This is a genomic window from Citreicella sp. C3M06, assembly GCF_018860705.1.
GTDB lineage: Bacteria > Pseudomonadota > Alphaproteobacteria > Rhodobacterales > Rhodobacteraceae > Salipiger.
In genome coordinates this window covers 1-54,202 of the sequence record NZ_JAHKQA010000064.1, presented here as the reverse complement: position 1 = coordinate 54,202, position 54,202 = coordinate 1, and the positions used below count along the sequence as shown (strand labels likewise).

The 54,202-nt window shown below is 64.3% G+C and carries 62 protein-coding genes (1 of these 62 cut by a window edge); 23 read left to right on the top strand and 39 right to left on the bottom strand.

Annotated elements, in window-relative coordinates:
- The 6 genes from KO516_RS14280 to KO516_RS14255 all read right to left on the bottom strand — a co-directional run.
- Positions 1-712, bottom strand: the 5' portion of a protein-coding gene (locus KO516_RS14280; RefSeq protein WP_371742088.1) for an ABC transporter permease. Its footprint begins 116 nt before the window's first position; only the first 712 of its 828 coding nucleotides appear in the window; it begins with the start codon at positions 710-712; its stop codon lies off the left edge, out of view.
- 89 nt (positions 713-801) lie between these two features.
- Entirely contained in the window at positions 802-1,665 is an 864-nt protein-coding gene (locus KO516_RS14275; RefSeq protein ID WP_216004452.1) for an ABC transporter permease, read from the bottom strand.
- Positions 1,662-2,105 (bottom strand): GNAT family N-acetyltransferase, encoded by a 444-nt coding sequence (locus KO516_RS14270; RefSeq protein ID WP_252737613.1) that lies wholly within the window; start codon positions 2,103-2,105, stop codon positions 1,662-1,664. Before KO516_RS14270 ends, KO516_RS14275 begins: the two co-directional genes overlap by 4 nt.
- Positions 2,092-2,907 (bottom strand): ABC transporter ATP-binding protein, encoded by an 816-nt coding sequence (locus KO516_RS14265; protein WP_216004451.1) that lies wholly within the window; start codon positions 2,905-2,907, stop codon positions 2,092-2,094. The genes KO516_RS14270 and KO516_RS14265 overlap by 14 nt, the downstream gene beginning before the upstream one ends.
- Positions 2,908-3,052: 145 nt before the next feature.
- A complete protein-coding gene (hydA, locus tag KO516_RS14260) occupies positions 3,053-4,507 on the bottom strand; it encodes a dihydropyrimidinase (RefSeq protein ID WP_216004450.1) in 1,455 nt (484 codons plus the stop codon).
- Between the two features lie 99 nt (positions 4,508-4,606).
- A complete protein-coding gene (locus KO516_RS14255; RefSeq protein WP_216004449.1) occupies positions 4,607-5,854 on the bottom strand; it encodes a Zn-dependent hydrolase in 1,248 nt (415 codons plus the stop codon).
- A gap of 188 nt (positions 5,855-6,042) precedes the next feature.
- On the opposite strand from KO516_RS14255, the gene KO516_RS14250 reads away from it, so the two are divergent.
- A complete protein-coding gene (locus KO516_RS14250) occupies positions 6,043-6,675 on the top strand; it encodes a TetR family transcriptional regulator C-terminal domain-containing protein (RefSeq protein ID WP_216004448.1) in 633 nt (210 codons plus the stop codon).
- 24 nt (positions 6,676-6,699) lie between these two features.
- Positions 6,700-6,942 carry a hypothetical protein gene (locus KO516_RS14245; RefSeq protein ID WP_216004447.1) on the top strand — a complete coding sequence of 81 codons (243 nt, stop codon included), beginning with the start codon at positions 6,700-6,702 and terminating at the stop codon, positions 6,940-6,942.
- Between the two features lie 90 nt (positions 6,943-7,032).
- Here the strand turns inward: KO516_RS14245 and preA are convergent, their stop codons facing one another.
- The 3 genes from preA to rpsD all read right to left on the bottom strand — a co-directional run bounded on the left by preA (position 7,033) and on the right by rpsD (position 10,458).
- Positions 7,033-8,337: an NAD-dependent dihydropyrimidine dehydrogenase subunit PreA gene (preA, locus tag KO516_RS14240; RefSeq protein ID WP_216004446.1), complete on the bottom strand. Its 1,305-nt coding sequence runs from the start codon at positions 8,335-8,337 to the stop codon at positions 7,033-7,035.
- Entirely contained in the window at positions 8,330-9,664 is a 1,335-nt protein-coding gene (locus KO516_RS14235) for an NAD(P)-dependent oxidoreductase (protein ID WP_216004445.1), read from the bottom strand. Before KO516_RS14235 ends, preA begins: the two co-directional genes overlap by 8 nt.
- Positions 9,665-9,837: 173 nt before the next feature.
- Complete coding sequence (gene rpsD / locus KO516_RS14230; RefSeq protein WP_216004444.1) at positions 9,838-10,458, bottom strand: 30S ribosomal protein S4; 621 nt, start codon at positions 10,456-10,458, stop codon at positions 9,838-9,840.
- A gap of 388 nt (positions 10,459-10,846) precedes the next feature.
- Between rpsD and KO516_RS14225 the strand changes: the two genes are divergently transcribed.
- The 4 genes from KO516_RS14225 to KO516_RS14210 all read left to right on the top strand — a co-directional run bounded on the left by KO516_RS14225 (position 10,847) and on the right by KO516_RS14210 (position 14,941).
- The gene (locus KO516_RS14225; protein WP_216004443.1) at positions 10,847-11,677 is read left to right on the top strand and encodes an EAL domain-containing protein; all 831 of its coding nucleotides are present in this window, start codon (positions 10,847-10,849) and stop codon (positions 11,675-11,677) included.
- A gap of 172 nt (positions 11,678-11,849) precedes the next feature.
- Positions 11,850-13,025, top strand: coding sequence for an acetyl-CoA C-acetyltransferase (locus tag KO516_RS14220; RefSeq protein WP_216004442.1), 1,176 nt, complete (start codon positions 11,850-11,852; stop codon positions 13,023-13,025).
- Positions 13,026-13,187: 162 nt separating this feature from the next.
- A complete protein-coding gene (phbB, locus tag KO516_RS14215) occupies positions 13,188-13,910 on the top strand; it encodes an acetoacetyl-CoA reductase (protein ID WP_216004441.1) in 723 nt (240 codons plus the stop codon).
- A 134-nt stretch (positions 13,911-14,044) separates the two neighbouring features.
- Complete coding sequence (locus KO516_RS14210; RefSeq protein ID WP_216004440.1) at positions 14,045-14,941, top strand: VOC family protein; 897 nt, start codon at positions 14,045-14,047, stop codon at positions 14,939-14,941.
- 105 nt (positions 14,942-15,046) lie between these two features.
- Here KO516_RS14210 and KO516_RS14205 read toward each other — a convergent pair whose 3' ends face one another.
- The 3 genes from KO516_RS14205 to KO516_RS14195 all read right to left on the bottom strand — a co-directional run bounded on the left by KO516_RS14205 (position 15,047) and on the right by KO516_RS14195 (position 16,311).
- Positions 15,047-15,220 (bottom strand): YdcH family protein, encoded by a 174-nt coding sequence (locus KO516_RS14205; protein ID WP_216004439.1) that lies wholly within the window; start codon positions 15,218-15,220, stop codon positions 15,047-15,049.
- Positions 15,221-15,335: 115 nt separating this feature from the next.
- A complete protein-coding gene (locus KO516_RS14200; RefSeq protein WP_216004438.1) occupies positions 15,336-16,106 on the bottom strand; it encodes a tRNA1(Val) (adenine(37)-N6)-methyltransferase in 771 nt (256 codons plus the stop codon).
- Positions 16,096-16,311, bottom strand: a complete 216-nt coding sequence (locus KO516_RS14195; RefSeq protein WP_216004437.1) for a DUF2007 domain-containing protein — start codon at positions 16,309-16,311, stop codon at positions 16,096-16,098. Before KO516_RS14195 ends, KO516_RS14200 begins: the two co-directional genes overlap by 11 nt.
- A gap of 66 nt (positions 16,312-16,377) precedes the next feature.
- On the opposite strand from KO516_RS14195, the gene KO516_RS14190 reads away from it, so the two are divergent.
- On the top strand, positions 16,378-17,379 hold the full coding sequence (locus tag KO516_RS14190) for a polyprenyl synthetase family protein (RefSeq protein ID WP_216004436.1): 1,002 nt from the start codon (positions 16,378-16,380) through the stop codon (positions 17,377-17,379).
- On the opposite strand, the gene KO516_RS14185 is transcribed toward KO516_RS14190, so the two are convergent.
- The 8 genes from KO516_RS14185 to KO516_RS14150 all read right to left on the bottom strand — a co-directional run bounded on the left by KO516_RS14185 (position 17,376) and on the right by KO516_RS14150 (position 25,896).
- The gene (locus tag KO516_RS14185) at positions 17,376-18,242 is read right to left on the bottom strand and encodes a 4-(cytidine 5'-diphospho)-2-C-methyl-D-erythritol kinase (protein WP_216004435.1); all 867 of its coding nucleotides are present in this window, start codon (positions 18,240-18,242) and stop codon (positions 17,376-17,378) included. The genes KO516_RS14190 and KO516_RS14185 overlap by 4 nt on opposite strands.
- Positions 18,229-19,953: a tetratricopeptide repeat protein gene (locus tag KO516_RS14180; RefSeq protein WP_216004434.1), complete on the bottom strand. Its 1,725-nt coding sequence runs from the start codon at positions 19,951-19,953 to the stop codon at positions 18,229-18,231. Before KO516_RS14180 ends, KO516_RS14185 begins: the two co-directional genes overlap by 14 nt.
- A 95-nt stretch (positions 19,954-20,048) precedes the next feature.
- Entirely contained in the window at positions 20,049-20,339 is a 291-nt protein-coding gene (locus tag KO516_RS14175; RefSeq protein WP_216004433.1) for a 4a-hydroxytetrahydrobiopterin dehydratase, read from the bottom strand.
- The gene (locus KO516_RS14170) at positions 20,336-21,532 is read right to left on the bottom strand and encodes a GNAT family N-acetyltransferase (RefSeq protein WP_216004432.1); all 1,197 of its coding nucleotides are present in this window, start codon (positions 21,530-21,532) and stop codon (positions 20,336-20,338) included. The genes KO516_RS14175 and KO516_RS14170 overlap by 4 nt, the downstream gene beginning before the upstream one ends.
- Positions 21,533-21,575: 43 nt before the next feature.
- The gene (locus KO516_RS14165) at positions 21,576-22,328 is read right to left on the bottom strand and encodes a glycerophosphodiester phosphodiesterase family protein (protein ID WP_216004431.1); all 753 of its coding nucleotides are present in this window, start codon (positions 22,326-22,328) and stop codon (positions 21,576-21,578) included.
- The gene (locus KO516_RS14160; protein WP_216004430.1) at positions 22,328-22,789 is read right to left on the bottom strand and encodes a RidA family protein; all 462 of its coding nucleotides are present in this window, start codon (positions 22,787-22,789) and stop codon (positions 22,328-22,330) included. The genes KO516_RS14165 and KO516_RS14160 overlap by 1 nt, the downstream gene beginning before the upstream one ends.
- Before the next feature lie 75 nt (positions 22,790-22,864).
- Positions 22,865-24,166: an HlyD family type I secretion periplasmic adaptor subunit gene (locus KO516_RS14155; protein WP_216004429.1), complete on the bottom strand. Its 1,302-nt coding sequence runs from the start codon at positions 24,164-24,166 to the stop codon at positions 22,865-22,867.
- Positions 24,163-25,896: a type I secretion system permease/ATPase gene (locus KO516_RS14150; protein ID WP_216004428.1), complete on the bottom strand. Its 1,734-nt coding sequence runs from the start codon at positions 25,894-25,896 to the stop codon at positions 24,163-24,165. Before KO516_RS14150 ends, KO516_RS14155 begins: the two co-directional genes overlap by 4 nt.
- Before the next feature lie 195 nt (positions 25,897-26,091).
- Between KO516_RS14150 and KO516_RS14145 the strand changes: the two genes are divergently transcribed.
- From KO516_RS14145 to KO516_RS14135, 3 genes are read left to right on the top strand one after another with little or no spacing between them, the layout of a single operon-like run.
- A complete protein-coding gene (locus KO516_RS14145; protein ID WP_252737612.1) occupies positions 26,092-26,838 on the top strand; it encodes a VacJ family lipoprotein in 747 nt (248 codons plus the stop codon).
- Positions 26,838-27,449 (top strand): phospholipid-binding protein MlaC, encoded by a 612-nt coding sequence (locus tag KO516_RS14140; RefSeq protein WP_252737611.1) that lies wholly within the window; start codon positions 26,838-26,840, stop codon positions 27,447-27,449. The genes KO516_RS14145 and KO516_RS14140 overlap by 1 nt, the downstream gene beginning before the upstream one ends.
- Entirely contained in the window at positions 27,446-27,856 is a 411-nt protein-coding gene (locus KO516_RS14135) for a VOC family protein (protein WP_216004427.1), read from the top strand. The genes KO516_RS14140 and KO516_RS14135 overlap by 4 nt, the downstream gene beginning before the upstream one ends.
- 223 nt (positions 27,857-28,079) lie before the next feature.
- On the opposite strand, the gene KO516_RS14130 is transcribed toward KO516_RS14135, so the two are convergent.
- Positions 28,080-28,568 carry a peroxiredoxin gene (locus tag KO516_RS14130; RefSeq protein ID WP_216004426.1) on the bottom strand — a complete coding sequence of 163 codons (489 nt, stop codon included), beginning with the start codon at positions 28,566-28,568 and terminating at the stop codon, positions 28,080-28,082.
- 89 nt (positions 28,569-28,657) lie between these two features.
- Between KO516_RS14130 and KO516_RS14125 the strand changes: the two genes are divergently transcribed.
- From KO516_RS14125 to KO516_RS14115, 3 genes are all read left to right on the top strand, one after another.
- Positions 28,658-29,860 carry an NAD(P)/FAD-dependent oxidoreductase gene (locus KO516_RS14125; protein WP_216004425.1) on the top strand — a complete coding sequence of 401 codons (1,203 nt, stop codon included), beginning with the start codon at positions 28,658-28,660 and terminating at the stop codon, positions 29,858-29,860.
- The gene (gene rsmD / locus KO516_RS14120) at positions 29,857-30,414 is read left to right on the top strand and encodes a 16S rRNA (guanine(966)-N(2))-methyltransferase RsmD (RefSeq protein ID WP_216004424.1); all 558 of its coding nucleotides are present in this window, start codon (positions 29,857-29,859) and stop codon (positions 30,412-30,414) included. The genes KO516_RS14125 and rsmD overlap by 4 nt, the downstream gene beginning before the upstream one ends.
- A 202-nt stretch (positions 30,415-30,616) precedes the next feature.
- On the top strand, positions 30,617-31,108 hold the full coding sequence (locus KO516_RS14115; RefSeq protein ID WP_216004423.1) for a hypothetical protein: 492 nt from the start codon (positions 30,617-30,619) through the stop codon (positions 31,106-31,108).
- A 55-nt stretch (positions 31,109-31,163) separates the two neighbouring features.
- Here KO516_RS14115 and map read toward each other — a convergent pair whose 3' ends face one another.
- Positions 31,164-32,018, bottom strand: coding sequence for a type I methionyl aminopeptidase (gene map / locus KO516_RS14110; RefSeq protein ID WP_216004422.1), 855 nt, complete (start codon positions 32,016-32,018; stop codon positions 31,164-31,166).
- 104 nt (positions 32,019-32,122) lie between these two features.
- The gene (sfsA, locus tag KO516_RS14105; protein ID WP_216004421.1) at positions 32,123-32,824 is read right to left on the bottom strand and encodes a DNA/RNA nuclease SfsA; all 702 of its coding nucleotides are present in this window, start codon (positions 32,822-32,824) and stop codon (positions 32,123-32,125) included.
- 48 nt (positions 32,825-32,872) lie between these two features.
- Between sfsA and KO516_RS14100 the strand changes: the two genes are divergently transcribed.
- The 4 genes from KO516_RS14100 to KO516_RS14085 are packed head-to-tail and all read left to right on the top strand — an operon-like array spanning position 32,873 to position 35,763.
- On the top strand, positions 32,873-33,595 hold the full coding sequence (locus tag KO516_RS14100) for a molybdopterin-binding protein (protein WP_216004420.1): 723 nt from the start codon (positions 32,873-32,875) through the stop codon (positions 33,593-33,595).
- Complete coding sequence (locus KO516_RS14095) at positions 33,592-34,323, top strand: N-acetyltransferase (protein ID WP_216004419.1); 732 nt, start codon at positions 33,592-33,594, stop codon at positions 34,321-34,323. The genes KO516_RS14100 and KO516_RS14095 overlap by 4 nt, the downstream gene beginning before the upstream one ends.
- A complete protein-coding gene (locus KO516_RS14090; protein ID WP_216004418.1) occupies positions 34,320-34,889 on the top strand; it encodes a peroxidase-related enzyme in 570 nt (189 codons plus the stop codon). Before KO516_RS14095 ends, KO516_RS14090 begins: the two co-directional genes overlap by 4 nt.
- The gene (locus tag KO516_RS14085) at positions 34,864-35,763 is read left to right on the top strand and encodes an OmpA family protein (RefSeq protein WP_216004417.1); all 900 of its coding nucleotides are present in this window, start codon (positions 34,864-34,866) and stop codon (positions 35,761-35,763) included. Before KO516_RS14090 ends, KO516_RS14085 begins: the two co-directional genes overlap by 26 nt.
- On the opposite strand, the gene KO516_RS14080 is transcribed toward KO516_RS14085, so the two are convergent.
- The 7 genes from KO516_RS14080 to msrB all read right to left on the bottom strand — a co-directional run bounded on the left by KO516_RS14080 (position 35,760) and on the right by msrB (position 42,173).
- Complete coding sequence (locus tag KO516_RS14080; protein ID WP_216004463.1) at positions 35,760-36,107, bottom strand: YigZ family protein; 348 nt, start codon at positions 36,105-36,107, stop codon at positions 35,760-35,762. The two genes, KO516_RS14085 and KO516_RS14080, sit on opposite strands and share 4 nt — an antisense overlap.
- Before the next feature lie 63 nt (positions 36,108-36,170).
- Positions 36,171-36,938, bottom strand: a complete 768-nt coding sequence (locus KO516_RS14075) for an ion transporter (protein ID WP_216004416.1) — start codon at positions 36,936-36,938, stop codon at positions 36,171-36,173.
- A 160-nt stretch (positions 36,939-37,098) separates the two neighbouring features.
- Entirely contained in the window at positions 37,099-38,004 is a 906-nt protein-coding gene (locus KO516_RS14070) for a LysR family transcriptional regulator (protein WP_216004415.1), read from the bottom strand.
- Positions 38,005-38,219: 215 nt separating this feature from the next.
- On the bottom strand, positions 38,220-38,780 hold the full coding sequence (locus tag KO516_RS14065; RefSeq protein WP_216004414.1) for a type 1 glutamine amidotransferase domain-containing protein: 561 nt from the start codon (positions 38,778-38,780) through the stop codon (positions 38,220-38,222).
- 90 nt (positions 38,781-38,870) lie between these two features.
- Positions 38,871-40,874 carry an NADPH-dependent 2,4-dienoyl-CoA reductase gene (locus tag KO516_RS14060; RefSeq protein WP_216004413.1) on the bottom strand — a complete coding sequence of 668 codons (2,004 nt, stop codon included), beginning with the start codon at positions 40,872-40,874 and terminating at the stop codon, positions 38,871-38,873.
- Positions 40,875-41,223: 349 nt separating this feature from the next.
- Entirely contained in the window at positions 41,224-41,730 is a 507-nt protein-coding gene (msrA, locus tag KO516_RS14055) for a peptide-methionine (S)-S-oxide reductase MsrA (RefSeq protein WP_216004412.1), read from the bottom strand.
- Positions 41,727-42,173, bottom strand: a complete 447-nt coding sequence (gene msrB / locus KO516_RS14050) for a peptide-methionine (R)-S-oxide reductase MsrB (protein ID WP_216004411.1) — start codon at positions 42,171-42,173, stop codon at positions 41,727-41,729. The genes msrA and msrB overlap by 4 nt, the downstream gene beginning before the upstream one ends.
- A gap of 229 nt (positions 42,174-42,402) precedes the next feature.
- Between msrB and KO516_RS14045 the strand changes: the two genes are divergently transcribed.
- A complete protein-coding gene (locus KO516_RS14045; protein WP_216004410.1) occupies positions 42,403-42,882 on the top strand; it encodes a hypothetical protein in 480 nt (159 codons plus the stop codon).
- A gap of 3 nt (positions 42,883-42,885) precedes the next feature.
- Here KO516_RS14045 and queG read toward each other — a convergent pair whose 3' ends face one another.
- The 4 genes from queG to KO516_RS14025 all read right to left on the bottom strand — a co-directional run bounded on the left by queG (position 42,886) and on the right by KO516_RS14025 (position 45,770).
- The gene (queG, locus tag KO516_RS14040) at positions 42,886-43,911 is read right to left on the bottom strand and encodes a tRNA epoxyqueuosine(34) reductase QueG (protein ID WP_216004409.1); all 1,026 of its coding nucleotides are present in this window, start codon (positions 43,909-43,911) and stop codon (positions 42,886-42,888) included.
- 78 nt (positions 43,912-43,989) lie between these two features.
- Positions 43,990-44,655 carry a glutathione S-transferase family protein gene (locus KO516_RS14035; protein WP_216004408.1) on the bottom strand — a complete coding sequence of 222 codons (666 nt, stop codon included), beginning with the start codon at positions 44,653-44,655 and terminating at the stop codon, positions 43,990-43,992.
- Positions 44,656-44,809: 154 nt separating this feature from the next.
- The gene (locus tag KO516_RS14030) at positions 44,810-45,514 is read right to left on the bottom strand and encodes a hypothetical protein (RefSeq protein ID WP_216004407.1); all 705 of its coding nucleotides are present in this window, start codon (positions 45,512-45,514) and stop codon (positions 44,810-44,812) included.
- Positions 45,486-45,770: a hypothetical protein gene (locus tag KO516_RS14025; protein ID WP_216004406.1), complete on the bottom strand. Its 285-nt coding sequence runs from the start codon at positions 45,768-45,770 to the stop codon at positions 45,486-45,488. The genes KO516_RS14030 and KO516_RS14025 overlap by 29 nt, the downstream gene beginning before the upstream one ends.
- 171 nt (positions 45,771-45,941) lie before the next feature.
- Between KO516_RS14025 and KO516_RS14020 the strand changes: the two genes are divergently transcribed.
- Positions 45,942-46,538, top strand: a complete 597-nt coding sequence (locus KO516_RS14020) for a hypothetical protein (RefSeq protein ID WP_216004405.1) — start codon at positions 45,942-45,944, stop codon at positions 46,536-46,538.
- Between the two features lie 49 nt (positions 46,539-46,587).
- Here KO516_RS14020 and KO516_RS14015 read toward each other — a convergent pair whose 3' ends face one another.
- From KO516_RS14015 to puuE, 4 genes are all read right to left on the bottom strand, one after another.
- Complete coding sequence (locus tag KO516_RS14015; RefSeq protein ID WP_216004404.1) at positions 46,588-48,036, bottom strand: uracil-xanthine permease family protein; 1,449 nt, start codon at positions 48,034-48,036, stop codon at positions 46,588-46,590.
- A 76-nt stretch (positions 48,037-48,112) separates the two neighbouring features.
- Positions 48,113-48,610, bottom strand: coding sequence for an ureidoglycolate lyase (locus tag KO516_RS14010; RefSeq protein ID WP_216004403.1), 498 nt, complete (start codon positions 48,608-48,610; stop codon positions 48,113-48,115).
- Entirely contained in the window at positions 48,607-49,428 is an 822-nt protein-coding gene (locus KO516_RS14005) for a bifunctional allantoicase/(S)-ureidoglycine aminohydrolase (RefSeq protein ID WP_216004462.1), read from the bottom strand. Before KO516_RS14005 ends, KO516_RS14010 begins: the two co-directional genes overlap by 4 nt.
- Before the next feature lie 14 nt (positions 49,429-49,442).
- A complete protein-coding gene (gene puuE / locus KO516_RS14000) occupies positions 49,443-50,855 on the bottom strand; it encodes an allantoinase PuuE (protein WP_216004402.1) in 1,413 nt (470 codons plus the stop codon).
- A 126-nt stretch (positions 50,856-50,981) separates the two neighbouring features.
- Here puuE and uraH point away from each other — a divergent pair, with 126 nt between their 5' ends.
- The 4 genes from uraH to smpB all read left to right on the top strand — a co-directional run bounded on the left by uraH (position 50,982) and on the right by smpB (position 53,973).
- Positions 50,982-51,338, top strand: a complete 357-nt coding sequence (uraH, locus tag KO516_RS13995) for a hydroxyisourate hydrolase (RefSeq protein ID WP_216004401.1) — start codon at positions 50,982-50,984, stop codon at positions 51,336-51,338.
- A gap of 72 nt (positions 51,339-51,410) precedes the next feature.
- On the top strand, positions 51,411-52,145 hold the full coding sequence (locus KO516_RS13990) for a response regulator (RefSeq protein WP_216004461.1): 735 nt from the start codon (positions 51,411-51,413) through the stop codon (positions 52,143-52,145).
- Positions 52,142-53,464, top strand: coding sequence for a sensor histidine kinase (locus KO516_RS13985; protein WP_216004400.1), 1,323 nt, complete (start codon positions 52,142-52,144; stop codon positions 53,462-53,464). Before KO516_RS13990 ends, KO516_RS13985 begins: the two co-directional genes overlap by 4 nt.
- Positions 53,465-53,502: 38 nt before the next feature.
- The gene (gene smpB / locus KO516_RS13980; RefSeq protein WP_216004460.1) at positions 53,503-53,973 is read left to right on the top strand and encodes an SsrA-binding protein SmpB; all 471 of its coding nucleotides are present in this window, start codon (positions 53,503-53,505) and stop codon (positions 53,971-53,973) included.
- Between the two features lie 29 nt (positions 53,974-54,002).
- Here the strand turns inward: smpB and KO516_RS13975 are convergent.
- Positions 54,003-54,202, bottom strand: a 200-nt coding sequence (locus KO516_RS13975; RefSeq protein WP_216004399.1) for a transposase, incomplete at its 5' end; no start/stop codon positions are given.

The following is a 54,202-nucleotide window of genomic DNA, read 5'->3' as shown; positions in this document are numbered from 1 at the left end:
CCAGCGCAAGCAGCCCGACGCTGGTGGAAATCCGAAACCCCATGCCCCGGATCGGAGAGCCGAAAAATTCGGCAACGATGGCCCCGATCAGCGCCAGCGTGCTGGCGATCTTCAGCCCGTTGAAAACGAAAGGCAGCGCGGCGGGCAGGCGCATCTTGACCAGCGCCGTCCAGTACCCGGCGGCGTAGGTGTGCATCAGGTCACGCTGCATCGGCTCGGTGGCGCGCAGCCCCTCGACCGCGTTCACCAGCATTGGGAAGAACACCATCACCACGACCACGGCGGCCTTGCTCTGCCAATCAAACCCGAACCACATCACAAGGATCGGCGCGATGCCGATCACCGGCAGCGCGGCAACGAAATTGCCCACCGGCAGCAGGCCGCGTCGCAGGAAATCAAAGCGGTCGACGATGACAGCGGTGATCAGCGCCGCGCCACAGCCGATGACGTAGCCGCTCAGCGCGCCCTTGATCACCGTTTGCACGAAATCCTCCCACAGGATCGGCAGCGAGCCTGCGATGCGCACCGCGATGGCCGAGGGCGGCGGCAGGATCACCGGCGAGATACCAAACCCGCGCACCGCGAGTTCCCACATCCCCAGAAGCGTCAGCCCCAGCACCAGCGGCGCCAGCCCCGCGCCCCTGCCGCCCGCCGCTAGCCGCAGGTTGATCAGCGTGCCAATGATCCAGACGGCGAACACCAGCACCGTCACCAGCGCGCCCTGCCCGCCCAACGCCACAGCGGCGAGCAGCGTCAACACAAGCCCCAGCGCGGCTTCGATCAGAATGATGGGCGAGCGGATCATCTATCAAGCCCCATGCGTTTCAGCGTCGCACGCTGCACGATGCCGATGATCCCCACCGCCGCCGCCGCCACCGCCGCCGCCATGAACAACGCCGACCAGATCTGGATGGTCTGCCCGTAATAACTGCCCGCCAGCAGCCGCGCGCCAAGCCCGGCGACAGCGCCTGTCGGCAGCTCTCCGACGATGGCGCCGACAAGGCTCGCCGCCATGGCGATCTTGAGCGAGGCGAAGAGATAGGGCATAGACGCGGGCAGCCGCAGCTTGATGAATTCCTGCACGCCTGACGCATTCCACGTGCACATCTGGTCCAGTTCCATCTGCGAGGGCGAGCGCAGGCCCTTGACCATTCCCACCACCACCGGAAAGAACGACAGGTACATCGAGATCATCGCCTTGGGCAGCAGCCCGGAAATCCCGATGGCGTTGAGTACCACGATGATCATCGGCGCGATGGCAAGGATCGGGATGGTCTGACTGGCGATCACCCACGGCATCACCGACAGATCCATCACCCGGCTGTAGACGATGCCGACCGCCAGCAAGGTGCCCAGCAAAGTGCCAAGCCCAAAGCCCGCCAGCGTTGCGCTCAGCGTCACCCAGGCGTGGTACACAAGACTGCGCCGCGACGTGACGTTCTTGAGCGCCACCGTCTCCCACAGCTCGACCGCAACCTGATGCGGCGCGGGCAGTTTCGGTTTGTCCTGCGCCCATGTGTCGGCGATCAGCTGCTGCGTCGTCATCACGCGATCCTGCCGCGCCGCCATGTCCAGCGCCCATTGCTTGTTGAGCTGAAACGCCGCCGCGTACCAGACCACCAGCAACGCTAGGATCACCGTCAGCACCGGAAGGATATTCCTCATGCCCGCCACTCCATGCGGATCTCAGGGACGATCTCGGGCGGCTCGGGGGGCAGCGCGCCGCCGACCTGCACAAAGCCCTCGCGGCGATAAAACCGCTGCGCGGCTTCGTTGGGAACATGCGTATGAAGGAACAGCATCTCACGCCCGTCCTTCGCCGTGTCCAGCAAAGCCTTGCCCAGCCCAGCACCCGGCCGCGCGGTATAAAGCGCCGCGATCTTGCGTTGGGCGGGGTCGAGCGACACATAGCCTTCGACAGGCGCACCGATCACAAAGATCTCGCGCTTGTCCCACGCGTCATGAAACGCCTGCTGGATGACTTCCGGGCCATAGAGCCGGGGAAACCAGTCGGTGCGGTCGATCCAGCTGTTGATCACCGCAGCGCAGGCCGGAATGTCATCGATCGTGGCGCGCCGGGGTTTCGAGGCATCAATCATAGGCATGCCCGGCCCGCAGCCCCTCCCGCACCCGGTGCGCGATTTCGAGAAATTCGGGGGAATCTCGAATATCCAACGGGCGTTCGCGCGGCAGTGGGCTGTCTATCACGTCGGTGATCCGTCCCGGACGCGGCGACATCACCACGATCTTGGTCGACAGATACACCGCCTCGGGGATCGAATGAGTGACAAAACAGATGGTCTTCTGCGTGCGCGCCCAAAGCGCCAGAAGCTGTTCGTTGAGGTGATCGCGCACGATCTCGTCCAGCGCCCCGAACGGTTCGTCCATCAGCAAAATGCCCGCCTCAAAGGCCAGCGCCCGCGCGATCGAAGCGCGCTGCTGCATTCCCCCCGACAGTTGCCAAGGGTATTTCTTTTCGAACCCGGCAAGATCGACAAGCTCCAGCACCTCTTGCACCTTTTGCGCCTGCACCGCCTTGGGCATGCCCATGATCTCAAGCGGCAGGCGGATGTTGCCGCCGATGGTCCGCCAAGGGTACAGCCCCGCCGCCTGAAAGACGTAGCCATAGGCGCGGTTCCTGCGCGCCACTTCGGGCAGCACGCCGTTGACGAGGATCTGCCCCGAGGTCGGCTGTTCCAGATCCGCCATCACCCGCAAAAAGGTGGTCTTGCCACAGCCCGAAGGCCCGATGAACGAAACGAACTCGCCCGCCTCGACCTTCAGATCCACGTCCCGAAGCGCATGAACCGGCCCATCGTTGGTTTCGAAGGTCAGGTTCAGCTTGCTGGCGTCGATCACCGTGTTGCGGGCGATCCTTGGCGTGCGGCTCACTTGATCGGCGGGCATGTTATCTTTCTGCTTATCTGGTTTCAGGCGGGCCGTCAGGCCTCAGGCAACCCCCGGCGTCTGGCTCGATGGCGGTGCGCAATTGCGGGTCGTGGCCGCGCAGGTCCCTGCCCCCCACTTGCCGCCGCAGGCACACTGCGGCACCTCAAACCCCGCTGGCAGGAATGCCAGAGCGCTCGACCGGGCGCGGCGCGGTCAGCGCCTTCCACGACGACAGCGCGGTGTTGACCGTGCCAGAGGCTGGGCGCTTGACGAATTGCCCATGCCCTTCGGCGGGCTTCAGATCGCCGTCCATCACCGCAACCCGCCCGCGCGTCAGCACAAAGCGCGGCAGGCCCTTGACCTCCTTGCCCTCGAACACATTGTAATCGATGGCAGATTCTTGTGACGCGGCAGAAATTTTCTTGGTCTTCTCCGGGTCGAGCACCAACAGATCCGCATCCGCCCCGACCAGAACCGCCCCCTTGCGTGGGTAGCAATTCAGGATCTTGGCAATATTGGTCGAGGTCACCGCGACGAATTCTTCCTTCGTCAGCCGCCCCGTCCCGACGCCATAGGTCCAGAGCATCGGAATCCGGTCCTGCAGCCCGCCGGTCCCATTGGGGATCTTGGTGAAATCCCCCACGCCAAACCGCTTCTGATCGGTGGTAAAGGCGCAGTGATCCGTCGCCACGCAGCTCAGCGAGCCCCCCGACAGCCCGTTCCACAGGCTGTCCTGATGCATCTTGTTGCGGAACGGCGGAGACATCACCCGGCGCGCCGCATGATCCCAATCCTTGTCGAAATACTCGGACTCATCCAGCGTCAGGTGCTGGATCAGCGGCTCGCCCCAGACCCGCTTGCCCATCATCCGGGCGCGGCGAATAGCCTCGTGGCTGTCCTCGCAGCTGACATGCACGACATAGAGCGGCACCCCGGCCATGTCGGCGATCATGATGGCACGGTTTGTCGCCTCGCCCTCCACCTGCGGCGGGCGGGAATAGGCGTGACCCTCAGGGCCGGTGTTGCCCTCGGCCAGCAGACGCGCAGACAGTTCCGCCACCACGTCGCCATTCTCGGCATGCACCAGCGGAATCGCCCCCAGCTCGGCGCAGCGCTTGAACGAGGCATATAGCTCGTCATCATTCACCATCAGCGCGCCCTTGTAGGCCATGAAATGCTTGAAGGTGGTGATGCCGCGCTCCTTGACCACGGTCTCCATCTCGCCCCAGATCTTCTCGTTCCACGAGGTGATCGCCATGTGAAAGCTGTAATCGCAATGGGCACGGGTGGATTTGTTGTCCCACATCTGCAGCGCGTCCAGCAGTCCCTGATCGGGTGAGGGCAGCGCGAAATCCACCACCATCGTGGTGCCACCCGCCAGCGCCGCGCGCGTTCCGCTTTCGAAGTCATCGGCGGAATAGGTGCCCATGAACGGCATCTCAAGATGGGTATGCGGGTCAATCCCGCCCGGCATGACATAGCAGCCCGCCGCATCCAGCACCTCGTCGCCGGTCAGGTCCGGGCCGATCTGGGTGATCTTTCCGCCCTCGACAAGAACATCCGCTACATAGCTGTAATCCGCGGTGACGACCGTGCCACCCTTGATGACCGTGCTCATTGACTTGCTCCCTGACAAGAGGCGCGCCCTTGCTCTTCTTCTGGCTCTAAATATCCCGGGGGGTCCGGGGGGCAGGCCCCCCGGTCCTGCCCTCTCAGCTCACTCTACGATCTGCGCCGTCTCAAGCACGGCCCGGAACAGCACCTCTGTTCCCGCCGTCGCCCAGTCCTTGCTGATCTCCTCGGCCTCGTTGTGCGAAATGCCCTTCACGCAGGGGCACATGATCATGGTTGCAGGCGCGACCTTGGCCGCCCAGCAGGCATCATGCCCCGCGCCCGAAATGATATCGAGATGCGAATACCCCAGCTCCTCGGCCGCCTTGCGCACGTTGCCCACCAGCTCGGGGGCAAAGGTCACCGGGTCGAAATGGCCCACCGGCTCGACCGCGCAGCCAACCCCGATCTCATCGCAGATCGCGGCGGCGCGGGTTTCGATCTCGGCGCGCATCCGGTCCAGCTTGGCCTGATCGGGGGTACGGATATCGACGGTGAACACCACTGTGCCGGGCAGCACGTTGCGCGAGTTAGGCGAAAACTGCATCTGTCCGACGCCGCCAACCGCGCCCGGCTGTTCGCCCATCGCAACCTCCTGCACCATCTCGAGGATACGCGCCATTGCAAGGCCCGCGTTCACCCGCATGTCCATCGGGGTCGAGCCGGTGTGCGCCTCACGCCCCGTCAGGGTGAATTCCAGCCACCACAGCCCCTGGCAATGGGTGACAACGCCGATATCCTTGCCCTCGGCCTCGAGGATCGGCCCCTGTTCGATGTGCAGCTCGTAATAGGCGTGCATCTTGCGCGCGCCGACCTCTTCGTCGCCCTTCCAGCCGATGCGCTCCAGCTCGCTGACATAGGTCTTGCCCTCAAGATCCGTGCGGGCGTGGGCGTAATCCTGCGTCAGCACCCCGGCGAACACGCCCGACGCCAGCATGGCGGGGGCAAAGCGCGCGCCTTCCTCATTGGCCCAGTTCGTCACCACGATCGGATGCTTGGTCTTGATGCCCAGATCGTTCATCGAGCGCACCGCTTCCAGTGCCCCGAGCACACCAAGCACGCCGTCGTACTTGCCGCCCGTGGGCTGGGTATCGAGGTGGCTTCCCATGTAGACCGGCAACGCATCCGGGTCGGTGCCCTCGCGGCGCATGAACATGGTGCCCATCTGGTCGACCCCCATGCTCAGCCCTGCCTCGTCGCACCACGATTTGAACAGGGCGCGCCCTGCGGCATCCTCATCGGTCAGCGTCTGACGATTGTTGCCGCCCGCGATCCCCGGCCCGATCTTTGCCATCTCCATGAGGCTGTCCCACAAACGGTCGCCATCAATCCGGAGGTTCTCACCGGTCACCATGTCGCTTCCCCTGTTCAGTCTGCTGTTTTTCCGGGCCGGCTCCCGACCGGCTCGCTGGTTTTTTACCATTTGGTAAAGCCACGATTGCAATGGCTCTCGAGCCTGTCAAGAATTCCGTTAAGAACTCCGCGTGGAAAGCGGGCATGTGCCGGGACGATCTGCCCGCAAATTGAGCGAGAGGAGAAGGAATGCCCGAGGAGGTCGCCAGAAAGCCGAGTCGCATCCAGCTGCGCAATCGCAAACGCATCATGGAAGCGGCGCTCGAGGTGTTTTCTCAGCATGGCTATCGCGGCGCGACGCTGGACCAGATCGCCGATGCGGCGGGCATGTCAAAGCCCAACCTGATCTACTATTTCGACGGCAAGGAAGCCATCCACGTCGCGCTGCTGAACCGCTTGATGGAAGACTGGCTCGCCCCCCTTCACGAAATGGATCCGGGCGGAGACCCGCTGGACGAGATCCTCGCCTATGTGCGCCGCAAGATGGAGATGAGCCGGGAATTTCCGCGCGAAAGCCGGCTGTTCGCCAACGAGATCCTGCAAGGCGCGCCGCGCATGGGGCCGCATCTTGAACGCGGCCTGAAACCGCTGTTCGACGAAAAGGCCGCCGTGATCGCCGACTGGGTCGCCGAAGGGCGTCTGGCGCAGATCGATCCGCGCCAGTTGCTATTGTCGATCTGGGCGATCACCCAGCATTACGCCGATTTCGACGCGCAGATCCGGGTGCTGATCCCGGACGAGGTTGCCGGCTGGGACGCGGCATTTGCGCATGTCGAGGCGATGTTTCGCACAATGCTCACGGTTTCGGAAAGGTCTGGTTAACCAGAATCACCAGAAGCTACGGGCATGAAACATGTCCCCTTCTTTCAGTCCTCACGGCCGCGCAACCCGGCCTGGCAGGCGCAGCTCTTTTCCGCGACCGCGGCAGAGACTGGCGGGGTGCTGCGTCGCAACAAGACCGACGTGCACCGCGAAATAGATCATGACGCGCTGCTGGCCGAAGTGCAGGCCCGTGGCTTCCACCTTGTCGAATGCGGCGATCAATACGTCATCATCTGCAACCCAAGCCAGATGCATGTGCACTGCTGACACCCGGCGAGCCCAGATCAGCCCGGGACAATTCGCAAGAATTCTCCCGGGCCTTTGATATGCGCCACAGGATCTTTCGGTCGAAAGATCCTATTCGGCGGCGCGCACCGCCATCGGATTGTTGGGATGGCTCGTCCAGTCCGCTGGCGCGGCGGGAACCACCTTGCCGGTGCGCAGGTCGATCTCCCCCGGCTCGACACGCTTCATGGTGATGCAATTCTCGACCGGACAGACGTTGACGCACAGGTTACAGGCCACGCATTCGTCATCCTTGACCGAGAACACGCGATCCTCGCTCATGTCGATGGCCTGATGCGAGGTGTCCTCGCAGGCGGCATAGCAGCGCCCGCAACTGATGCAGGCCTCCTGATCGATCACCGCCTTGGTCACGTAATTCAGGTTGAGATGCTGCCAGTCGCTGACATTCGGCACTGCGCGACCGACCAGATCGTCCAGCGCCATGCCCTTGTCATCAAGGTATTGCGACAGGCCCGAGATCATCTCCTGCACCACCTTGAACCCGTAGGTCATCGCGGCGGTACAGACCTGCACATTGCCAGCCCCGAGCGCCATGAATTCGGCGGCATCCTTCCACGTGGTCACCCCGCCGATGCCGGAAATCGGCAGATCGGCGGTTTCCGCGTTTCGGGCGATCTCGGCCACCATGTTCAGCGCCATCGGCTTGACCGCCGGGCCGCACAGACCACCATGGCTGCCCTTGCCGTCGATCGTCGGCTCGGGCGCATAAAGATCAAGGTCCACCGAGGTGATGGAATTGACCGTGTTGATCAGCGACACCGCGTCCGCACCGCCGCGTTTGGCGGCCGCGGCCGGAAGGCGCACGTCGGTGATGTTCGGGGTCAGCTTGACGATCACCGGCATCCGGGTGGTCTGCTTGCACCAGCGGGTGATCATTTCGATCAGGTCCGGGTTCTGCCCCACCGCCGCGCCCATGCCACGTTCGGACATGCCATGCGGACAGCCGCAGTTCAGCTCGATCCCGTCGGCACCGGTTTCCTCGACCAGCGGCAGAATCGCCTTCCACGCCGCCTCTTCGCAGGGGACCATGATGGATGCGATCAGCGCGCGGTCAGGGTAGTCGCGCTTGACCGCCTTCATCTCGCGCAGGTTCACCTCGAGCGGGCGGTCAGTGATCAGCTCGATATTGTTGAGCCCCAGCAAGCGCCGATCCGCTCCCCAGATCGCGCCATACCGAGGCCCGTTGACGTTGACCACCGGCGGGCCGGCCTCGCCCAGCGTTTTCCAGACCACGCCGCCCCAGCCCGCGTCAAAGGCGCGGCGGACGTTGTATTCCTTGTCGGTCGGCGGCGCCGAGGCCAGCCAGAACGGGTTCGGGGATTTGATCCCGATGAAGTTGGAGGTCAGGTCAGCCATTCGCTTGCTCCATCAGGCTTGCGTGGATGTCTTCGGCGGCGTCGCGGCCTTCGGCCACCGCCGTCACTGTCAGATCGTCTCCGCCAGCGGCGCAATCGCCCCCGGCCCAGACCCCGGGCAGCGTTGTGCGCCCGGTGCCGTCCACCGCGATCTTGCGGCCGTCAAGCTCTGGCAGATCGCCCGGCACAAGCGTCTGGCCGATGGCGCGGAACACCTGATCTGCGGGCAGACGGAAGGTCTCGCCCGTCGGGGACAGATCATCGTCGGTGAATTCGAATTCGATCTCGCGCACCGCTCCGTTGCCATGGACCGCAACCGGCGAGGCATTGCAGATGATCCGCACGCCCTTGGCCTGTGCCAGATCCTGTTCGTAGACCGAGGCCGCCATCCGCTCCTGCGAGCGACGATAGACGATGGTGACGTTCAGCGCGCCCAGCAGCTTTGACTGCACGGCGGCATCCACCGCCGTCATGCCGCCGCCGATCACCACCACGTCGCGCCCCACGGGCAACGCCGTAAGGTCCGCCGCCTGCCGCAGATCTGCGATGAAATCGACCGCATTGGCGACGCCGGACTTGTCATCGCCCGGAACCCCAAGCGCATTCACGCTGCCAAGACCCATGCCGAGAAACACCGCATCATACTCAACCCGCAGCGAATCCAGCGTCAGATCGCGCCCCAGCGCCATGCCGCAGCGCAGCTCTATACCGCCGATGCCCATCAGCCAGTCGACCTCGCGGGCAGCAAAATCTTCGGTGCTCTTGTAAGCCGCAATGCCGTATTCATTCAGCCCGCCCGGCTTGGGCCGCGCATCAAAGAGCACCACGTCATGCCCCATCATCGCCAGCCGGTGCGCACAGGACAGACCGGCAGGCCCAGCCCCGACCACCGCGATGCGCTTGCCCGTCGCCACATCGCGTTCGAACGGATGCGCAGATTGCGCCATCAGCGCGTCGGTGGCGTAGCGTTGCAGGCGACCGATCTCGACCGGTTTGCCCTCGGCGGTCTCGCGCACGCAGACCTCTTCGCACAGCGTTTCCGTCGGGCAGACCCGCGCGCACATTCCGCCAAGAATGTTCTGCGACAGGATCGTGCGCGCCGCCGCCTCGGGCGTGCCGGTCGCGATCTGGCGGATGAACAGCGGAATGTCGATATCCGTCGGGCAGGCCGTGGCGCAGGGTGCGTCATGGCAGAAATAGCAGCGGTCCGCCGCCACCAGCGCCTCGTGATCATCGAGCGCCGGGTGCAGATCAGCAAACCCCGCCTCGATCCTTGCCTTGTTCAGACGCCCCGGGGTGATCCCCGAGGCCAGAGCCTTAACGTCCATCGGTCGCCTCCCGCTGCCTATAGTGTTACGGCAAGGCTTCCATGGGTCGTTTTTTTTATCAACTGGTAAAATATCAAAGCAGACCCAGGCCGAGGGCCTTTGCCTTCAAAACATGCAAAACAATAGGCCGCCCCAAAGGGAGCGGCCTTCCGTAGCGCGATGCAGAACCGAAATTAGTTCTGAGCGTAATATTCGATCACGAGGTTCGGTTCCATCTGGACGGCGAAGGGCACGTCCGACAGGCCGGGGGTGCGCACGAAGGTCGCAACCATCTTGTTGTGATCGACGTCGATGTAGTCGGGCACGTCACGCTCGGTCAGCTGCGAGGCTTCCAGAACGAGGGCGAGCTGCTTGGACTTCTCGCGAACCTCGATCACGTCGCCTTCCTGAACGCGGTACGACGGGATGTTCACGCGGCGGCCGTTGACCAGCACGTGGCCGTGGTTCACGAACTGACGGGCAGCGAACACGGTCGGCACGAACTTGGCGCGGTAGACGACGGCGTCGAGGCGGCGCTCGAGCAGGCCGATCAGCAGCTCGCCGGTGTCACCACGGGCGCGCTCGGCATCGGAGAAGATGCGGCGGAACTGCTTTTCGGTCATGTCACCGTAGTGACCCTTGAGCTTCTGCTTGGCGCGCAGCTGCAGACCGAAGTCGGACATCTTGCCCTTGCGGCGCTGGCCGTGCTGGCCGGGGCCGTATTCGCGGCGGTTCACCGGGGACTTCGGGCGGCCCCAGATGTTTTCGCCCATACGGCGGTCGATCTTGTACTTGGCAGAGGTGCGTTTGGTCACCGTCTGATCTCCTTTATTATTGGCCCTGCAACCGGTTCCGGAACCGGGTCCCACCTTCGGGTTGCGGACACCTGTCCAAGCAACCGTTCCAAGTCAGCCCCGCATCCGGCCTTGCCGCAGCGATAAAGGGCGTTGTCCTCTTCCCGGACCTGCACGCAACGAATCGCGCTTGGCGCCCCGGTCTGACAGGCATCCCCTTGCGGGGGCCACCAACACCAACGAGTGGCGGCTAATAGGGCCATCACTCGCCCGAGTCAACAGCGCGATCCTTGCCGGGGAATTTAGCTCCAAATGAGATCTTTTACGACCGGTTAAGCGAGAGCACCGAGTGTAGCGCATGGACCGGGGCCTATGCCCCTCGATCAGGCGGCACCACGGGGAAACGACCATGCAGGGCGACAAGAAAAAGGGCAGGACACCAAGGCTCAGCCCGCTCGATATCGCGGTAACAGAACGCGAGAAGACGATGCTGGACACCGTGCGCATGGCGATCCGGCACAAGCAGGTGCTGCTTGCGTTCCAGCCCGTGGTGCAGGCGCGCAGGCCGGGAACTGCCGCCTTTCACGAGGGCTTTGTCCGCGTGCTGGACGAGACTGGCCGCATCATTCCCGCCCGCGATTTCATTGGCGCGGTAGAGGACACGGAATATGGCCGGATGCTCGACTGCATCGCGCTTGAGGAAGGGCTGAACGAGCTGGCCCATGTTCCCTCGCTGCGGCTTGCAATCAACATGTCTGCCCGCTCGATCGGCTATCCCCGCTGGACAGAAACGCTGCAGCGCGGGCTCGCTGGCAATCCGACCATCGGCGAACGGCTGATCCTCGAGATTACCGAAAGCTCTGCCATGCTGGTGCCCGAACTGGTGGTGGCCTTCATGGCGAATCTTCAGGCCGAGGGCATTACCTTTGCGGTCGATGATTTCGGCGCGGGCTATACCTCTCTGCGGCATTTCAAGGATTTCACCTTCGACATTCTCAAGATCGACGGTGCGTTCACCCGCGGCATCGCCGAGGATCCGGACAATCAGGTGATGGCCCGCGCCATTCTAAGCATCGCCGAACAGTTCGACATGTTCACCGTCGCCGAATCGGTCGAACGTGCCGACGACGCCAGCTTCCTGACCGACCTTGGGCTCGACTGCCTTCAAGGCTACTATTTTGGTGCGCCCACGGTTTCCCCTGAATGGCGCATTGCCGAAGGCGAACGCGCACAAGGCTGACCCTACGACAGAATTTTGCGCTATCATTTGCGCTACCAGTGGTTACTTTCCTCCCAGACCCCCTGTCGCGCTCTGAAAGGTCGCGCTAAGCATGGGGCGCAAGACCCAAAAAGGGAGGCTTGCCTAATATGATGCAGCCTCCCTCGTCAGTTTATGCTTGGAGGAGTAATCCATGACGAATGTCGTTATCGCATCCGCGGCCCGTACCGCCGTCGGCAGCTTCGGGGGAAGCTTTGCCAACACCCCCGCGCATGACCTCGGCGCTGCCGTGCTTGAAGCGCTTGTCGCCCGCGCCGGGATCGACAAGGGAGACGTTTCCGAGACCATCCTTGGGCAGGTGCTGACCGCGGCTCAGGGCCAGAACCCCGCCCGCCAGGCACATATCAATGCAGGCCTGCCGCAGGAAAGCGCCGCATGGGGCATCAATCAGGTCTGCGGGTCCGGCCTGCGCGCTGTGGCGCTTGGTGCCCAGCACATCCTGCTTGGCGATGCCTCCATCGTCTGCGCCGGCGGTCAGGAAAACATGTCGATGTCGGTCCATGCGCAGAACCTGCGCAACGGCTACAAGATGGGCGATGTCAAATACATCGACACCATGATCAAGGACGGCCTGTGGGATGCATTCAACGGCTACCACATGGGCCAGACCGCCGAAAACGTCGCCGAAAAATGGCAGATCTCGCGTGAGATGCAGGATGAGTTCGCAGTTGCGTCGCAGAACAAGGCCGAAGCCGCACAGAAAGCCGGCAAGTTCGATGACGAAGTGATCCCCTTCACCGTCAAGGGCCGCAAGGGCGATACCATCGTCGAAAAGGATGAATACATCCGTCACGGCGCATCGCTCGAGAGCATGCAGAAACTGCGCCCCGCCTTCACCAAGGACGGTACGGTCACTGCTGCAAACGCGTCGGGGCTCAACGACGGTGCCGCAGGTGTGCTGCTGATGTCCGCCGACGAAGCCGAAAAGCGCGGCATCGAGCCGCTCGCCCGCATCGCGTCTTACGCGACCGCAGGTCTTGATCCGTCGATCATGGGCGTGGGCCCGATTTATGCCTCGCGCAAGGCACTGGAAAAGGCTGGCTGGTCGGTCTCCGATCTTGACCTCGTCGAGGCGAACGAGGCCTTTGCGGCTCAGGCCTGCGCTGTGAACAAGGACATGGGCTGGGATCCGTCGATCGTGAACGTGAACGGCGGCGCCATCGCCATCGGTCACCCGATCGGCGCGTCGGGCGCACGCGTTCTCAACACCCTGCTGTTCGAGATGAAGCGTCGCGGCGCCAAGAAGGGCCTCGCCACGCTGTGCATCGGCGGCGGCATGGGTGTCGCCATGTGCATCGAACGCCCCTGATCGGGCGCCCGACTCCGCGCCATGACGCCCTCGTGGCGCGGAAATGCGTGGCGTGACAGCCTCACACACTGACGAATGATGTGCGCAACAAGATTGCGCATGTTGACCTTAGTTAGTAACAAAGTTACCGGTTATTGATATAAGCCGGATTGGAGGGACATCATGGCGAAAGTTGCATTGGTCACCGGGGGGAGCCGCGGCATTGGCGAGGCGATTTCCAAGGCATTGAAAGCTGCGGGCTACGACGTGGCCGCGACCTACGCGGGAAACGATGAAAAGGCCGCCGCCTTCACCGCTGAAACCGGCATCAAGACCTACAAGTGGAACGTGGCGGATTACGACTCCTCCAAGACGGGCATCGCTCAGGTCGAGGCCGATCTTGGCCCGATCGACGTTGTCGTCGCCAACGCGGGCATCACCCGTGACGCGCCCTTCCACAAGATGACGCCCGTGCAATGGAAAGAGGTGATCGACACCAATCTGACCGGCGTGTTCAACACCGTTCACCCGATCTGGCCGGGGATGCGCGAGCGCAAGTTCGGCCGTGTCATCGTCATCTCGTCGATCAACGGTCAGAAAGGCCAGTTCGCTCAGGTGAACTATGCCGCGACCAAGGCGGGCGATCTGGGCATCATCAAGTCGCTCGCTCAGGAAGGCGCCCGCGCCGGCATCACCGCCAACGCGATCTGCCCCGGCTACATCGCGACCGAAATGGTTATGGCCGTTCCCGAAAAGGTGCGGGACTCGATCATCGCACAGATCCCGACCGGCCGCCTCGGCGAGCCCGAGGAAATCGCACGCTGTGTGGTGTTCCTTGCCTCGGATGACGCCGGCTTCATCAACGGTTCGACGATTTCGGCCAACGGCGGTCAGTTCTTCGTCTGATCCGACACTTTCCAGACGCCCCGGACTTGGCCCGTCCGGGGCGTTTTTGTGCACGGATGCACCACGCGAGCGCGCAGCTGCGCCTGTGCACACAGCCTTTCCAGCCTATCTTCAGGTAGGAAAGGAGACGTCTCATGCTTGTAAATGGGCTTCATCACGTCACCGCGCTTGGCATTAGCCCGCGGGCGAACAATGCGTTCTGGACACAGACCCTTGGCCTGCGGCGCGTCAAAACCACGGTCAATTTCGACGCCCCGGATGTCTATCACCTGTATTTCGGTGACGCGGTGGGCACGCCCGGCAGTGTGATGACCTATTTCCCCCACCCCAACGCCAAGGTCGGGCGCGAAGGCACCGGCGAGGTGTCGACAACCGCCTTCAGCATACCGAAAGGCGCGACAGCGTTCTGGCAGGGGCGGCTGGGCGGAACGCTCGACACCCGCTTCGGAGATAAGCGTCTAGAGGTCAGCGGCCCCGACGGGGACGCGCTGGCCCTCGTCGAGGGCGACGATCCCCGTACTCCTTGGACCACCGACGAGATCAGCCCAGAGGTCGCGATCCGCGGGTTTCAGTCTGTCGAATTGCGCCTGTCCGATATCGCTGCCGAAGCACGATTGCTCACGACGCTTGGCTATACTGAAATCGCCCGCGAAGGCGATGTGACCCGCTACAGCCTGCCCGGCAATGGCGCGAACAGCGTCGATCTGCGCAAGAGCGATCTGCCAAGGGCGCGCTACGGCGCCGGGCGCGTGCATCATGTCGCCTTTTCGGTGCCAGATCGAGACGCACAATTGCGGGTGCGCGACGCGATGATCGCAGAGGGCATGACCGTCACCGAACAGATCGACCGCGATTATTTCTGGGCGATCTATTTTCGCACCCCCGGCGGCGTGCTGTTTGAAATTGCCACCGACGGCCCCGGATTTGACCGCGATGAGCCGCCTGAACGCCTTGGCGAGGCGCTTCAGCTGCCGTTGCGGCACGAACATCTGAGGAAAAGCCTGCAAGCCAAGCTTGAGCCGCTCGGCTGACCCAAGCGGCACCCCGGTCTGATCGGGGCGCCGGTTCCGCTTGCTCTGGTCGGCCCGGCGGCCCCAAGAACGCCGCCGGGCCGGGTGTCATTCATCTGGGGAAGATCAGTGCAGCTGGCCGCTCAGACGCGAGATCTCTTCTTTGATCTTCAGCTTCTGCTTCTTGAGCGCGGCGACGTGGAGGTCGCTCGTGCCGGGACTCCGCTGCATTTGTTCCACAGCGGAAGAGAGGTTTTGGTGCTTCTTCTTCAGTTCCTGCAGGTGCGAACTCAAGCTCATTTGTTTCCTCCTAGTGCTGGGTTGAGCCTCCAGTGCAGCACAACATTTGATTCCTGTCACGCCGCAGCTGCGAGAGTGCTGAAAGATTCCTTAAGAATGCATCAACACGTTGCGGTCATTTCGGGAAAGGCAGCGCTTTGCCCTCTCTCAATGCCGCCCTTATGATCTGTGAATAGTCCTCACCATCCGCAAGATGGCTCTCGCCCTCGTGTAGTGCCAGCGCCGGATGAAGGCGAAATGCCGCCCGGCCACCCTTGCGAGCGCGGGCGAAAAACAGTTTCGCAGGGCGCCCGGCGCGCGGTGAAAGAGGCCATACTTCCAACGATCCCAGAGGCTTCATCGCGTCGAGCAGCTCTGGCAGCTTTTCGATCCGCAGCACCACGGTAAAACTGCCACGCGGCTTCAGCCGTCGCGCCGCCAATGCCGCCCAGAGGGCCAGCGGCAGCGGCCCGGCGAGCCCCAGCTCGCGCCCGGGATCATCGGCGGAACTTCGCGCATGGGTGTCGAAATAAGGCGGATTGGCGATGACATGGTCAAAGGAATGCGCCCGCAGCGCCTCGGGCGGCGCGGCGATATCGCCTTCCAACACCTCCCCGGTCAGCCCATTCTCATCAAGATTGCGACGCGCCAGAATCGCATAGGCAGGCTGTATCTCCAGCCCGACCAGCCGCAGCCCCGGCACACGCGCACCAAGACAGCACAGCGCGGGCGCGCCGCCACAGCCGAGTTCAAGCACGCTCTCCGAGGGCTGCGCCGGAACCGTCGCCGCCAGCAGCACCGGATCGATGCCGGCGCGATAGCCCGAGACCGGCTGCCAGAGCCGCAGCTTTCCACCAAGAAAGGCATCGCGGCGCAGTTCGGCATCGGCGAAGGGCTCAGCCCTCAAATCGCACCCCGTTCAGTCGCAGGATGCGCCGCGCCTGATCCGCAAGATCGCGCCGCACCATCAGTCGGCGCGGCAATATGCCGATCGACCCTTCGAGAACGCTCATATTTACGTCCAGCTCGAAGCTGTCTATACCCTCAGCGTCCAGAAGGGTTTTCACCAGCGGGATTAGCGTTATGTCGTTGGTTCTGAGAAGCTCTTCCATGGGCAGGATGTAAGGACAGTGCCACCGCCTTGTCGAGCCTGTTCGGGCAAGGAATATGGGGATCCGATGGGTCTGGATACGCCGATGAAAAAGCCGCACGACCGGCTCGCCGAGATGCTCGACCAGGACATGGCCGAGGTGAATGCACTGATCCGCCAGCGTATGGCGTCGAAACACGCGCCGCGCATTCCCGAGGTTACCGCACATCTGGTCGACGCCGGTGGCAAGCGGCTGCGACCCCTGCTGACGCTCGCCTCGGCACGGCTTTGCGGCTACGAGGGGCCGTTTCACGTGCATCTCGCCGCGACGGTGGAATTCATCCACACCGCGACCTTGCTGCATGACGACGTGGTCGATGAAAGCAGGCAGCGGCGCGGGCGGCCCACTGCCAACCTGCTGTGGGACAACAAATCTTCGGTTCTGGTCGGCGATTACCTGTTTGCCCGTGCCTTCCAGTTGATGGTCGAGCCGGGCAACCTGCGGGTGCTGAACATCCTGTCCAACGCCGCCGCCACCATCGCGGAAGGCGAGGTGTTGCAACTGACCGCGGCGCAGGATCTGAAGACCACCGAGGAAATCTACCTGCAGGTGGTGCGTGGCAAGACCGCGGCGCTGTTCTCTGCCGCGACCGAGGTTGGCGGCGTGATCGCCGGTGTCGACGAAGGGCTGATTCAGGCGCTCTATACCTATGGGGATGCGCTGGGGATCGCCTTCCAGATCGCCGACGATCTGCTGGATTATCAGGGCGATAGCAAGACCACGGGGAAGAATGTCGGCGACGATTTCCGCGAGCGCAAGCTGACCCTGCCGGTGATCAAGGCCATCGCCGCCGCATCCGAGGACGAGCGCGCTTTCTGGAAACGCACCATCGAAAAGGGCGACCAGCGCGACGGCGATCTCGAACATGCGCTGGACTTGCTGAACCGCCATGGCGCATTGGCCGCCACCCGCGACGATGCGCTGGAATGGGCCCAGACGGCAAAGATCGCTATGCGCGCCCTGCCCGCATCGGACCTGCGTGAGGTTCTGATCGAGCTGGCAGATTTCGTGGTGGCGCGGCTTTACTAAGCGCGATGCGGCATGCGGGGCGCCGCCTGCTGTGCCTGATCGCCCAGCAGACCGCCGGCGACCCACCAATCGGGCTTTTCCCGGCTGATATTTTCGGCGGCGCGCTGCGCATCCTCTTCACGGGCGAACAGGCCAAAGCAGGTCGCCCCGGATCCCGACATTCGCGCCAGCCCGCAGCCACGCTGCGCCCCAAGCGCGCTGAGCACAATACGGATCATTGGCTCGACCCGTATCGCTGGCGCTTCGAGATCGTTGCGCAATGCGCGCAGAAACGCGATGAGGCCCGCCGCATCGCTCAGCTTCGGCAGCGCGGGGATCGGTGAATTCTCTCGGCTTTGCAGCGCCTTGAAGACCTCGGGCGTTGACACCGGGCGGCGCGGGTTCACCAGAACCGCCGCCACCGATGGCAGGTTTATCCGCGTCAGCTGCTCGCCGATGCCGCCCACCCGCAAAGGCACCGGATCGAGGCACATCGGCACATCGGCCCCCAGCGCCAGGGCCTGCGTCGCGTCGATTTCGCGCCCGGTGAGCGCCGCCATGCCGCGCAGCGCGGCGGCGGCATCGGCAGAGCCCCCCCCGATGCCCGACGACGACGGCAACCGCTTGTCCAGCGTCAGCGCGGCATCCTGCCCAAGCAACGCCGCCGCGCGCAGCGCGAGGTTGCTCATATCCGATGGCACGCCCGCCGCTTCGGGGCCGATGACCCGCAACGACAGCCCGTTTCCCGGCGTGATCTGCACCACATCGCCGACCGGCCCAAACACGACCAGCGACTCCAGAAGATGATACCCGTCCGCCCGACGGCCAGTGACATGCAGCGCAAGATTGATCTTCGCCGGGGCGAAGACCTCAGTCGCCGCCATTGGCGACCCTGAGCGGCGGCTTGCCTTCCCCGGCCAGCACCTGATCCAGCCCGACCTTCAGCTTTTCACGAATGCGCTCGGGGTCGACCTCGTCCGAGGCGTTTTCCCAATCGACGAAGCTGAGCGCACGCTGCCATTGAAACCGCGCCTCGTTCTTGCGCCCGACCGCCCAGTAGACATCGCCCAGATGGTCGTTCACCACCGGATCGACCGCCATCAGCTCGGCGGCGCGTTCCATATGCATCACCGCGTCATCGTAACGGCCAAGCTTGTACAGCGCCCAGCCAAGGCTGTCGACGATATAGCCGCTCTGCGGTTGCGCCGAGACCGCCTGTTCGATCATCTCCAGCGCCTCGTCGAGCTTTTCGTGATGCTCGACCAGCGAATAGCCAAGGTAATTCAGCACCTGCGGCTGACCGGGGTTCAGCGCCAGCGCCTTGCGGAAATCCGCTTCGGCCTGATCCCATGTGCCGCGCCGCTCGTTGCTGATGCCGCGTGCGTAATACAGGAACCATTGCGCCGGGTTCTCGATATCAAAGGATGTCAGCGCCCGCGTGTAAGCATCGACCGCCGCGTCATAGCGTTCAAGCTGGCGCAGCATATCCCCCAGCGCAGATTGCACCGTCGCCTCGCCGCCATGGGTCTTGGCGAGCTGCTCCAACACCTCGATCGCGGCATCGTCGCGGCCAGCGGCGCTCAGCGCATCGGCGCGGCCCAGTTCGGCGGCGTGATAATCGGGGTCGCTGGCGGGCACTTTCTTGTAGGTCTCGATCGCCAGATCGTACTGGTCGAGCCCCTCAAGCAGCGACGCGGTCATCATGATCGCCCCTGAATGATCCGGGCGCAGGTATTCGGCGATCCGGGCATAAAGCAGGGTGAAATCGTCGTTCGCCTCGTTCGAAAGCGCACCCGCGAGCGTGTAGAACACCTCGGCGATGCCGTCGCGGGCATTGGTCACATAGGTGAACGGCAGCACCTCATTGGCCATCAGCTTGCCCCGCATCAGTTCCAGCGCGGGATCACGCGGTTCGGGGAAGCCCTCGGTGATCATCGTCACCGCGTCGGCCTGCCGGCCAAGCTGGCTGAGGATTTCAGCTCGAGCCATCACCGCCCGCCGTGTCAGCTGCATCGAGCCAGCGCGCCGTGCTTCGAACACCGCCTCTGCCCCTTCGAAATCACCGACCGAGGCCAACGCAAAGGCGCGATGATACTCGGCGAAGGTGCTCAGCCCCTGCTGCTGGCCCAGCGCATCAAAGGCGGCCAGCGCAGCGCGCATGTCGCCGCGACCAAGTTCGGACCACGCGCGAACCAGTCCATCGACCAGCGGCCCGATCGCGGTATCGCTGTCGATACGGTCGATCAGCCCGTTGTAATCGCCATCCTTGGACAGCTGTGCCACCTGCGCCATGTGGCCGATCTGGCTTTGGAATCCGTCCTGCGAAAGGTTGTCGGCCAGCGTCACCGCCTGCGGCACATTGCCAAGCGCAAGATTGGCATAGACCGCCCGTTCGCGCAGCGCAGAGTTGCCCGGGTCAAAGATCAGCGCCCGGCCGTAGTATTCCGCCGCCGCTTTGAAGTCGCCAAGGAAGCTTGCCTGCCGGGCCGCCAGATAGCCGCCCGAAAGGCTGTTGGCCGCAGCAGGCCCCGCGAGCCCTGCCATCACGGCCAGCGCAAGCCCTGCCCCGCGCAGCGTTCCAACCTTCGATCCCATGCCTGTCGCCTCCGATTTCGTTGCGGGGAGCCTAGCTTGCGATCCCTGAACACGCAATGAGCAGGGCCTTCACGCCCCCGTCAGCAGCCGCTGGCTCAGAGCAGATCCAGCTTGCGCGCCAGTTTGGCGTCCAGCGATGACAGCCCGCCCACATCATGCGTCGTCAGCAGCACCGTCACCTTGTTGTAGACATTGGTCCATTCGGGGTGATGGTTCCACTTCTCCGCCCACATGGCGGCGCGGGTCATCCATGAAAACGCCTCGATGAACCCGCCGAAGACAAAGGTCTTTTCAATGGCGTCACGATCTTCGCTCATCTGCCAACCGTTGTCCAACAGGGGGGCAAGAATGGTTTCGCGGGCGGTCTCCGAGAGTTTTTCAGTCATGGCTGTTCGTCCCTGCGGGTTTTGCGAAAGGGGCCATAGGCGGTGAGGATCTCGATGTCCTCGCCCACCGCGCGGCGCTCTTCTTCTAGATAGCGCTCGACGGCGCTGGCGAAACCCCGGTCGGCGATCCAGTGCAGCGAATGGGTCTGCACCGGCAGGTATCCGCGCGCCAGCTTGTGTTCGCCCTGCGCCCCGGCTTCGACCCGCTTCAGCCCCCGGGCAATGGCAAAGTCGATGGCCTGATAATAGCACAGCTCGAAATGCAGGCAGGGATGATCTTCGACACAGCCCCAATAGCGGCCATAAAGTGTCTCGCGCCCGATGAAGTTCAGCGCCCCGGCGATGGGCGTGCCGCCGCGCTCGGCGATCACCAGCGCGATGTCGTCTTTCAGGGTGTCATGAGCGATCTCGAAAAACGCACGGGTCAGGTAGGGCGTGCCCCATTTGCGCGCGCCAGTGTCCTGATAGAACCGCCAGAAGGCATCCCAATGGTCTGGCTCGATCTGCGCCCCGGTGAGCATGCGGATATCGCCGCCAAACTCCTGCGCCGTGCGGCGTTCTTTGCGGATGGCCTTGCGCTTGCGACTGCTGAGGCTGCTCAGAAAGCCATCGAAATCCGCGTAATCGTTGTTTTCCCAGTGAAACTGCTGACTGGTCCGCCGCATCAGCCCCATCTGTTCGCCCGCGATGGCCTCGGCCTCTGTGCAAAAGGTGGCGTGCAGCGAGCTGACGCCATTCTCCGATGCAAACTGCACCGCGCCTTGCACAAGTGCCGACAGTCCGGTCACCTCGTGCCCGGGTTTGACCAGAAACCGCCGCCCGGTGGCGGGGGTAAAGGGCACCGCAATCTGAAGCTTGGGGTAATAGCGCCCGCCGGCCTGATCAAACGCATGGGCCCAGTTGTGATCGAAGATGTATTCGCCCTGACTGTGCCCCTTGGCATAAAGCGGCGCGACGGCGATGATCTTGCCATCCTGCTCGGCCACAAGATGGTGCGGCTCCCACCCGGTGCCGCGCCCGACCGACCCCGAGGCTTCGAGCGCGTGCAGGAAACGCCACGTGGTAAAAGGGTCATTGGCCCGCCCGTCAGCGGCTTCGGGACAGGCGCAGGCGTCCCAGTCCGCTTGCGCTATCTGGTCGAGCGAGGTCAGGACGTTGACGGCAATCGTAGGGGTCGGGTCGTGGCTGGTCATGCAAGCGCCTCCGGATTCCAATCTGGCCCCGATGGCGTGGCGTTCAAGCTTCGTATCCCTCGAAGGTGATGTTCTGAGCCACCTTGCGCGCCTCTGCCTCCTGCTCGTGCGAGCGGACCGTCCAGCACAGCACGGCGGCACCGTCGCGCTGAAGCTCGGCGACACGCGGGCGCGCCAGATCCCGACGGTCGTGACTGATGAAACAGGCACCGACACGGTCGTAATCGGGAATCTCCCGCAGGCTGGCGCGGGTGGCGGCGGGCACCAACGGCGAGTCATCCGCATCCCATGCGCAAGTCGTAAGGCCGCGCGGCAGCCCGGGCGCCATCCGTGCCAGCGCCGCCACCGAATGCGGGTTGAACGACATCAGCGCCACCGGCCCGATATAACCGTCAAGCGCTCGCACCGCGGCGGCTTCAAGCGCCCCGACATCGGGGCCCATCGCGCCATCCTGATCCTTGACCTCGATCAGAAGCGCAGTCTTGCCCGCCACCAGCTTGAGCACCTGCGCGAGGGTCGGAATACGCTCTTGTCCGTGGCGCAGCTGGATCGTCGCCAGCTGCGCCGCGCTACGGTCGCGGACCGCCCCCGTCTGCGTCGTAAGACGGGAGAGGTCGTAATCGTGAAACACCATCGCTTCGCCGTCGCTCGAAAGCTGAAGGTCGATCTCGATGCCGTATCCGGCCTGGATCGCGGCGGAAATCGCCTCGATCGAGTTTTCGGGGCGGCCACGCTGGGTGTTGTGCAACGCGCGGTGAGCGATCGGGCGGTCGAGAAAGGCGGCGGGCAGCTGCATCAGTTCAGCTCGAAGATGCCTTCGATTTCAACCGCAACGCCGAGCGGCAGAGACGCGGCAGATACCGCCGAGCGCGAATGCTTGCCCGCGTCGCCCAGCACCGCGACCAGCAGATCCGACGCGCCGTTGATGACCTTGGGCTGTTCCGTGAAATCGCCGGTCGAGTTGACGAATCCGGTCAGTTTGACGACGCGCTTGAGCTTGGTCCAGTCACCGCCGCAGGCCGCCTTGGCCTGTGCAAGCAGGGCCAGCGCGCAGCTGGCAGCGGCTTTTGCACCGTCTTCGGTGGTCATGCCCTCGCCAAGCTTGCCCTTGATCAGGCCGTCCGGCCCCTGGCTGATCTGCCCCGAAACAAAAACAGTGCTGCCGCTGATCACGTAGGGCACATAGTTTGCCGCCGGCGCGGGCGCGTCGGGAAGGGTCAGTCCAAGCTCGGAAAGGCGGGAGTCGATGTCGGTCATGGCGAAATTCCTGGGTTGCTGTCCGTGCGCGACGCTAGCCGCGTTGCGCACAGATGGAAACACCCCTTCGAGGGGTCAGGTCTCCCGCAATGCCCGGCTGAAATATACGGCGAAAGGCTTGATCAGATAGGCCAGCGGCGTGCGATCTTCGGTGCGCAGGAACGCCTCGACCGGCATACCGGGGATCAGGGACGACCCCTCGGGCAGTTTCTCGACCTCGCCTTCTGGCAGCACGATCTCGGCCCGGTAATAACTGACCTTGGTGGCTTCGTCGGTGAAGGCATCGGCCGAGATCCGCGTCACCTTGCCGAAGAGTTCGGGCGTGGTGCGCTGGTCGAGCGCGGCAAAGCGCAGCAACACCTCTTGACCGACATGGGTCTGGTCGATGTGGATCGGATCGATATTGGCCTGAATCACCAGAGGACGGTCTTGCGGCACCACATAAAGCACCGGCTCGGCGGCGCGAATCACCGAGCGTGGTGCAAAGACAGTGAGGCCGTAGACCACACCCGACACCGGGGCGGTGATTTCCATTCGCTTGAGCTGTTCAAGCAGCGACAACCGCTGTTCGGCCAGTTCACGAAAGCGATACCGCATGTCGCGCAGAGTGGTGATCGCTTCTTCGATGCGCTGGGTCTGAAGCCCCAGAACCTGAATGTCGATCTCGGTGATCTGGCCTTCGGCTTGGGCCTTCTGCGCCACCAAATCACCCTGCTGACCGGCAAGGCGAGCCGCTTCGCGCTGCAGGCTCAACACCCGGCTGGCCTGCGCCAGCCCGCGGTCAAGCAGCGACTGCTGGTCGGTCAACTCTTTCTGGATAAGATCATATTGCTCGGACATGGCGGCGATCTGCGCCTCGATCCCTTCGATCTGGCTCCCGATCTGTTCAGACCGCTTTGCAAGCTGCTCGGTCTGCCCTGACAGCGATTCAAGCCGCGCAAAGAACAGGTTGCGCTGTCCCTCGACCAGTTCAGCGACCTCGTCGTCAACCTCGGCGCGGGCCAGTAGCTCTTCGTTGAAGATGAGCTCTTCCTTGCCATCGCGTTCCGCCGTCAACCGGGCCTCTCGGGCCAAAAGTTCGAAATACTGCCCTTCGATGATCAACAGCTCCGACTTGCGCAGCGTCGGGTCGAGCCGGACCATGACATCGCCCGCTTCCACCACATCCCCCTCGTCCACACGGATTTCGGACACCACGCCGCCATCGGGATGCTGCACCACCTGTCGATTGCGTTCGACCTGAATCTGGCCGCTCGCGACGATGGCCCCTGAAATCTGCGTCGTCGCCGCCCATGTGCCGAAGCCACCGATCAGCACCACCAGCGCGACAAGGCCCAGCGTCATTGGCAACCGGGTCGAGAAACCGTCATCGCTCATCGCACACCTCCGTGGCCGGCACTGCGGCTGATCTGATCGTGATTCTTGACCATCGAGCGCAGCACTTCTTCCTTGGGGCCAAACGCCGCGCGTGCGCCGTTTTCCAGCATCAGCAGCATGTCGCACTCGCGAATCGCCGACGGACGGTGCGCCATGATGATCACCGACCTGCCCTCGTCCTTCATCGTGCGGATGGCGCGGTTCACCGCCTCGGACCCCTCGTTGTCGAGGTTCGAATTCGGCTCGTCGAGCACAAGGATCATTGGGTCGCCATACATCGCCCGCGCAAGGCCGATGCGTTGCATCTGCCCGCCCGAGAGCCGCCCTCCGGCAGCCGCGACGCGGGTGTCATACCCGTCGGGCAGCTTGAGAATCATCTCATGCGCATCTGCCTTGCGGGCGGCGGCAACGATTGCTTCGGGATCGGGGTTTTCCAGCAGACGGGCGATGTTCTCGGCGATCGTGCCATCGAACAGCGTCACCCGTTGCGGCAAGTAGCCGATATGCTGGCCAAGATCCTGCCCATATTGTTCCAAAGACGCACCGTCGAGGCGAATCTTGCCACCCGCGGGCCGCCAAACACCGGTGATCGCCCTTGCCAGCGTCGATTTCCCGGCACCGGAGGATCCGATCACTCCCAGCGCATGGCCGGGGTTGAGCGTAAAGCTGACCAGCCGAAGCGCCGCCTGATGATCGCCCGGCGGCACCACGGTAAGCTGCGAAACCTCAAGCGATGCCCGTGGCTTGGGCAGAGGCAGGCGCGCCTCTTCGGGCGGCACCTCGGACAGAAGCTGCGCGAGATTGTCCCAGCCCTTGCGCGCCCGCGTCACTGCGGGCCACTGGCCGATCAGTAGCTCGATCGGGGCCAGCGCCCGACCCATCAGGATCGACCCCGCGATCATCGCGCCCGCCGTCAATTCCCCCTGCAGCACCAGATACGCGCCAAGGCCCAGCATCGCCGATTGCAGGAACAGTCGGAAGGTCTTGGTGGTGACGGTGAAGGTGCCGACGATATCCGCGCTGTTGATCTGCCCGCTCAGCGCCGCCGAGCGCGCCTTGTGCCAGCGCTTGAACGCCGCCGCACGCATGCCCAGAGACTGCACCATCTCGGCCTCGGAGCGGATCTGTTCCGAGCTTTGCTCGGCCCGCATCATCGCCTGATTGGATTTCAGGGTCGGGTCCCGGCTAAGCCCTTGGTTCAGAAGCGTCACGGCCACCAGAACCAGCCCGCCACCAACGGCAAGAAAGCCCAGCCACGGGTGAAAAATGAAGATCGCCGCGACGAACAGCGGCGTCCACGGAATGTCGAAAAATGCCATCAGCACCGGCGACGACATCAGCCGCTGCACCGATTCAAGATCCTTGAGCCCGGTGACCGACAGCTCGTCTGGCTTGACCGCTGCGCGCCGCATCACCGCGTCGAACACCCGCAGGTCGAGCCGTCCCTGAAACCGCGCCGCGACCCGCGCCATGATCCGCCCGCGGGCGTAATCGAGCACCCCCATCATGGAGTACAGGAACACAACGAGCACGGTCAGCGCCAGCAACGTCGCCTCGGACCGCGAGCCAAGCACCCGGTCGTAGACCTGAAGCATATACAGCGGCCCCGTCAGCATCAGGGCGTTCACCAGAAAACTGAAGATCCCGACGAACCAGTAGAATGGCCGCCCCTGCTTTCGGGCCGCCAGAAGCTCGTCGCGCCCGCCATCCTTGCGTTGCATGTTCGCCATTCCCGGACCCTCTCCGCGCTCCGGCGACCCTGTCAGCCGAAAGCGAAAATTCAATTAACAGACACTTCATCACGAGGCCATCGCACGGAAGGCGAAATCGGCCCGTATCCCTTGGCCTTTCATGTGCCAGCAACTAAGCAGAGCCTACATCTTCCGGCTTTGCCTGTACCAGCATCAAATCAAGGAGGTCAGGAATTGCCCAGCCTGCGCCCCATCGCCTGTCTTGCGCTTGTAAGCCTTATTGCCGCTTGCGCCAACCCCGGCCCCGGCGAGGCCCCGGACGGCATCTTTGATCCGCAGGAAGGCCCAAACCGGCGGGTGCACGCCTTCAACAAGCGGCTCGACACCGCGCTGTCGGGCGCCGGAAGCGCTGGCAGCTCTGTGCCGCTGCCGGTACGGGCTGGGATCGAGAACATGGCCGACACCGTGTCCTTGCCGCAGACCGTGGTCAACCAGCTGTTGCAGCTTCGCCTCGGGCGCGCCACCCGCAACACCGCGCGGTTTTCTATCAACGCCACCGTCGGCCTGCTGGGCCTGCTCGACCCCGCCGAGGCCATAGGCCTGCCCGAAGACGAAAGCGATTTCGGCGAAACGCTACATGTCTGGGGGCTGCCCGAAGGCTCCTATATCGAACTGCCCGTCATCGGCCCAAGCACCGAACGCGACGCGGTGGGCATGTTCGTCGACATCTTCACCAACCCGCTGAGCTACGTGCTGCCGCCGAACGCGCGCTACACCGCAACCGGCGTGCGTCTGGCGGAACGGGTGCTCGACCGGTCGGAATATGCCGACCAGATCGACGAGATGCTCTACGGCTCGGCCGACAGCTACGCGCAATCACGCACGATTTATTTGCAGAACCGACGCTATGAGCTTGGGGATGAATCTGCCAATGGGGCGGGCTATATCGACCCCGAAGCCATCGATACGGAGGGATTCTGATGCGCGCATTTTCAGGCAGCACCATGACACGGCGGGCGATGATCACCGGTGCGGTTTCGGCCGTTGCCCTTACGCTGATCGGTGCCCCGGCTCGCGCCGCCAGCGCCGCACAGGCCGAAGCGCTGGTGGACCGGCTGGTCGGTGACATCAACACGGCAATCGGCTCTGGCGCGAGCGAGGCGAAGCTGATCGCGCAGTTCGAGCAGATCTTCCGCAGCTACGGCGACATGCCCTATATCGCCGCCTACGCCATGGGCGTCGAGGCACGCAGGGCCAGCCCTGCCCAGAAGAAAGCCTTTACCGAGGCCTTCTCGAGCTACATCTCGCGCAAGTATGGCAAGCAGTTCCGCAAATTCATCGGCGGGCGCATCGACGTGCAGGGCACCAAGTCGGTCAAGAACGCCTATCAGGTGTCGACCTTGGCCTATCTGCGCGGCCAGTCGCCCTTTGACGTGACCTTCTTCATCGGCGAAAAATCGGGCAAATTCTTCAACCTGTATGTCGAAGGCGTCAACATGCTGCTGACCGAACGCACCGAGATCGGCTCGATGCTCGACCGCCGCGGCGGCGACATCGATGCGATGATCGCGGATCTGCAGCGCGCCGGATGACACCGCAGCTTGGCCGTCTGGTGATCTACACCAGAAAGACCGACGCGATGGTGGCGTTCTATAGCGCTCATTTCGGCTATGAGGCGGTGCGGCTTCCCGGCGATCGCATCGTCGAATTGCGCCCGCCGGGACAGGGGGCTGCGATCCTGCTGCACCCGGCGTCGAAGGGGCAAAGGGCCGGTCAGTCTTTGATCAAACTGGTGTTCGACGTGCCCGACGTGAGCGCCGCCTGCGATGCGGCCAAGGCGCGCGGGCTGGAATTCGGCGCGATCCACGACGCCGATGGCTACAGCTTCGCCAATACAAAGGATCCGTCGGGCAATTCGGTGCAACTGTCGAGCCGCGCCTATTGCGGTCGCGCGGCACCGACCGAACCCGGCGGCACAACCAGTGACGATGACATCTGATCGCCAAGGTTCGCACCGCCCCGCCCTTTAACTCACCATTCAGCGACACGAGCATTGCCGAACATGGGCTGATCACCGCCCACCATGTCGATGAAGTTGGCGTGAACGCCTACCCGCCGCTCCCCTGCCCGCAGGGGCAATGCTGCCGGTTCTGTCAGTCGTCGCCGCAAGGGCTGATCCATGCGGGCCGGTCGCGCGACTGCCCGCGCGACCGGCTTTGTCATCACATCGCGGCGAGCAGGCTTTCCCCGGCCGAGATGTCGCATTCGCCGGGGCTGTTTTCGGCGTGCAGGATCGTCACGGTGCCGTCCTCGACCAGCATCGCATAGCGCTTGGACCGGGTGATCAAGCCAGCGGGCGGCGCGGTGAAATCCATGCCGATCGCCTTGGTGAAGCTGCTTTCGGGATCGCCGAGCATGGTGATCCCCGCCTCAGTTGCCCCGGTCGATTCGCCCCATGCCTTCAGCACGAAGGGATCGTTCACCGACAGGCAGACGATCTCGTCCACGCCTTTTTCGGCCAGCTGGTCCTTGACCCGGATAAAGCTGGGCACATGTGCCGCCGAGCAGGTCGGGGTATAGGCCCCGGGCACGGCAAAGATCACCACCTTGCGCCCCTTGGTCACGTCATCCAGTTTGACCTGCTGCGGCCCGTCGTCGCCCATCTTCACGAGGGTTGCCCCCGGAAGCGTATCTCCCTTGGTGATTGCCATGTGCATCGTCTCCTGTGCGTTGCGTTTCCGACGCCCACGGTTATAGGCTCCGCCCGGACATACAAACGAATTTTCGAAGAGGCGAACGGATGGGCAAGGTTGTTGTGATCGGAGCGGGCCAGGCAGCGGCCTCACTGGTGGCGCGCCTGCGCGCAGAGGGGCACGACGGCGAAATCACCGTGATTGGCGCCGAAGCCGTGCCCCCCTACCAGCGCCCGCCCCTGTCCAAGGCCTATCTGCTGGGCGAAATGGACCAAGAGCGGCTCTACCTGCGCCCGCGCGATTTCTACGAAGCGCAAGGGATCGAGCTGATGCTGGGCACGCCGGTCACCGCCATCGACCTGTCGGCCCGCACGCTGATCGCCAATGGCGAGATGATCGGCTGGGACGATCTGGTGTTCTGCACCGGGTCTGAGCCCCGCCGCCTGCCCGCGGCCATCGGCGGCACGCTGGATGGCGTCTGCGTCGTGCGCACGCTGGCCGATGTAGATGCAATGGCGCCCCGGTTCACCAAGGGCGCGCGGGTGCTGATCGTCGGCGGCGGCTATATCGGGCTGGAGGCGGCAGCGGTGGCGTCAAAGCTCGGGCTCAAGGTGACGCTGGTCGAAATGGCAGAGCGCATCCTGCAGCGCGTCGCCGCTCCCGAAACGGCGGATTTCTTCCGCGCCCTGCACAGCGCGCATGGGGTCGACATCCGCGAAGGCGTCGGCCTTGGCGCCCTGACTGGCGCGGGCCGGGTCGAGGCGGCAGAACTGACCGATGGCACCAAGCTGCCCGTCGATTTCGTCATCGCCGGCGTCGGCATCGTGCCCGAGGTGGAACTGGCCGAAGCGGCAGGCATCGCCATCGAAAACGGCATCCGCACCGATGCCACCGGCCGCACATCGGCTCCGAATGTCTGGGCAGCGGGCGATTGCGCCTCTTTCCCGCACAAGGGCGCACAGATCCGGCTGGAAAGCGTCGGCAATGCCATCGATCAGGCGGAACTGGTGGCGGACAACATCCTTGGGGCCGGACGGGCGTATGAGGCAAAGCCGTGGTTCTGGTCGGATCAATACGACGTCAAGCTGCAGATCGCCGGGCTGAACCACGGCTACGATCGCGTGGTCGTGCGCAAGGGCGAGGGCACCTGCTCGCACTGGTACTACGCGGGCGCAACGTTGCTGGCGCTGGACGCGATGAACGACCCGCGCGCCTACATGGTGGGCAAGCGTTTGATCGAAGCGGGAAAATCCCCTGACCCGGACGCCGTGGCAGACCCGGCCACCGACCTCAAGACGCTGCTCAAGTGAGGATCATCGCCGGAGACTGGCGCGGCCGCGCCCTGACATCCGTCGGTAAGGGTGACCCAAAAGCGCATCTGCGCCCGACCACCGACCGCACCCGCGAAAGCCTGTTCAACATGCTCGCCGGGGGCCGCTTTGGCGATCCTTTCGAGGATGCCGTGGTGCTCGACCTTTTCGCGGGCACCGGCGCGCTGGGGCTCGAGGCTTTGTCGCGCGGAGCGGTATCCTGCACCTTTGTCGACGACGGGCGCAAGTCGCTGAGCATCCTGCGCGAGAACATCCGGCTGCTTGGCTGCGACCGGCAGACGAGCGTGATCCCCCGCGATGCGACACGCCTCCCACCGACAGACACTGCCGCAACGCTGGTGTTTCTCGACCCTCCCTACGGCAAGGCGCTGGGGGCCAAAGCCCTAGACGCAGCCCGCACCGGCGGCTGGCTCGCCCCCGAAACGCTGGTGATCTGGGAAGAAAACGCACCTCAACACGCCCCCGAAGGCTTCGAGCTGCTGGACACCCGGCGCTATGGCGACACCCATGTCACGGTGCTGCGCACCCGATGAGAAGACTCGCCGGGCGCGGTGCATGTCGAGAACAATTTCGCATGTATCCGTTCGTTCAGCGACATGAGAGGGCAGCATCACCGTCCCGAAACCCACCTGACAGCATCACCCACTCCCGGCCCGTCCACATCTGGAGCATCCACAACGATTTAGACGAGGCAATCCTGTCAGATACGACATCTGGCTTCAATCAGATTGCTGGATGCAGGACGAATTCACAGCGAGCGTCGCTCCAGAGATGCCGCCATTCGTCGCCAGCACCGGAACACAACCGCTGCAGATTGCGTCGCGTTTGCCTCCGGCACCCGCCCCCGACCACACGAGCCTTGTGATTGACTCAGACGCTAAACAGCGCCTCATCACCGGCGCCGCGATGAATCACGACCTCATTAACTTTGCCCACCCGGACCGATACAAAGGTCTCGACATCTACGTTGCCCGAACCGTGACGAGCCGCCGACACCTGCTCGACATGGCTGCGACCGGCCACCTGGCGGTGTCTGGCCACCACTTTCCGATTTCCGGCGCTGCCCATGCCACACGCCAGAGCCGCAGCTACTGCTCCGCCCCTTCACTCTGGACACGGTGCAATAACCCAAATCCCAGCGCCTGTCCGCAATGGTCGGCCAGCCTCCGGCGGGAGTTTATTCGGCAAGATGAAGACAAGGCGCCGCGCCCATCTTCATCTTGCTGAATAAACTCCGGGGGGAGCCGCAGGCGGGGGGCTGGCCCCCCTCTGCTCTCTGAGCCTAAGCAGAAGCTGGGGTATAGAACAGCCCACCCGGAGACGGCGTAAAGATCTCGGCCCCGTCAGAGGTCACACCGACCGAATGCTCGAACTGTGCCGACAGGTGCTTGTCGCGGGTGATCGCCGTCCACTCGTCCTTGAGCACCTTGGTTTCGGGACGGCCGAGGTTCACCATCGGCTCGATGGTGAAGAACATGCCCTCCTCGAGCACCGGCCCGGTTCCGGGGCGGCCATAATGCAGCACATTGGGCGCGGCGTGGAACACCCGCCCAAGGCCATGGCCGCAGAAATCCCGCACCACCGACATGCGATGGCCCTCGACAAAGCTCTGGATGGCGTGGCCGATATCGCCGAAGGTCTTGCCCGGTTTGACCGTGTCGATGCCGATCATCAGCGCGTCATGGGTCACCTGGATCAACCGCGCGGCAAAGGGCTTCGCCTCTCCTGCGACATACATCCGCGAGGTATCGCCGAACCAGCCATCGACGATCACCGTAACATCGATATTCAGGATATCGCCGTCATACAGTGCATCATCGGTGCGCGAATGGGTGTCATTTTTCCACTTGGGGATCTTGCTGCCGGGAATCCCGTGGCACACCACGTGATTCACCGAAATGCAGCTGGCGTGCTGATAGCCCTTGTAGCCGATGGTGGCCGACGTCGATCCGCTGGCAGCGACCAGTTCGCGGATGATCGCCTCGAGCCCGCCGGTTGTCTGGCCGGGAAAGACGTGCGGCACAAGATCGTCGAGGATCTTGGCCGCGACAGCTCCTGCCTTCGCCATGCCGGCGAAATCATTTGCTTCGTGAATGCGAATACCGTCCCGTGTGAGGCGGCCAGTGTCATGTCTCAAGGCTGCGCGCTCCGTCTGCGTGTTGGTCATCTATTTAGACGTAAAGGGTGGAAGATGCCAGTGGAGAGCCGCCTCTGACGCCCCTTGCCTGCATAGAATGTGCATCAATCGCAGGGGTGGAAGGGCAGCGGCGCGCCAAGGGACACGGACTTGGGCGTAATGTCGCAGCCAAAGGCGAGGGTTTCGACGCCTCTTGCCGTGGCTTGCGCCCAGGCGCGCGCATAGGCCGGGTCGATGTCCGCAGCGAGGCTCACCGCTGTGCAATCGGTGCGCTGCACGAGATACAGCATCACCGCCCGCTCGCCCGCCTCAGCGCGGATCGCCAGCTCGGCCAGATGCTTTGCGCCGCGCGCCGTCACCGTGTCGGGGAATTCCGCAAGGCCGTGCGTTCGGCTGAGCGTGACCGATTTCACCTCGACCCAAGCGGGGACACCACCGCCCTCGAGCAGGAAATCGATGCGGCTGTTCTCGCCGTAGCGGACCTCGGGGCGCACCGTCGCATAGCCCTCCAACCCCGGCACACCGCGTTCCAGCGCTGCCCGCAGCATCCGGTTCGGCACGCTGGTATCAACGCCGATGAAGGCCCCGCCCACCTCGGCCAGCCGCCATGTATATTTCAGTTTGCGCTTGGGATCGTCATTGGGTTCAAGCCAGATCCGCGTGCCGATCTCTTTCATCCCGGTCATCGCGCCGGGGTTGGCGACATGAGCGGTAATCTCGCGCCCGTCGTCGAGCCGCGCATCCGCGAGGAAGCGCTTGTAGCGGCGGATCAGGGTGGCGGGCACGAGCGGGGTTTGAAAGCGCATGGCGTGGGCCTATACCATTGCAGAACAAGCGCCAAGGAGGGCAGCGCCATGACCAACCCCACCGCCGCCATGATCGTCATCGGAGACGAGATCCTGTCAGGCCGCACCCGCGATTCCAACATGCACTACCTTGCGCAGGAGCTGACCAAGATCGGCGTCGACCTGCGCGAGGTCCGGTTCATCGCCGACGACCCCGAAGCTATCACCAGCACCGTCAAGGCGCTGAGCGCGGCCTATGGCAGCGTCTTCACCTCGGGTGGGATCGGGCCGACCCATGATGACATCACCGCCGATTGCGTCGCCGCCGCCTTTGGCACGCCCATCGGCGTGCGCGAAGATGCCTATCAGCTGCTGCATGCCCATTACGACCGGCAAGGCAGCGAGTTCAACGAGGCCCGCCAGCGCATGGCACGCATCCCCGACGGGGCAAAGCTGATCGACAACCCGGTCTCGGTCGCGCCCGGCTTCATCATTGCCAATGTGCATGTGATGGCCGGGGTGCCCGCCGTGTTCGAGGCGATGCTGGCCAGCGTCTTGCCGACGCTGACGGGCGGCGCTCCGCTGCTGTCGCAGACCCTGCGCATCCAGCGCGGCGAAGGCGAGATCGCCGGCCCGCTCGGCAAGCTGGCGGTGGAATATGCCGACCTGTCCATCGGCTCCTACCCGTTTCAGAAGGATGGCATCTACGGCGCCAACATCGTGATCCGCGGACAGGATGGCGCGCGGGTCGACGCGGCGATGATGCGGCTGGCGGAACTGTTCCCCGCATGACCCCGGCGCTGCCCCGGCTTTACGAGGCCATCGACGGCACATGGCCCTGCGCGCGCGCTGTCACCGCCGGGCCGTGGACATTGCGCGAGGGCGATGGCGGCGGCAAGCGGGTGTCCTGCGCCACCGCAACCGGCGCGTGGACCCCGGACGATCTTGCCGCCGCCGAAACCGCCATGCGCCTGCTGGGGCAGGACGCGCTGTTCATGCTGCGCGCAGGCGAGCGGCGCCTTGACGATGCCCTCGACGCAGCCGGCTACGATCTGATCGACCCGGTGAACCTGTGGGTGCTGCCGGTGGCCGCGCTGATTCCCGAGGACATGCCGCGCGTGATGACCTTTGCCGTCTGGGAGCCGCTGGCGATCATGCGCGAGCTTTGGGCCGAAGCGGGCATCGGCCCGGCGCGGCTGCGGGTGATGCACCGGGTCAAGGGCCCCAAGACCGGCATTCTCGGACGGCTCGACGACAAGCCTGCGGGAACCGGATTCTGCGGCATCCACGAGGATATTGCCATGGTCCATGCGCTGGAGATCCGACCCGCCTATCGTGGCAAGGGGCTGGGCAAGTGGATGATGCGCCGCGCGGCGATCTGGGCGCAGGACAACGGCGCGCAGTGGATGGCGGTGCTGTGCCTGCAAGACAACGCTGCGGCCAACGGGCTCTATGCTTCCCTCGGCTTCGAATGCGTGGGACAGTACCATTACCGCATCAAGACAGAGGCCGCGACATGACGAAGGACCTGCCGACCGCTCTCGACCTGCCGATGGTCGATCCGCTGCCCGAGAAGACGCAGAAATATTTCGACATCTGCGAAGAAAAACTTGGCATGGTGCCAAACGTGCTCAAGGCGCATGCCTTTGACATCGCCAAGCTCGACAGCTTCACCGCGCTCTACAACGAGCTGATGCTGGCCGACTCGGGCCTGACCAAGCTGGAACGCGAGATGATCGCCGTCGTGGTGTCATCGATCAACAAGTGCTTTTACTGCCTGACCGCCCATGGGGCGGCGGTGCGCGCGCTGTCGGGCGATCCCAAGCTGGGCGAGATGCTGGTGATGAACTGGCGCGTCGCTGATCTGCCCTATCGTCAGCGCGCCATGCTGAGCTTTGTCGAAAAGATGACCAAGGCCAGCGCCGAAATCGCCGAATACGACCGAGAGGCGCTGCGCGACGCCGGTTTCAGGGACCGTGACATCTGGGATATCGCCAATGTCACGGGCTTTTTCAACATGACCAACCGGGTGGCCTCGGCCACCGCCATGACCCCGAACGATGCCTATCACGCGCAGGCTCGCTAAGGCGCTTCTGGTCCTGCTGGCGGGACCGGCGGCGGCGCTCGATCTGGCGCTGCCGAGCGGCGCGCGACTGATGAGCGAGACGGTGAGCGATCCGGGCAGCTATGCGGTGCCGACCGGGCCGTGGACCCAAAGCGGCGTGCCGGATCTGGTCGTCGAAGGGCGCATCCTGCGGCAGGCATGGCGCATCGACTCGAGCGATCTGACCACCTTGCAGATCCTGTCTCCGCTGCGCGACGGGCTGGTGGCACAGGGCTATGACGTGGTGTTCGAATGCCGCACCACGCGCTGCGGCGGCTTTGATTTCCGCTTTGGCACCGAGGTGATCCCCGCCCCCGAGATGTATGTCGACCTGACCGCCTTTCGCTTTCTGGCGGCACGGGGGCAAAAGGGCGACTGGGTGACCCTGCTGGCCAGCAAATCCGGCGCGGCGGGCTATCTTCAGCTTGTTCAGGCGGGCGAGGCCATTGCGCCCCGGCCCGAGGTCGCGCCGGTTGCCATCGCGCCCCCCACGGACATCGCGGCAGAGCTGGAAGCGGTGGGGCACGTGATGCTGCCGGATCTGCTGTTCGAAAGCGGCTCGGTCGAGCTGGGCGGCGATGTGCCCTCGCTCGACGCGCTGGCGGGGTATCTGGGCGACAACCCCACGCGGCGCATCGTCTTTGTCGGGCACACTGACGCGGTCGGCTCGCTTGATGCCAACACCGCGCTGTCGAAACGCCGCGCCGGGGCGGCGGTGAGCTATCTGATGCAGCGGGGCGTCGCGCAGGGGCAGGTTTCGGCTGAAGGGGTAGGCTATCTTGCGCCCATCGCCAGCAATCTGACCCCCGAGGGGCGCGAGGCGAACCGGCGGATCGAGGCGGTCCTGCTGCCCTAAAGCGTGTCGAGATACATCCGCACCGCGTCCTGCACATGGCGGAAACGGTCGCCGCCAAGATGCTTGCCGCCGTACCAGCGGGTCACCACGACAAGATGGCCGCTCAGCCCCTCGCGTTCCAGCATCCGCAAGATCACCATGCCCGCACCGCTTTCGCCGTCGTCGTTCTTGATCGGACCGCTCTCTAGCAGCAGACCCCATGTGTTATGCGTGGCCTTGGCGAATTTCTTCTTGCGGCAAAGCGCCTTGATCAGCTGCTTGGCCTCGGCGTCCGAGCCGCAGGGCGCGCCCGAAACAGCGTATTTCGAACCGCGATCCGAGATGATGTTGTCGAGCGTGCGCATGGCCCCGGTGTAGCCGGGCCGCGCCATGCGGGCAATGCCGCGCCGCCCGCTGGCAGGCGCAGATCAGCTTTGCCTGTCCAGCCGTTCCTCGATGGCGCGCAGCCGGGCGATGACCTCGTCGCGGTGGTCGGATGTGGCGGCGTTGGATTCCTCGGCATGGGCATCCTGCATCGAGTTGACGATCAGGCCGACCACAAGGTTCACCACCGCAAAGGTGGTGATCAGGATGAAGGGCACGAAAAAGATCCACGCTTCGGGATGTGTCTCCATCACCGGGCGGACGATGCCCATCGACCAGCTTTCCAGCGTCATCACCTGAAACAGAGTGTAGAGCGAGGCGCCAAGGCTGCCGAACCAGTCGGGGAAGGTGGCGGCAAAGAGCTTTGTCGCGATCACGGCGGCGATGTAAAAAATCACCCCCATCAGCAGGAACACCGAGGCCATCCCCGGCACCGCAGCGATGAACCCCTCGACCACCCGGCGCAGCGTCGGCGCCACCGACACCACGCGCAACAGCCGCAGGATGCGCAGCGCCCGCAGCACCGCCAGCCCCTGCCCGGCGGGCACCAGCGCAATGCCGACGATGATGAAATCGAAGATGTTCCAGCCGCTGCGAAAGAACCGCCCGCCGCGCGCGATCAGCTTGGCCGTCAGCTCTGCCACAAAGATCGCAAGGCAGGCGGTATCCAGCGCCACGATCAGCGGCCCAAGCTGCGCCATGACCGCAGGCGAGGTTTCCAGCCCCAGAATCACGGCATTGAACAGGATCACCGCGATGATCACCGTCCGGGTCACCGGGTGATCGACGATCCGGGCGAGGCTCTGGCGCATTGAGGAAAGGCTCCGATAAGGTGAACGCCTTGCATCTAAGCAGGCCAGCCGTCCGGGTCCAGAGCATCTGCACGTAAAAAACGCTCCGGCACCAGGCCGGAGCGAAGGTCAGGTCTTGGCGAACAAGACATGAGGAAGAGCAGTCAGGTCAGGCAGTTACTTACCAGTTGGTCGGGCCCTTGTCGGCAAAGGCATGGGCGAGAAAATCGATGAAGGCGCGCACCTTGGGCTGGGTAAACCGACCCGGCGGATAGACGGCGTAGATGCCTTGCGTTTCGACGGGCAGATCGGGGATGGCATCGACGACAAGGCCATCCCGCATCGCCTCGGAATACAGGTAGGAGGGCAGGTAGGCGATGCCCAGCCCGGCGATGCAGGCATTCAGCAACGATTGCCCGTCGTTCACCGACAGCCAGCCCGCCGTGCGCACCTGACGCTTTTCGCCCGACGGCGCGGTGACCTTCCAGACATTGCCCGAGGATTGGTTGGAATAATGCAGTAGCTTGTGTTCGTTGAGATCGTCGATGCGCATCGGCCGGCCGTATTTCTGGAAATACGAGGGCGAGGCGATCATCCGCTTGGTGGTTTCGGTCAGCTTGCGGGCCCGCAGCGTGCTGTCTTCAAGCTCGCCGATGCGCAACGCCATGTCGAAGCCTTCCGAGATCAGCTCGACATAACGATTGTTGAGCACCATGTTCACGGTGATGTCCGGGAAATCCGCGAGGAATTCCCCAAGCATTGGCGACAGATGGTTGACGCCGAAATCGGTCGCGACCGAGATCCTCAGCAGCCCCGAGGGCGCAGATTGCATCGACGTCACCAGCGCATCCGCCTCGCCCGCGTCGTTCAGAACCCGCCGGGCCCGGTCGTAATAGGCCAGCCCGATCTCGGTCGGGGACACCCGCCGGGTGGTGCGGTTCAACAGCCGCGCCCCAAGCCGGGCCTCGAGCGATGAGACGTGTTTGGACACCGCCGATTTCGAGATGCCCATCTTCTTTGCCGCGTCGGTGAAGCCTCCCTGGTCCACCACCATGGCAAAGGCCTCCATCTCGGTCAGGCGATCCATCCCGTCTCCTTCATCGTACTTGCCTTGAATGGAACGGCTTCATCGCTCCGCTGGACACTAGCTATGCGGGGCAATTCGGGCACGATTGGGACGCTGGCGCGACAATGGCGGGAATTCTTGGCGCACTGTCGGACCGTCGGAAACCGCCCGGCGGCGCAAAAAACGCCGCGCCCCAGAAAGGGACGCGGCGCGCTCGATAGCGTCGTGCCGATGCGTCAGGCTGCCTTTTGGTTGTGGCGGCCTTCCTCGACCTCCTCGACGATCTTGGCGACAAATGCCTCAAGGTCATCCGGCGAGCGGCTGGTGATGATCGCGCTGTCGCAAGCGACAGGAACATCCATCACGCGCGCCCCGGCGTTTTTCAGATCGGTGCGGATCGACGGGTAGCCGGTCATCTCGCGGCCCGCGACGATCTCTGCTTCGATCAGCACCCAGGGGCCATGGCAGACCGCCGCGATGGCCTTGCCCTGATGGGCGAAGGCACGCACCAAGGCGATGACCTCGGGCTTGGTGCGCAGGATGTCCGGGTTGATCTGGCCACCGGGAATGACCAGCGCGTCATATTTCGTGGCATCCGCATCCTCGACCGCAAGGTCTGCCTCGGCCTCGCGGCCCCAGTCAGTGCCTTCCCAGCCCGTGATCGCCTTGCCGTCAAGCGTGGCGACATGCACCTCTGCGCCTTTGGCGCGCAGCTGATCTCGGGGGAATTCAAGCTCGGACTGCTCGAACCCGTTGGTGGAGATGATGAGGATCTTTGCTTCGGTGATCTTGGCCATCGTGAGCCTCCTTCCAGTGTCTTTCAGTTGCGGGGACAACGCCGAAAGGAGGGGGCCACGTTCCAGAACCGTCGATAACGCCTGCGTGAGTTACAGCCGTGCGGCCAGCCGCACCCCCTGATCGATGGCGCGCTTGGCATCCAGTTCGGCGGCCACATCGGCGCCGCCAATGACATGCACTTCGCCGGGAAGATCCGCGAGATCGCGCAGGCTTTCCTGCCCGGCGCACAGCACCACATTCTCGCAGGCGATCAGTTCTGGCACGCCGTTGCGCAGGATGTGCAGCCCCTGCGCATCGATCCGCTCATAAGTCGCGCCGCCGATCATCTTCACGCCCTTCATCGTCAGGGAAGCGCGGTGAATCCAGCCGGTGGTTTTGCCAAGCCGCCTGCCGGGGCGTTCCGCCTTGCGCTGCACCAGCGTCACGGCGCGCAGGGCCTTGTCGGGCTGCGCGCCTTCCTCGGCCAGCCCTGCCCGCGCCTCTGCGGGATCGGTGACGCCCCATTCGCGCAGCCAGTCGGGCAGGTTCAGGGTCGGGCTTTCGCCGGTCACAAGGTATTCCGCCACATCGAAGCCAATGCCCCCAGCACCGACCACCGCAACGCGTGGGCCAACCTCGGCCCCGCCTCGCAGCACATCAATGTAGCTTAGGACATTCGGCCCGTCCTGCCCCGGAATGCCGGGGCTGCGCGGCAACACGCCGGTGGCAACAACCACCGCGTCAAAGCATTGCAGCATGGCCGCATCGGCGCGGGTGTTCAGCCGCAGCGCCACGCCGGTCTCGGCCAGCATCGCGCTGTACCAGTCGACGAGGCCGTGGAATTCCTCTTTGCCCGGCACCCGGCGCGCCATGTTGAGCTGGCCTCCGATCTGGCCATCGGCTTCGAAAAGCGTGACGCGATGCCCGCGCTGCGCCGCCGTGATGGCGCAGGACAGGCCGGCAGGGCCAGCGCCAACCACGGCAATATCGCGTGGCGCGTCGGCCCGGGCGATCAGCAGCTCGGTCTCATGCCCCGCGAGCGGGTTCACAAGGCACGATGACACCTTGCCCTGAAACGTATGGTCAAGGCAGGCCTGATTGCAGGCGATGCAGGGCGCGATCAGCTCGGCCCGCCCCGCCCGCGCCTTGGCGACGAAATCGGGATCGGCGAGGAAGGGCCGCGCGAGGCTCACCATATCGGCCGCGCCAGAAGCCAGCAGATCTTCGGCGACCTGCGGCGTGTTGATCCTGTTTGAGGTGATGACAGGGATGCCCACCTTGCCCATCAACTTGCGCGTCACCCACGCCCAGCCAGCGCGCGGCACCGAGGTGGCGATGGTCGGCACCCGCGCCTCGTGCCAGCCGATGCCGGTGTTGAGAAGGCTGGCCCCGGCGGCTTCGATCACCTGCGCCAGCTGCACCACCTCGTCATGGTTAGAGCCGCCCGGCACGAGATCGATCATCGAGATCCGGAAGATCACGATGAAATCCTGCCCCACCGCCGCGCGCACCCGTTTCATCACCTCGATGGCAAGGCGCATCCGATTGTCATAGCTGCCGCCCCAATCGTCACTGCGCCGGTTGGTGCGGGCGGCAAGGAACTGGTTGATCAGGTAGCCTTCGGACCCCATGATCTCGACCCCGTCATAGCCCGCCTCGCGGGCGCGGGCGGCGGCGGTGGCCATGTCGGCGATCTGTTTTTCGATGCCCGCCTCGTCAAGCTCGGCCGGGGCAAAGGGCGAGATCGGAGATTTGATCGCAGAGGGGGCGACGCAATCCTTGCCATAGGCATAGCGCCCCGCGTGCAGGATCTGCATGGCGATGCGCCCACCTTCGCCGTGGACCGCATCTGTTACGCGGCGCTGGTTCGCGATGTCCTGCACATCGAACAGCCCCGCCGCGCCGGGAAACACCGCGCCTTCGGCGTTGGGCGCCATACCACCGGTGACGATCAGCCCGGCGCCGCCCCTTGCCCGCGCCGCATAGAATGCCGCAACGCGGGACCAGTCACCGCGCTCTTCGAGATTGGTGTGCATCGAACCCATCAGCACCCGGTTGGGCAGGGTCAGATGGCCAAGATCGAGCGGCGCGAACAGGTGCGGATACTGGGTCATGCGGGTCTCCTTTCGAGGGCAGAGACTGCCCCGCGCCCGCCCGCCTGTCGCGCGAAACGTCGCGTCAGGAACGGGTGACGAAGACCTCGATCAGCGCCGCACACCGTGCCGCCGGGGGGGGCCGACATCTTGCGACAGCCGTGGAAATGACAGGCCGGGGTCAGCACACTCCTTCGCTCAGCGCAGCTGGGTGGCGGAGGCGACGACCGCGAGGGAGAACGATGTGCTGCGCCCCCCAAGAATGGCGTTTGCCATGAATGTCAGCTCACCCCGTCAAGGCGGCGCCCGAAGCAATGATGGCAAACGCATTGTTGCGTCAAAGACAGGGGCGCCTCAACGCCCCTGTAGATCATTCCGCTGCGTTCGCCTTTGGCAGCACCCAGTGCTCGCGCGGGAAATGGCAGGTGTACCCGGCAGGAAAGCGCTCGAGGTAATCCTGATGCTCTGGCTCGGCCTCCCAGAACGGCCCGACCGGCGCGATCTCGGTCACGACCTTGCCCGGCCAGATCCCCGATGCGTCGATTTCGCCGATTAGCTCTTCGGCGACCTGTTTTTGCGCGTCATCAACGTAATAGATGCCCGACCGATAGCTGGTGCCCAGATCGTTGCCCTGCCGGTTCAGCGTGGTCGGATCGTGGATCATGAAGAACACCTCGAGCAACTGCCGGAACGAGATCCGCTCGGGGTCGAAGATTATTTCGATGCCCTCGGCATGGGTGCCATGGTTGCGGTAGGTCGCGTTGGGCACATCTCCGCCGGTATAACCGACGCGGGTGCCGGTGACGCCGGGCAGCTTGCGGATCAGATCCTGCATGCCCCAGAAACAGCCTCCGGCCAGAACAGCGCGCTCGCTCATGCCACGTCCTCCACCTGCTGAAGATAGGCGCCGTAGCCTTCGGCCTCCATGTCGTCGCGATGGATGAAGCGCAGCGAGGCCGAGTTGATGCAATAGCGCAGCCCGCCACGATCCTGCGGCCCATCGGGAAACACATGCCCCAGATGCGAATCGCCATGGGTCGAGCGCACTTCGGTGCGGATCATGCCGTGGGAGACATCTCGTAGCTCGATCACATGCGCAGGCTCGATGGGCTTGGTAAAGCTCGGCCAGCCGCAGCCGCTTTCATACTTGTCCGCCGAGGCGAACAGCGGCTCGCCAGACACGATGTCCACATAGATGCCGGGGGCCTTGTTCGACAGGTACTGGCCCGAGCCGGGGCGCTCGGTGCCGTTTTCCTGCGTGACGCGGTACTGCTCGGGGTCGAGCGCGGCCACAACGTCGGGATTGCGTTCATACGCCATGAGGGGTCCTCCATGATCTGTCCTGTCCAAGATGGGGCGCGTTTGCATCTTTTGCAAAGGCTTCTCGCGCGGGCGTGAGCGGGCGGGTTCCCGCTGATCTGTACGCGGTGGCGACAGACCGCCGCTTCCGCCCCCCTGTTCCGGCAGTCTGCCGCCAGCTCGCAAAGGCATGGGATCCCGCCGGCCACGCCGGACATTTGTCTGCATCCCACGCAAAGGAGCATTCACTATGACCAGCCGCAGCACCTCCCGAACTGCCCTTGCCGCACTGCTCGTCGCCAGCCTTGCCACAGGCGCAGCCGCACAAGCCGCCAACAACCTTACCGCGCAGGCGCAAGCAGATGCCGCCGCCCGGCTCGAGGCCGACAGCCCGCTGACCCCGCCGCCCGAAACGCTCGCCGAACTGGTTGGCAGCCTAAGCGGTGACGGCGTCGCCGTGCCGATGGAAGACATGCCCGAAGGCACCCAAATCGAAACCCTCAGCATCACCGAATTGCCGAGCGATTCCACCGGCTCGGGCAATGACGCGGCCCTGGATACGGCCCTGTCCCGCGCGCAGACCCAGCTCGACATGCTGCAGACCCGCATCGACGGCGATACGTTGCTGACAGAGGCGCTAGAGGCCGATGGCGTCACCTCGGATCAGGTGCTGGGGGTCTACGCTTCGGGCAGCGGTCAGGTGACGGTCCTGATCGACGATCGCAGCTGACGGTCAGCTTAGGCGCAACGCCGCCCAGCGCGCCGCGTCGCGCAGCGCCTCGTCCGGCTCGTCGCACAGCGCCTGCACGGCGGGGCGCAACGCCCGGTCGGCGGAATTGCCAATGGCATAGCAAACATTGCGCAAGAACCGGTTGCGCCCGATCCGCTTGATCGGCGAGCCCGAGAACAGCGCCCGAAACCCGGCGTCATCCAGCGTGGCAAGCTCTGCCAGCGACGGCCCGACCAGTTCATCCCGCGCGTGGTATTTCACCTCGGCGGCACTCTGGGCAAATTTGTTCCAAGGGCAGGCGGCAAGGCAATCGTCACAGCCATAGATGCGATTACCCAGCAGCGGGCGCAAAGCCTCGTCCACCGGCCCGGAATGCTCGATGGTCAGGTAGGAAATGCACCGCCGCGCATCCAGCTGATAAGGTGCCGGGAACGCATCCGTCGGGCAGACATCAAGACAGGCTCGACACGAACCGCAATGATCGCGCTCTGCCCCGTCAGTTTCCAGATCAAGCGTGGTGAAAACCGCCCCGAGAAAGAACCACGAGCCCAGCTCACGACTCACCAGATTGGTGTGCTTGCCCTGCCAGCCCAGCCCCGCCGCCTGCCCCAGCGGCTTTTCCATTACCGGGGCGGTATCGACAAACACCTTGATCTCGCCCCCGGCCCGGTCGATCAGCCAGCGCCCCAGCCGCTTGAGTCGCTTCTTCACCACATCGTGGTAATCGCGGTTCTGCGCATAGACAGAGATCGCACCGCGCCCGCCCTGCCCAACGATCTCCATCGGATCGAACGGCGGCGCGTAATTCTCTGCCAGCATGATCACCGATCGCGCCTCGGGCCAGAGCGCTGCCGGATCGCCCCGCCAGGCCGTCCGCTCCGCCATCCAGCCCATCTGCCCATGATATCCGGCGTCCAGAAACGCCGCCAGCCGCCCCGCCGCCTGCGGCACATCCCATGGCCGACACACCCGGCACGCCGAAAACCCGGCCACCCGCGCCTCCTCGACAAGCGCCGCCTTCAAAGACACGCGCCCGGCCCTTCTTCTGGCCCGAAATATCCCGGGGGGAGCCGAAGGCGGGGGGCTGGCCCCCCTCTGCCCTCGCGATCAGAAATCCAGATCGGCATATTGCGGCGGCGGCGGAAAACCCGACACCTGATCAGCAAGGATATTGCGGAACGCAGGGCGCGACTTGATCTTCGCATACCAGTCCTTGACCGTCTGGCTGCGGTTCCAGTCCACATCCGAGATATAATCGAGCGACGACAGATGCGCCGCGGCGGCGAAATCCGCCAGCGTCATCACATCACCCGCCAGCCAGCGCCGGTGATCCAGCAGCCACGCCATGTAGTCGATGTGATACTTGATCGCCTTGGCACCGGACTTGACGTTGCCACTGTCCGGGAACCCTGCCTTCATGATCTTCTTGTTCACCCGTTCATACAGCAGCTTCGACGTCACCTCATTGTGAAACTTGTCGTCGAACCAGCTGACGATGCGGCGCACTTCGTAGCGGGCATCGGCCGAGCGCGGCATCAGCGGCGGCTCGGGGTACTTTTCCTCGAGCCATTCACAGATTGCGGCGCTTTCGGACATGATCTTGTTGTCGATGCGCAGCACCGGCACTTTGCCCGCCGGGTTGCGGCGCATGAAATCGCTGCCCTTTTCCCAATACCTCTCCTCGATCAGCTCGCACTCGATCTTCTTCTCGGCAAGGCTCAGCCTGACCTTGCGGCAGAACGGCGACAGCGGCACATGATAGAGCTTTGCCATGGGAGCGATAGTATCCGGGAAGACAGGGAAATCCGACCTCATGTGTGCCTTCTATCCCGCCCGGTTGCAACTGTGCGCGTGATTCTCTGCGGTTTTCCTGCCGGTTTCGCCGCGCTGCCAGCGGTTTTGAACGCTCATTCAGACGCGCGGGGCGTCACACGACCTCGATCACGTCCTTGTCGATGGCCAGCACATAGCCCTTGCGCGCAATGGTCTTGACCAGAAGCTCGCTCACCATCTGGTTGCCCAGCCCGTCGCGCAGCCGCTTGATGCGCATCGCCCCGGCGGATTCCTCGCAGTCAGAGGCGGGTTTGCCCGAGATCATCGCCTCGACCTCGATCCCCGACAGCATTTCGTCATCCATGCGGGCCTCGGCAAGCACCGCGAGGGTCTCGATCATCGCCTCGGTCAGCTTGAACCCCATGGTATTGAGGTAAACGGTGTTTTCCTCGCGCGAAATGATCAGCGAGCTGACCTGAATCCCCGATCGTTCGATCTGCGCCATCCGTCGGTTCAGCGTCACCAGCATGACAAGGCAGACCAGCGCCGCCACCAGCAGCGCGGCGGCAAAGAGCAGCAGAACCAGAATGACCATGCGGTAGCTGGTCAGCGTATCGGCAAAGACAGTGCCCGACTGCGCAAGGATCTCGAGCAGCTTGACCTCACCCTGCCCGGTCAGCGCATCGTTCTGCACAAAGATGCGCTCAACCCGGTCGTTGAAGGCATTGGCTCCGGGCAGGGTCAGCATCAACACCGCCGCCGTGCCGACCAGCAGCGCCGTGATCACGCCGATGCCGATGCTCACCAGCCGCGTGCCTGCCCGGCGGGCGTCAGTAACGGAGGTAGAACTCACCGGCATTCGCCTTCTGCTTGGCGCCCGGCTCGTCGGGCGACAGGGACACGATGTTGAGCAACTGCCAGCCGCCTTGCGCAAGACGTGCGCGCAGCTGGGATTCAGCGGTGGGCCGGTCGGGGCAGGCCCCCGACAGGCGGGCGATTCCAAAATGCAGGCGCAGCGGGCTGTCCTGCTTGGCCTTGTACTGGGCAAAACAATCGGCCTGCGCGGCGGCAGGCATCCCGATGACCAGCAGAGCGATGAGAAGGGCGTGTTTCATGACCGTATTCCTGCGCTGCCAGATCCCTGCAAGGCAATAGCGGCGGCGCAAAATCGGCCGGTTATCCCATAACGGCGGGCCGATATTGCCTGAAACCGCAGGGCAAGGCGACGGTCTGGCATGGCAAGCGCGCCACGACCGGCGCCTTCGCAAGCCCTCAGGAGAACGCCCATGTCCCGTCGTTTCATCTCTGCCGTTCTGGCCGTTTCGATGTCCATCACCGCCATTGTGCCGCTGACCGCGAGCCCGGTTGCCGCCGACACCACCCGCCTCGACAAGCGCAACGACGACGCCGCCAAGCTGATCGCGGGGGCGGCAGCGATTGCCATCCTCGGGGCTGCCATCGCCAACAAGGCCAAGCAGGACGAGAAACGCGAAAAAGACAGGAAAAAGGACAAGGATCGCCGCGAGGCCGAAAAGCACAAGCCCCGCTATGAACAGCCCCGCTATGAACAGCCCCGGCACGAACAGCCCCGGCACGAACAGCCCCGCCGCGGCATCCAATTGTCACAGCGCTGCATCGTCGATCAGCGCGGGCGCAACGATGCCTATGACGCAAACTGCCTTGCCCGGCAGGGGGTGCAGCTGCGTGATCTGCCCGGTCAATGCCGGGTCGCGCTGAACACCCGACACGGCAATGCGCTTGGCTTTGACGCGCGCTGCATTGACCGGTTCAGCAACCATGGCCGCGACAGGCAGAGCGGCTGGCAGCAAAACGAACGCTTTAGCGCAACGCCCTACCTGCCGCGCCGCTACCCCGGCAACTGACGGCCTGATCCGCGCGCGCCACCCCGGCGCGCGCCCTGTGATCACAGGCTCATTCGCCCGGCGTGCCGTGCCCGGCCATGCCGCCCGAGATCTCTTCGGTCGATTCGTCAGATAACGGCGTTGGCAGCACAAGGTTCAGCACGATGGCCAGCAGCGCCGCGGGCAGAATGCCCGATGCGCCAAGGATGCGCAGCGTGTCGGGCAGATGTTGCAGCGCGTTGGGTGCCCCCGGCGGCACGTTCAGCACCTCGAGCTGCAGCCCCAGCCCCACCGATAGCGACACCGCAAAGATCACCATGTTGCGCTTGTCCCACGTTACATCCGACAGCATCGACATGCCCGAGGCCACCACCATGCCGAACATCACGATGACTCCGCCCCCGAGCACCTCGATGGGCACGGTCCGGATGACGCCGCCGACCTTGGGCACAAGGCCGCAGACGATCAGGAAGATCGCGCCGATGGTCACCACGTGGCGGCTCATGACACCGGTCATGGCAATCAGCCCGACATTCTGGCTGAACGAGGTGTTGGGCAGCCCGCCGAACATCCCCGAAATGAACGATCCGATACCGTCGGCATAGGTAGCGCCGGCGATTTCCTTGTCGCTCGCCTCGCGGCCCGCACCGCCCTTGGTGATGCCGCTGACGTCTCCGACCGTTTCAACCGCAGAGACGAAGGCCATCAGGCAAAAGCCGACCACCGCGGCAAAGCTGAATTCAAAGCCATATTTGAACGGCACCGGCAGGGCGAAGGCGGCCGAGTTCTGCCAGCTGGCAACAACCGAGTCGAACGCCAGCACGCCAATGCCCAGCGCGTAGAAATAGCCGACGACGATGCCCACCAGAACCGCCGAAATCGACAGCAGCCCGCGGGTGAAGAACTTGATCGACAGCGTGACGATCACCACCACCAGCGCGGTCGACCAGCTGGCCAGCCCGCCATAGCTCGGATTGCCCGACGCCTTGGCCGGCACACCGCCCGCCGCGTATTCGATGCCGACCTTGACCAGCGCCAGCCCGATCATCGTAACCACAAGCCCGGTGACCAGCGGCGGCAGGGCGAAGCGGAGCTTGCCGATCACCGTGCCAAGACAGGCGTGAAACACGCCGCCAACCAGAATGCCTCCGAACAAGCCGGCCAGCGCATCGACCCCCTGCCCGGCCACCAGTGGGATCATGATCGGCAGAAAGGCAAACGAGGTGCCCTGCACGATCGGCAACCGCGCCCCGACCGGGCCAATGCCGATGGTCTGGAACAGCGTCGCGATGCCGGCAAACAGCATCGACATCTGGATCAGGTACAGCAATTCGGGGAAATCGGGCGAGTTCGAGCCGAAGCCGAAGCCCGCCGCCCCCGCGACGATGATCGCCGGGGTGACGTTCGAGACGAACATCGCCAGCACATGCTGGATGCCCAGCGGAATCGCCTGAACGATGGGCGGGGTATAGTTCGGGTCCGCCAGTTGCGCCGGCGTGCCGAGTGAGGCCTTGGTCATGGGGAAGCTCCCTGTCCCTTGGGTCCGCGGCCTCTTGCCGGGCCTGCTGCGGAGGCGTGCGCCCCCGCCCAAAGGGTCAGGGGCCGGTCACGAGCAGCGGCTCTGCCAGCCAGTGCTCTTCGAGGTTTGCGCTGTCGCCGATGCGGTCGATCACCGCAAAAAGGCCGGGACCGTGCAGTGGGGTCAGCACCCCGTGCCACGTGCCCTTATGGAAATTGATAGCTTGTCCCGGCGCGGCGAGGAAAGCGTGAACCGTCCCCGGAGGGGCCTCCGGCGCCTCACCTGCCTCAGCAGTAATCACCAGCCACGGGTTCTGGTGCATCGGCACAAACGCCTGCGAGCCCTCGGGGTGCCGCTCGAGCAGCTCAAGCGTATAGGGCAGCGCGCGCGGTTGCGCGTTGAACAGACTGATCCCCGCGCGCCCATCGGCGCCGAAATCCAGTGCGGCGCGGTCGTGGTAGCGCCCGCAAAGACCCTGATTGATGATCTTGTCGGGATCGCCTGCGATCTCGAGCACATCTCCGAACGGGGCGAAGGCGGCAGCGCTCAGCGGTTTTGCAACAATGGTGGTCATTTCAGCGACAACGACACGTGGCGGTTCACGTCCTTGTAAAGCATGTAGCGGAAGGTCTCGTCGCCGGTGGCAATGCAGGCCTGCGGGCAGAAGGCGCGCAGCCACATGAAATCGCCGGGGCCGACCTCGACCCAGTCGCGATTCAGCAGATAGCGCGCCGTGCCCGACAACACGTAAAGCCCGTGTTCCATCACATGGGTTTCGGCAAAGGGAATGCGCCCGGCGCTTTCGATATTGACGATATTGACGTGCATGTCATGGCGCAGATCGAGCGGATCGGCAAAGCGCTGCGTTGCCCAGACCGCGTCGCAATCGGGCATCGGGGTGCGGGCCACGTCGCGCTCGTGGGTCACGAAGGCCTCGGGGGGCAGCATCCCCGGCACCGGGGTCCAGCGCTTGCGCACCCAGTGAAACCCGGCCGGAACCTCGCCGGTGTTCCAGATGCTCCACACCGCCGAGGGCGGCAGATAGGCATAGCTGCCGGCTTTCAGATCGTACGAGTCGCGGCCCAGCGTCAGGCGCATCTCGCCATGGGTGACAAAGATCACGCCCTGCGCGTCAGGGTCCGGCTCTGGATCGTTGCTGCCGCCGCCGGGCGAAAGTTCCACTGCGTATTGCGCGAAGGTCTCGGAAAAGCCGGTCATCGGGCGGGCGAGAATCCACACCCGGTGCCCGACCCAGCCCGGCAGAAAGCTGGTCACGATGTCGCACATCACCGAAGCCGGGATGACGGCATAGGACTCGGTGAAGATCGCCGCGCTGGCGTCGGGTTCTCCGGCCTGACCGGGCAGGCCACCGGGCGGAAAGGCGTAGGTCACGATGGGGTCATGCTTCAAAGCATTTGCTCCAGACGAAGCCGGGCGATGCGTTCGACCTGGCGGCAAGCCTCGTCGAATTCGGCCATGGTATCCTGCGCGAGCCGCCGTTCAAAGGCGGCAAGGATACCGGGCTTGTCGTGATCGCGCACGGCAATGATGAAGGGAAATCCATGCTTGTCCATATAGGCATCGTTCAGCTGGGTAAAGCGGGCGCGCTCTGCATCGGTCAGCGCATCGAGCCCGGCACTGGCCTGTTCGGCGCTGCTGTCCTCGGTCAGCGCCTTGGCGGCGGCCAGCTTGCCTGCAAGATCCGGGTGGGCGCGCAATACGCCCATGCGCTCGGCATCCGAGGCAGTGCGCAGCACCCGCGCCAAGGCGTTCGCCAAGCCCGCGGGCCGGTCATGCGCCGCGCCAAGTTCCAGCGCCCAGGCGCGCTCTGCGACCCATGGCGAATGCTCGACCACCTCGCCGAAGCGGGCAACAAAGGTCTCGCGGTCCATCTGGCTGGGCCGCTCCTTGCGCAGATGCGGATGCTTTGCCGCCCAATGCCGGGCGATGTCGATGCGGCGCGGGGTCCAGACCCCGTCGAACCGTTCGATGTACTCGAGAAACCGCTTCAGACCGGCAATCTTGCCCGGGCGGCCAATCAGACGGTTGTGCAGCCCGATCGACATCATCGCCGGCTTGCCCGCCTCGCCCTCGGCATAGAGCATGTCGAAGGAATCCTTCAGGTAGGTGTAGAACATCTCGCCCTCGATCCAGCCGGGGCTGGTCGCGTAACGCATGTCATTGGCTTCCAGCGTGTAGGGAATGATCAGCTGATCACGCTCCCCGACTTCTAGCCAGTAGGGCAGATCGTCGTCGTAGCTATCGGAAATGTAATCGCAGGCACCGGTTTCGGCCACCAGCCGCACGGTGTTTTCCGAACAGCGCCCGGTGTACCAGCCCTGCGGGGGCGTGCCGACCACCTCGGCATGCAGCCGGATCGCCTCAAGAATGCTGGCGCGCTCTTCGGCCTCGGGCATGTCCTTGTGTTCGACCCATTTCAGCCCGTGCGAGGCAATCTCCCAACCCGCGTCCTTCATCGCCTCGACCTGTTCTGGGTTGCGCGCCAGCGCCGTGGCGACGCCGTAGATGGTCAGCGGAATATCGGCCTCGGTGAACAGCCGGTGCACCCGCCAGAACCCGGCGCGGGCGCCGTATTCATAGATCGATTCCATGTTCCAGTGCCGCTGCCCCGGCCACATCGCCGCGCCCGGAATATCCGACAGGAACGCCTCGGAGGCCGCATCGCCGTGCAGCACGTTGTTCTCGCCGCCCTCTTCGTAATTGAGCACGAACTGAACCGCGATCTTTGCGCCTCCGGGCCAGTCGGCATCGGGGCGGTTCGGCCCATGGCCGATCATATTACGGGGATAGCGGTTCATGGTGGGCCCTCCTGAGTTGCATCCCTCCGATAATCGCGCTCTGATCGAAACGGAACACCCCGCGCACGACCAATCGTCGCGGATCTGCTGCTTTTCGCAGCATTGCCCGCAAAAGGAGCACAGCCGATGGCCGAAGGATATCTCACCACCCATGTTCTGGATACGGCAAAGGGCGTACCCGCCGAGGGGGTCAGAATCCAGCTGTACTGCCTTGCGCCCGAACGCGCGCTGGTTGCCGAAACCCTGACCAACGCCGATGGCCGCACCGACAAACCCATTCTGCCGAAAGAGGATTTCGCCCCCGGCACCTATGAGCTGGTGTTCTTCGCGGGCGATTATCTCAAGGCCACGGGGCAGGCCGGAGAGGCGCCGATGTTCCTAGATGAGATCCCGCTGCGCTTTGGCATGGCCGACGTGCAGGCGCATTATCATGTGCCGCTGCTGCTGTCGGCCTATGGCTATTCCACCTATCGCGGCAGCTGAACTGACGGCATCGTCAGTGGCCCCCCCGCCGATCTGCCGTTAGGCAGGGGGGCAAGCGGGCATGAGGCGATGATGCGGGTACTGGTGGTCGAAGACGATGCGCTGATCCTTGACGGGCTGACCGTCGGGCTGCGCCTGCACGGGTTTTCCCCCGAAGCGGTCGAAACCTGCGCCGATGCCAGCCATGCGCTGGAGGCGGGCGGATTCGATGCCATGGTGCTTGATCTGATGCTGCCCGACGGCTCCGGCGTCGATCTGCTGCGTGGGCTGCGCGCCCGGGGCGACAGCCTGCCGGTGCTGATGCTGACCGCCCGCGACACGCTGGAAGACCGCGTCGAAGGGCTCGACGCCGGGGCCGACGATTACCTCGGCAAACCGTTCGCCTTGCCCGAAGTATCGGCGCGGCTGCGCGCCCTGATCCGCCGCGCTCAGGGCAGGGCCGAAAACACCGTGTCGTGGAACGGGCTGACGCTGGATACGGCGCGCATGGCGGGGCGCTATCGCGGCGCCGACGTGCATTTTGCGCGCCGCGAATTCGGCGTTCTGGCCGCATTGCTGGATCGCCCCGGCGCGATCCTTGGCAAGCAACAGCTCGAGGAAAAGCTCTACGGCTGGCAGGAAGGCATCGAAAGCAACACCGTCGAGGTGCATATCCACCACCTGCGCGCCAAGCTGGGCAGCGGCTTTATCCAGACCGTGCGGGGGGCAGGCTATCGCCTCGCACCCGAGGTACGGCACAAAGATGCACCCGAGGTGCGGCACAAGGATGCACCCGAGGTGCGGCACAGCGAAGCGCCCGAAACATGACCAGCATCCGCAGCCGCCTGTTGCTGATCCTGCTGGCCGCCACCGGGGCGATCTGGCTGTGCGCCGTGCTCTGGGCCCAGCACAACACCCGCGCCGAGGTGATCCGCGTGCTGGACCGCCGACTCGAGGAATCGGCCCGCATGGTCGCCTCGCTGATCGGCGAAGGCGGCGTCGGGGTCGAGATCGCAGGCCGCGCCCTGTCGCATGCCGGGCCGGAAGGCATGCGGCGGCAACTGTCCTGTCAGGTCTGGGGACTCGACGGGCAATATATCGGCGGCTCGCAGGGCGCGCCCGCGCAACAGCTGGGCGACGGTGACGGCTTCAGCGAAACCTACGTCGACGGCGAGCAATGGCGGGTGTTTACCCTCGAAGAGCCGGGGCTGGGGTTTCGCGTCATGGTCGGCGACGCCGTCGCGATGCGCGACCATCTGGTCAGCGGCGTGGTCAAGGGGCTGGCGGTTCCGGCGCTGCTGGTGCTGCCACTGCTGGCGGCGCTGATCTGGGTCATCGTCGGGCGCGGCATGGCCCCGCTCGACCGGCTGGGCCGGGCGCTGGCGGGGCGCGGGCACGCCGACCTTGGCCCGCTCGACGATCGCGGCGCGCCGCGCGAACTGCGTCCGATGCTCGACTCGCTGAACGGGCTGCTGGCGCGGGTCAGCAGCGCCCGCGAGCGCGAGCGCAATTTCACCGCCTTCGCCGCGCATGAGCTGAAGACCCCGCTGGCCGGGTTGCGCACACAGGCCGAAATCGCCCGCCTCGCCCCAGACGAGGCCACCCGCGCCTACGCCCTGCTGCAGATCGAACGCGGGGTGAAACGCTCGGACCGCATGGTGCGCCAACTGCTCGAAATGGCGGCGGTGGATCGCGACACCCCGCAAGGCCCAAAGCGCGATGCCGCCGAGGTCTTGCGTGGCACCGTGGTCGAGCTGACGCCGCTGGCCGACCGGCGCGGCGTCACGCTGTCGATCAACGCCCTGCCCGGCCTGTGGCAGACCGACCGCCCGCCGCTGCTGCACGCCGCCCTGCGCAACCTGCTGGAAAACGCCATCGAAGCCTCACCCGAAGGCACCACGGTCGACACCGAGCTATCGCGCGACGGGCAGACTGTGCGGTTTTCCATAAGCGATCGCGGCCCCGGCATCGCCGAGGCCCTCCGCCCCCGCGTCACCGAACGCTTTTTCCGCGCGTCCAACAGCGGCACCGGCAGCGGGCTGGGCCTTGCCATCGTCGCCGCCGCGATGGAGCGCATGGGCGGAACGCTGTCGCTGAGCGCCCGCAGCGGCGGCGGCGAACACGCCGAGCTGATCCTGCCCGCCTAGATATGGACAGACGCCTTGGCGCGCATTACATGCACGACATGGCCAAACCGAAGACAGACCCGAATTACAAGGTGATCGCCGAGAACCGGCGCGCCCGTTACGACTACGCGATCGAAGACGATCTCGAGGTCGGCATCATCCTGTCCGGCTCCGAGGTCAAATCCCTGCGCGAGAACACCTCGAACATCGCGGAAAGCTACGCGGCGGTTGAGAACGGCGAACTGTGGCTGGTCAACAGCTATATCGCCCCCTACGAGCGCGCCATGTTCGGCCATGAGGAACGCAAGCGGCGCAAGCTGCTCGCCTCGAAAAAGGAATTGGCGCGGCTATGGAACGAGACCCAGCGCAAGGGCATGACCATCGTGCCGCTGGTGCTGTATTTCAACCACAAGGGCATCGTGAAGCTGAAGATCGGCATCGCGAAGGGCAAAAAGAACCACGACAAACGCGAAACCGAAGCCAAGCGCGATTGGAGCCGGCAGAAGCAGAGGTTGTTGAAGCAGGGGTGAGGGGAGATATCCGTTTATAGGGTCAGGATTCATAACCAATAGATGACTAGAGCCGCGAGAGCGATGGCGGAGAGGAACACCTTGGGACAGCGATCGTAGCGTGTCGCCACCCGCCGCCAGTCCTTGAGCCTGCCGAACATGATCTCGATGCGGTTGCGCCGCTTGTATCTGCGCTTGTCGTACTTGACCGGCAGGGCATTGCAAAGCAATGTCCCGAGAGGGGTACTTG

What these genes read in the sequence shown, in the direction of transcription:
- KO516_RS14090 (WP_216004418.1), top strand. Translation starts at nt 34,320, where the DNA reads ATGACGAAGGACCTGCCGACCGCTCTCGACCTGCCGATGGTCGATCCG.
- KO516_RS14250 (WP_216004448.1), top strand. Translation starts at nt 6,043, where the DNA reads ATGCCCGAGGAGGTCGCCAGAAAGCCGAGTCGCATCCAGCTGCGCAAT.
- KO516_RS14060 (WP_216004413.1), bottom strand. Translation starts at nt 40,874, where the DNA reads ATGACCCAGTATCCGCACCTGTTCGCGCCGCTCGATCTTGGCCATCTG.
- KO516_RS14085 (WP_216004417.1), top strand. Translation starts at nt 34,864, where the DNA reads ATGCCTATCACGCGCAGGCTCGCTAAGGCGCTTCTGGTCCTGCTGGCG.
- sfsA (WP_216004421.1), bottom strand. Translation starts at nt 32,824, where the DNA reads ATGCGCTTTCAAACCCCGCTCGTGCCCGCCACCCTGATCCGCCGCTAC.
- KO516_RS13985 (WP_216004400.1), top strand. Translation starts at nt 52,142, where the DNA reads ATGACCAGCATCCGCAGCCGCCTGTTGCTGATCCTGCTGGCCGCCACC.
- KO516_RS14225 (WP_216004443.1), top strand. Translation starts at nt 10,847, where the DNA reads ATGCAGGGCGACAAGAAAAAGGGCAGGACACCAAGGCTCAGCCCGCTC.
- KO516_RS14130 (WP_216004426.1), bottom strand. Translation starts at nt 28,568, where the DNA reads ATGGCAATCACCAAGGGAGATACGCTTCCGGGGGCAACCCTCGTGAAG.
- KO516_RS14020 (WP_216004405.1), top strand. Translation starts at nt 45,942, where the DNA reads ATGTCCCGTCGTTTCATCTCTGCCGTTCTGGCCGTTTCGATGTCCATC.
- KO516_RS14180 (WP_216004434.1), bottom strand. Translation starts at nt 19,953, where the DNA reads ATGGGATCGAAGGTTGGAACGCTGCGCGGGGCAGGGCTTGCGCTGGCC.
- KO516_RS14095 (WP_216004419.1), top strand. Translation starts at nt 33,592, where the DNA reads ATGACCCCGGCGCTGCCCCGGCTTTACGAGGCCATCGACGGCACATGG.
- KO516_RS14045 (WP_216004410.1), top strand. Translation starts at nt 42,403, where the DNA reads ATGACCAGCCGCAGCACCTCCCGAACTGCCCTTGCCGCACTGCTCGTC.
- KO516_RS14015 (WP_216004404.1), bottom strand. Translation starts at nt 48,036, where the DNA reads ATGACCAAGGCCTCACTCGGCACGCCGGCGCAACTGGCGGACCCGAAC.
- KO516_RS14195 (WP_216004437.1), bottom strand. Translation starts at nt 16,311, where the DNA reads ATGGAAGAGCTTCTCAGAACCAACGACATAACGCTAATCCCGCTGGTG.
- KO516_RS14210 (WP_216004440.1), top strand. Translation starts at nt 14,045, where the DNA reads ATGCTTGTAAATGGGCTTCATCACGTCACCGCGCTTGGCATTAGCCCG.
- KO516_RS14220 (WP_216004442.1), top strand. Translation starts at nt 11,850, where the DNA reads ATGACGAATGTCGTTATCGCATCCGCGGCCCGTACCGCCGTCGGCAGC.
- uraH (WP_216004401.1), top strand. Translation starts at nt 50,982, where the DNA reads ATGGCCGAAGGATATCTCACCACCCATGTTCTGGATACGGCAAAGGGC.
- KO516_RS14235 (WP_216004445.1), bottom strand. Translation starts at nt 9,664, where the DNA reads ATGGACGTTAAGGCTCTGGCCTCGGGGATCACCCCGGGGCGTCTGAAC.
- KO516_RS14100 (WP_216004420.1), top strand. Translation starts at nt 32,873, where the DNA reads ATGACCAACCCCACCGCCGCCATGATCGTCATCGGAGACGAGATCCTG.
- KO516_RS14170 (WP_216004432.1), bottom strand. Translation starts at nt 21,532, where the DNA reads ATGACCAGCCACGACCCGACCCCTACGATTGCCGTCAACGTCCTGACC.
- msrA (WP_216004412.1), bottom strand. Translation starts at nt 41,730, where the DNA reads ATGAGCGAGCGCGCTGTTCTGGCCGGAGGCTGTTTCTGGGGCATGCAG.
- KO516_RS14270 (WP_252737613.1), bottom strand. Translation starts at nt 2,105, where the DNA reads ATGCCTATGATTGATGCCTCGAAACCCCGGCGCGCCACGATCGATGAC.
- KO516_RS14160 (WP_216004430.1), bottom strand. Translation starts at nt 22,789, where the DNA reads ATGACCGACATCGACTCCCGCCTTTCCGAGCTTGGACTGACCCTTCCC.
- KO516_RS14140 (WP_252737611.1), top strand. Translation starts at nt 26,838, where the DNA reads ATGCGCGCATTTTCAGGCAGCACCATGACACGGCGGGCGATGATCACC.
- KO516_RS14205 (WP_216004439.1), bottom strand. Translation starts at nt 15,220, where the DNA reads ATGAGCTTGAGTTCGCACCTGCAGGAACTGAAGAAGAAGCACCAAAAC.
- msrB (WP_216004411.1), bottom strand. Translation starts at nt 42,173, where the DNA reads ATGGCGTATGAACGCAATCCCGACGTTGTGGCCGCGCTCGACCCCGAG.
- KO516_RS14150 (WP_216004428.1), bottom strand. Translation starts at nt 25,896, where the DNA reads ATGGCGAACATGCAACGCAAGGATGGCGGGCGCGACGAGCTTCTGGCG.
- KO516_RS14275 (WP_216004452.1), bottom strand. Translation starts at nt 1,665, where the DNA reads ATGAGGAATATCCTTCCGGTGCTGACGGTGATCCTAGCGTTGCTGGTG.
- KO516_RS14065 (WP_216004414.1), bottom strand. Translation starts at nt 38,780, where the DNA reads ATGGCCAAGATCACCGAAGCAAAGATCCTCATCATCTCCACCAACGGG.
- KO516_RS14115 (WP_216004423.1), top strand. Translation starts at nt 30,617, where the DNA reads ATGCAGGACGAATTCACAGCGAGCGTCGCTCCAGAGATGCCGCCATTC.
- hydA (WP_216004450.1), bottom strand. Translation starts at nt 4,507, where the DNA reads ATGAGCACGGTCATCAAGGGTGGCACGGTCGTCACCGCGGATTACAGC.
- KO516_RS14255 (WP_216004449.1), bottom strand. Translation starts at nt 5,854, where the DNA reads ATGGTGACCGGTGAGAACCTCCGGATTGATGGCGACCGTTTGTGGGAC.
- KO516_RS14245 (WP_216004447.1), top strand. Translation starts at nt 6,700, where the DNA reads ATGAAACATGTCCCCTTCTTTCAGTCCTCACGGCCGCGCAACCCGGCC.
- KO516_RS14030 (WP_216004407.1), bottom strand. Translation starts at nt 45,514, where the DNA reads ATGCCGGTGAGTTCTACCTCCGTTACTGACGCCCGCCGGGCAGGCACG.
- KO516_RS14155 (WP_216004429.1), bottom strand. Translation starts at nt 24,166, where the DNA reads ATGAGCGATGACGGTTTCTCGACCCGGTTGCCAATGACGCTGGGCCTT.
- KO516_RS14265 (WP_216004451.1), bottom strand. Translation starts at nt 2,907, where the DNA reads ATGCCCGCCGATCAAGTGAGCCGCACGCCAAGGATCGCCCGCAACACG.
- smpB (WP_216004460.1), top strand. Translation starts at nt 53,503, where the DNA reads ATGGCCAAACCGAAGACAGACCCGAATTACAAGGTGATCGCCGAGAAC.
- KO516_RS13990 (WP_216004461.1), top strand. Translation starts at nt 51,411, where the DNA reads ATGCGGGTACTGGTGGTCGAAGACGATGCGCTGATCCTTGACGGGCTG.
- KO516_RS14125 (WP_216004425.1), top strand. Translation starts at nt 28,658, where the DNA reads ATGGGCAAGGTTGTTGTGATCGGAGCGGGCCAGGCAGCGGCCTCACTG.
- KO516_RS14185 (WP_216004435.1), bottom strand. Translation starts at nt 18,242, where the DNA reads ATGGCGGCGACTGAGGTCTTCGCCCCGGCGAAGATCAATCTTGCGCTG.
- KO516_RS14075 (WP_216004416.1), bottom strand. Translation starts at nt 36,938, where the DNA reads ATGCGCCAGAGCCTCGCCCGGATCGTCGATCACCCGGTGACCCGGACG.
- KO516_RS14035 (WP_216004408.1), bottom strand. Translation starts at nt 44,655, where the DNA reads ATGGCAAAGCTCTATCATGTGCCGCTGTCGCCGTTCTGCCGCAAGGTC.
- KO516_RS14175 (WP_216004433.1), bottom strand. Translation starts at nt 20,339, where the DNA reads ATGACTGAAAAACTCTCGGAGACCGCCCGCGAAACCATTCTTGCCCCC.
- KO516_RS14165 (WP_216004431.1), bottom strand. Translation starts at nt 22,328, where the DNA reads ATGCAGCTGCCCGCCGCCTTTCTCGACCGCCCGATCGCTCACCGCGCG.
- KO516_RS14070 (WP_216004415.1), bottom strand. Translation starts at nt 38,004, where the DNA reads ATGGATCGCCTGACCGAGATGGAGGCCTTTGCCATGGTGGTGGACCAG.
- KO516_RS14010 (WP_216004403.1), bottom strand. Translation starts at nt 48,610, where the DNA reads ATGACCACCATTGTTGCAAAACCGCTGAGCGCTGCCGCCTTCGCCCCG.
- KO516_RS14190 (WP_216004436.1), top strand. Translation starts at nt 16,378, where the DNA reads ATGGGTCTGGATACGCCGATGAAAAAGCCGCACGACCGGCTCGCCGAG.
- KO516_RS14025 (WP_216004406.1), bottom strand. Translation starts at nt 45,770, where the DNA reads ATGAAACACGCCCTTCTCATCGCTCTGCTGGTCATCGGGATGCCTGCC.
- KO516_RS14135 (WP_216004427.1), top strand. Translation starts at nt 27,446, where the DNA reads ATGACACCGCAGCTTGGCCGTCTGGTGATCTACACCAGAAAGACCGAC.
- phbB (WP_216004441.1), top strand. Translation starts at nt 13,188, where the DNA reads ATGGCGAAAGTTGCATTGGTCACCGGGGGGAGCCGCGGCATTGGCGAG.
- puuE (WP_216004402.1), bottom strand. Translation starts at nt 50,855, where the DNA reads ATGAACCGCTATCCCCGTAATATGATCGGCCATGGGCCGAACCGCCCC.
- KO516_RS14080 (WP_216004463.1), bottom strand. Translation starts at nt 36,107, where the DNA reads ATGCGCACGCTCGACAACATCATCTCGGATCGCGGTTCGAAATACGCT.
- preA (WP_216004446.1), bottom strand. Translation starts at nt 8,337, where the DNA reads ATGGCTGACCTGACCTCCAACTTCATCGGGATCAAATCCCCGAACCCG.